Annotated in this window: 47 protein-coding genes (1 of these 47 running past the window's edge); 24 read left to right on the top strand and 23 right to left on the bottom strand. The window is 47.8% G+C overall.

What is annotated here, in order from left to right:
* Positions 1 to 457 precede the first annotated feature (457 nt).
* The 3 genes from NO559_RS13970 to nhaR all read right to left on the bottom strand — a co-directional run bounded on the left by NO559_RS13970 (position 458) and on the right by nhaR (position 5708).
* Positions 458 to 1995, bottom strand: a protein-coding gene (locus NO559_RS13970; protein WP_258332486.1) for an IS3 family transposase whose coding sequence is annotated in 2 segments (ribosomal slippage) — positions 458 to 1533 and positions 1533 to 1995 — 1539 coding nt in all. Because the reading frame shifts where the segments join, the coding sequence is not laid out codon by codon here.
* A 202-nt stretch (positions 1996 to 2197) separates the two neighbouring features.
* Positions 2198 to 2635, bottom strand: coding sequence for a GFA family protein (locus NO559_RS13975; RefSeq protein WP_019531372.1), 438 nt, complete (start codon positions 2633 to 2635; stop codon positions 2198 to 2200).
* A 2182-nt stretch (positions 2636 to 4817) separates the two neighbouring features.
* On the bottom strand, positions 4818 to 5708 hold the full coding sequence (gene nhaR / locus NO559_RS13980; RefSeq protein ID WP_258332487.1) for a transcriptional activator NhaR: 891 nt from the start codon (positions 5706 to 5708) through the stop codon (positions 4818 to 4820).
* A gap of 163 nt (positions 5709 to 5871) precedes the next feature.
* On the opposite strand from nhaR, the gene NO559_RS13985 reads away from it, so the two are divergent.
* From NO559_RS13985 to NO559_RS14030, 10 genes are all read left to right on the top strand, one after another.
* Positions 5872 to 6729 carry a universal stress protein gene (locus NO559_RS13985; protein WP_258332488.1) on the top strand — a complete coding sequence of 286 codons (858 nt, stop codon included), beginning with the start codon at positions 5872 to 5874 and terminating at the stop codon, positions 6727 to 6729.
* A 146-nt stretch (positions 6730 to 6875) separates the two neighbouring features.
* Positions 6876 to 7346: a Na+/H+ antiporter subunit E gene (locus NO559_RS13990; protein ID WP_258332489.1), complete on the top strand. Its 471-nt coding sequence runs from the start codon at positions 6876 to 6878 to the stop codon at positions 7344 to 7346.
* On the top strand, positions 7346 to 7639 hold the full coding sequence (locus NO559_RS13995) for a monovalent cation/H+ antiporter complex subunit F (protein ID WP_258332490.1): 294 nt from the start codon (positions 7346 to 7348) through the stop codon (positions 7637 to 7639). The genes NO559_RS13990 and NO559_RS13995 overlap by 1 nt, the downstream gene beginning before the upstream one ends.
* The gene (gene mnhG, locus NO559_RS14000) at positions 7639 to 7962 is read left to right on the top strand and encodes a monovalent cation/H(+) antiporter subunit G (protein WP_258332491.1); all 324 of its coding nucleotides are present in this window, start codon (positions 7639 to 7641) and stop codon (positions 7960 to 7962) included. Before NO559_RS13995 ends, mnhG begins: the two co-directional genes overlap by 1 nt.
* A gap of 4 nt (positions 7963 to 7966) precedes the next feature.
* Positions 7967 to 8968: a Na(+)/H(+) antiporter subunit B gene (locus NO559_RS14005; protein ID WP_258332492.1), complete on the top strand. Its 1002-nt coding sequence runs from the start codon at positions 7967 to 7969 to the stop codon at positions 8966 to 8968.
* Between the two features lie 13 nt (positions 8969 to 8981).
* Entirely contained in the window at positions 8982 to 9377 is a 396-nt protein-coding gene (locus NO559_RS14010; RefSeq protein WP_258332493.1) for a cation:proton antiporter subunit C, read from the top strand.
* Positions 9371 to 10858 carry a monovalent cation/H+ antiporter subunit D family protein gene (locus NO559_RS14015; RefSeq protein ID WP_258332494.1) on the top strand — a complete coding sequence of 496 codons (1488 nt, stop codon included), beginning with the start codon at positions 9371 to 9373 and terminating at the stop codon, positions 10856 to 10858. The genes NO559_RS14010 and NO559_RS14015 overlap by 7 nt, the downstream gene beginning before the upstream one ends.
* Positions 10855 to 12336: a proton-conducting transporter membrane subunit gene (locus tag NO559_RS14020; protein ID WP_258332495.1), complete on the top strand. Its 1482-nt coding sequence runs from the start codon at positions 10855 to 10857 to the stop codon at positions 12334 to 12336. The genes NO559_RS14015 and NO559_RS14020 overlap by 4 nt, the downstream gene beginning before the upstream one ends.
* Positions 12337 to 12346: 10 nt before the next feature.
* Positions 12347 to 12670, top strand: a complete 324-nt coding sequence (locus NO559_RS14025) for a hypothetical protein (RefSeq protein WP_258332496.1) — start codon at positions 12347 to 12349, stop codon at positions 12668 to 12670.
* A complete protein-coding gene (locus tag NO559_RS14030) occupies positions 12663 to 14363 on the top strand; it encodes a Na(+)/H(+) antiporter subunit D (protein WP_258332497.1) in 1701 nt (566 codons plus the stop codon). The genes NO559_RS14025 and NO559_RS14030 overlap by 8 nt, the downstream gene beginning before the upstream one ends.
* A 34-nt stretch (positions 14364 to 14397) precedes the next feature.
* Here the strand turns inward: NO559_RS14030 and NO559_RS14035 are convergent, their stop codons facing one another.
* Together NO559_RS14035 and NO559_RS14040 are read right to left on the bottom strand one after the other, a co-directional pair.
* Positions 14398 to 14883: a hypothetical protein gene (locus NO559_RS14035; RefSeq protein ID WP_258332498.1), complete on the bottom strand. Its 486-nt coding sequence runs from the start codon at positions 14881 to 14883 to the stop codon at positions 14398 to 14400.
* A complete protein-coding gene (locus tag NO559_RS14040; RefSeq protein ID WP_258332499.1) occupies positions 14880 to 15401 on the bottom strand; it encodes a hypothetical protein in 522 nt (173 codons plus the stop codon). The genes NO559_RS14035 and NO559_RS14040 overlap by 4 nt, the downstream gene beginning before the upstream one ends.
* Before the next feature lie 196 nt (positions 15402 to 15597).
* On the opposite strand from NO559_RS14040, the gene nadA reads away from it, so the two are divergent.
* Entirely contained in the window at positions 15598 to 16644 is a 1047-nt protein-coding gene (gene nadA, locus NO559_RS14045) for a quinolinate synthase NadA (RefSeq protein WP_258332500.1), read from the top strand.
* A gap of 76 nt (positions 16645 to 16720) precedes the next feature.
* Here the strand turns inward: nadA and NO559_RS14050 are convergent, their stop codons facing one another.
* Positions 16721 to 18211, bottom strand: a complete 1491-nt coding sequence (locus NO559_RS14050; protein ID WP_258332501.1) for a M48 family metalloprotease — start codon at positions 18209 to 18211, stop codon at positions 16721 to 16723.
* Between the two features lie 202 nt (positions 18212 to 18413).
* Here NO559_RS14050 and NO559_RS14055 point away from each other — a divergent pair, with 202 nt between their 5' ends.
* From NO559_RS14055 to aceF, 6 genes are all read left to right on the top strand, one after another.
* The gene (locus NO559_RS14055; protein WP_258332502.1) at positions 18414 to 18644 is read left to right on the top strand and encodes a sulfurtransferase TusA family protein; all 231 of its coding nucleotides are present in this window, start codon (positions 18414 to 18416) and stop codon (positions 18642 to 18644) included.
* 66 nt (positions 18645 to 18710) lie between these two features.
* Positions 18711 to 19772 carry an AI-2E family transporter gene (locus NO559_RS14060; protein ID WP_258332503.1) on the top strand — a complete coding sequence of 354 codons (1062 nt, stop codon included), beginning with the start codon at positions 18711 to 18713 and terminating at the stop codon, positions 19770 to 19772.
* 10 nt (positions 19773 to 19782) lie between these two features.
* Positions 19783 to 22653 (top strand): insulinase family protein, encoded by a 2871-nt coding sequence (locus NO559_RS14065; RefSeq protein ID WP_258332504.1) that lies wholly within the window; start codon positions 19783 to 19785, stop codon positions 22651 to 22653.
* A gap of 41 nt (positions 22654 to 22694) precedes the next feature.
* Positions 22695 to 23807, top strand: a complete 1113-nt coding sequence (locus NO559_RS14070) for a response regulator (protein ID WP_258332505.1) — start codon at positions 22695 to 22697, stop codon at positions 23805 to 23807.
* Positions 23808 to 24092: 285 nt separating this feature from the next.
* Positions 24093 to 26741, top strand: coding sequence for a pyruvate dehydrogenase (acetyl-transferring), homodimeric type (gene aceE, locus NO559_RS14075; RefSeq protein ID WP_258332506.1), 2649 nt, complete (start codon positions 24093 to 24095; stop codon positions 26739 to 26741).
* A gap of 49 nt (positions 26742 to 26790) precedes the next feature.
* On the top strand, positions 26791 to 28749 hold the full coding sequence (gene aceF, locus NO559_RS14080) for a dihydrolipoyllysine-residue acetyltransferase (protein ID WP_258332507.1): 1959 nt from the start codon (positions 26791 to 26793) through the stop codon (positions 28747 to 28749).
* Positions 28750 to 29186: 437 nt separating this feature from the next.
* On the opposite strand, the gene NO559_RS14085 is transcribed toward aceF, so the two are convergent.
* Entirely contained in the window at positions 29187 to 30026 is an 840-nt protein-coding gene (locus NO559_RS14085) for an ABC transporter substrate-binding protein (protein ID WP_258332508.1), read from the bottom strand.
* A 207-nt stretch (positions 30027 to 30233) separates the two neighbouring features.
* Positions 30234 to 30671, bottom strand: coding sequence for a GFA family protein (locus NO559_RS14090; RefSeq protein WP_258332509.1), 438 nt, complete (start codon positions 30669 to 30671; stop codon positions 30234 to 30236).
* Between the two features lie 294 nt (positions 30672 to 30965).
* Here NO559_RS14090 and NO559_RS14095 point away from each other — a divergent pair, with 294 nt between their 5' ends.
* From NO559_RS14095 to NO559_RS14105, 3 genes are read left to right on the top strand one after another with little or no spacing between them, the layout of a single operon-like run.
* A complete protein-coding gene (locus tag NO559_RS14095) occupies positions 30966 to 31466 on the top strand; it encodes a (2Fe-2S)-binding protein (protein WP_258332510.1) in 501 nt (166 codons plus the stop codon).
* The gene (locus tag NO559_RS14100) at positions 31463 to 33643 is read left to right on the top strand and encodes a molybdopterin cofactor-binding domain-containing protein (RefSeq protein ID WP_258332511.1); all 2181 of its coding nucleotides are present in this window, start codon (positions 31463 to 31465) and stop codon (positions 33641 to 33643) included. Before NO559_RS14095 ends, NO559_RS14100 begins: the two co-directional genes overlap by 4 nt.
* Before the next feature lies 1 nt (position 33644).
* The gene (locus tag NO559_RS14105; RefSeq protein WP_258332512.1) at positions 33645 to 34634 is read left to right on the top strand and encodes an XdhC family protein; all 990 of its coding nucleotides are present in this window, start codon (positions 33645 to 33647) and stop codon (positions 34632 to 34634) included.
* Here NO559_RS14105 and NO559_RS14110 read toward each other — a convergent pair.
* The 4 genes from NO559_RS14110 to NO559_RS14125 all read right to left on the bottom strand — a co-directional run bounded on the left by NO559_RS14110 (position 34613) and on the right by NO559_RS14125 (position 38688).
* The gene (locus NO559_RS14110) at positions 34613 to 35209 is read right to left on the bottom strand and encodes an NTP transferase domain-containing protein (protein WP_258332513.1); all 597 of its coding nucleotides are present in this window, start codon (positions 35207 to 35209) and stop codon (positions 34613 to 34615) included. The genes NO559_RS14105 and NO559_RS14110 overlap by 22 nt on opposite strands.
* Before the next feature lie 52 nt (positions 35210 to 35261).
* Positions 35262 to 36446 carry a formate-dependent phosphoribosylglycinamide formyltransferase gene (gene purT / locus NO559_RS14115; RefSeq protein ID WP_258332599.1) on the bottom strand — a complete coding sequence of 395 codons (1185 nt, stop codon included), beginning with the start codon at positions 36444 to 36446 and terminating at the stop codon, positions 35262 to 35264.
* Between the two features lie 87 nt (positions 36447 to 36533).
* Positions 36534 to 37700, bottom strand: coding sequence for a cation:proton antiporter (locus NO559_RS14120; protein ID WP_258332514.1), 1167 nt, complete (start codon positions 37698 to 37700; stop codon positions 36534 to 36536).
* 19 nt (positions 37701 to 37719) lie between these two features.
* Entirely contained in the window at positions 37720 to 38688 is a 969-nt protein-coding gene (locus tag NO559_RS14125) for a CorA family divalent cation transporter (protein ID WP_258332515.1), read from the bottom strand.
* A 168-nt stretch (positions 38689 to 38856) separates the two neighbouring features.
* Here NO559_RS14125 and NO559_RS14130 point away from each other — a divergent pair, with 168 nt between their 5' ends.
* Positions 38857 to 39123, top strand: coding sequence for a DksA/TraR family C4-type zinc finger protein (locus NO559_RS14130; protein WP_258332600.1), 267 nt, complete (start codon positions 38857 to 38859; stop codon positions 39121 to 39123).
* A 13-nt stretch (positions 39124 to 39136) separates the two neighbouring features.
* Here NO559_RS14130 and NO559_RS14135 read toward each other — a convergent pair whose 3' ends face one another.
* Positions 39137 to 39649, bottom strand: coding sequence for an MOSC domain-containing protein (locus NO559_RS14135; protein WP_258332516.1), 513 nt, complete (start codon positions 39647 to 39649; stop codon positions 39137 to 39139).
* A gap of 15 nt (positions 39650 to 39664) precedes the next feature.
* A complete protein-coding gene (locus NO559_RS14140; protein WP_258332517.1) occupies positions 39665 to 40240 on the bottom strand; it encodes a glutathione S-transferase family protein in 576 nt (191 codons plus the stop codon).
* 314 nt (positions 40241 to 40554) lie between these two features.
* On the opposite strand from NO559_RS14140, the gene katG reads away from it, so the two are divergent.
* Positions 40555 to 42774, top strand: a complete 2220-nt coding sequence (gene katG, locus NO559_RS14145) for a catalase/peroxidase HPI (protein ID WP_258332518.1) — start codon at positions 40555 to 40557, stop codon at positions 42772 to 42774.
* Positions 42775 to 42848: 74 nt separating this feature from the next.
* Here katG and NO559_RS14150 read toward each other — a convergent pair whose 3' ends face one another.
* Both NO559_RS14150 and NO559_RS14155 read right to left on the bottom strand, forming a co-directional pair.
* The gene (locus tag NO559_RS14150; protein ID WP_258332519.1) at positions 42849 to 43898 is read right to left on the bottom strand and encodes a hypothetical protein; all 1050 of its coding nucleotides are present in this window, start codon (positions 43896 to 43898) and stop codon (positions 42849 to 42851) included.
* 440 nt (positions 43899 to 44338) lie between these two features.
* Positions 44339 to 45151, bottom strand: a complete 813-nt coding sequence (locus NO559_RS14155) for a helix-turn-helix transcriptional regulator (protein ID WP_258332520.1) — start codon at positions 45149 to 45151, stop codon at positions 44339 to 44341.
* A gap of 177 nt (positions 45152 to 45328) precedes the next feature.
* Between NO559_RS14155 and NO559_RS14160 the strand changes: the two genes are divergently transcribed.
* Positions 45329 to 47038 carry an amidohydrolase gene (locus NO559_RS14160; protein WP_258332521.1) on the top strand — a complete coding sequence of 570 codons (1710 nt, stop codon included), beginning with the start codon at positions 45329 to 45331 and terminating at the stop codon, positions 47036 to 47038.
* Between the two features lie 780 nt (positions 47039 to 47818).
* Here NO559_RS14160 and NO559_RS14165 read toward each other — a convergent pair.
* The 7 genes from NO559_RS14165 to metG all read right to left on the bottom strand — a co-directional run bounded on the left by NO559_RS14165 (position 47819) and on the right by metG (position 56371).
* The gene (locus NO559_RS14165; protein WP_258332522.1) at positions 47819 to 48598 is read right to left on the bottom strand and encodes an electron transport complex subunit E; all 780 of its coding nucleotides are present in this window, start codon (positions 48596 to 48598) and stop codon (positions 47819 to 47821) included.
* Positions 48598 to 49245, bottom strand: coding sequence for an electron transport complex subunit RsxG (rsxG, locus tag NO559_RS14170; protein WP_258332523.1), 648 nt, complete (start codon positions 49243 to 49245; stop codon positions 48598 to 48600). Before rsxG ends, NO559_RS14165 begins: the two co-directional genes overlap by 1 nt.
* A complete protein-coding gene (locus NO559_RS14175) occupies positions 49245 to 50249 on the bottom strand; it encodes an RnfABCDGE type electron transport complex subunit D (protein WP_258332524.1) in 1005 nt (334 codons plus the stop codon). The genes rsxG and NO559_RS14175 overlap by 1 nt, the downstream gene beginning before the upstream one ends.
* The gene (rsxC, locus tag NO559_RS14180; RefSeq protein WP_309149081.1) at positions 50250 to 51917 is read right to left on the bottom strand and encodes an electron transport complex subunit RsxC; all 1668 of its coding nucleotides are present in this window, start codon (positions 51915 to 51917) and stop codon (positions 50250 to 50252) included. It lies immediately after the preceding gene.
* The gene (gene rsxB, locus NO559_RS14185; protein ID WP_258332526.1) at positions 51914 to 52534 is read right to left on the bottom strand and encodes an electron transport complex subunit RsxB; all 621 of its coding nucleotides are present in this window, start codon (positions 52532 to 52534) and stop codon (positions 51914 to 51916) included. Before rsxB ends, rsxC begins: the two co-directional genes overlap by 4 nt.
* A complete protein-coding gene (gene rsxA / locus NO559_RS14190) occupies positions 52534 to 53112 on the bottom strand; it encodes an electron transport complex subunit RsxA (protein WP_258332527.1) in 579 nt (192 codons plus the stop codon). The genes rsxB and rsxA overlap by 1 nt, the downstream gene beginning before the upstream one ends.
* A 1210-nt stretch (positions 53113 to 54322) precedes the next feature.
* A complete protein-coding gene (gene metG / locus NO559_RS14195) occupies positions 54323 to 56371 on the bottom strand; it encodes a methionine--tRNA ligase (RefSeq protein WP_258332528.1) in 2049 nt (682 codons plus the stop codon).
* Positions 56372 to 56590: 219 nt separating this feature from the next.
* Here metG and apbC point away from each other — a divergent pair, with 219 nt between their 5' ends.
* Positions 56591 to 57671: the 5' portion of an iron-sulfur cluster carrier protein ApbC gene (gene apbC / locus NO559_RS14200; protein ID WP_258332529.1), read on the top strand. The gene runs 17 nt beyond the window's last position; only the first 1081 of its 1098 coding nucleotides appear in the window; its start codon is at positions 56591 to 56593; the stop codon falls past the right edge of the window.

Here is a 57671-nt window from a genome sequence, read left to right on the forward strand (position 1 = left end):
ACACTCATTGATAAGCGCTGCCCACTGTTGTTGGCTATACTTCATAGCTCACTCCTGATTGATTAGAGCGAGTAGTTTATCGAGTGGAGTTTGTTACTGGCAGGGTGTGGTTGGTACGGCGCTTACGGAAATAATATAGGCTTGGTGCTTAACCTAATGACAGCGTAATAATTTCGTCCAGAGTTGATCCACAGCGGGATTATCAGCAGTGATAGGGCTATGGCGTTAATAGCGAGTTGCTAGCCAGTGTTAGTAATAGGGTTTGATAACCCACCGCGACAAATATAAAGCTCGCTCATTTACGATAGCAGAATCCCTGTATACAAACTGTCGTGCCAGCTAAATTTTGATATTTTTAGTATTAGAGCATTAATAAGGTATTAGTGTTTAAGGAGTTAAGTACTAAAACTCTTACTGTCACTCACGGCGTTTTTCAAGACAGTTGTCGCCTAAATAGTTAAGCAGCTTCTTTATGCTGCTCTGGATTTAACTCCACAGCACCTTCAGGTAACCAGTTTCTTTCAATTCCAGACCATCGCTCTGGATGCTCACTTCTTTTTCGTTGATACAACGCTTTTCGTTTCGCTAATATATCAACATCAAGCCCTTGATGCCTTTGGCTTGGCGTTACAAATTTGATACGACTATGACGATGCTCGTTGTTATACCAATCAACAAAGTCTTTTACCCACTCTCTTGCATCAGTTAACGATTTAAATCCTTCTGATGGCCATCTAGGGCAGTATTTTACTGTTCTAAATAACGATTCGGAGTACGGATTGTCATTACTAACACGTGGCCGGCTGCGCGAACTGACTACGCCTAAGTCATACATTTTTGCCTGCATGGTCAAGCTCTTCATGGGCGCACCATTATCTGAGTGCAATACTAAATTTTTCCTTCTGCATTTCTCTGACCAAACACTTCGCTCCAGCAACTCTGCTGCTTGCTCGCCAGATTCATTACCGTGAACTTCCCAGCCGACAATTTTGCGGCTGTAAATATCTTCCATCATGTATAAATAATAATGCTGACCTATAACCTTTGTGGGCAAATAACTGATATCCCAGCTCCACACTTCATTCGCTTTTTTAGCCGTGTAACTAGTTGGCTTTTTATGTACGTTTCTTGTCTTGGCTTTACCACGGTGATGCAGCATATTGGCGGCTTTCAATACCCGGTAAAAGCTCGACTCAGAGGCTATATATTGCGATCTGTCAGCCAGTATCGGTACAATTTGACTGGGCGGTAATGTCGCAAACTCTTCTACGTTACACACGTCAATAATCGATTGTCGCTCCTGCTCACTGAGTTTATTGCTTGGCGCAGGGCGTACTGCCGTTGGCCTCTTATCGGCCGATACACAGCCACTTTCCTGCCATCTCTGCAAGGTTCTAATTGATATGCCTATAATTTCACACGCCTTATGCTGCCTCGCGCCTGAGTGTGTTGCTTCGTTAATCAGTTTCACCTTGTAGCGCCTATCAGAGAGTGTGGTTAACTGTCCTCGTTTTCCCTCAAATAGGCATCGAACTTTTTTCCTAATACCAATAAAGCAGCCGCTTCTGCTAGCGCTTTATCTTTTCTATGTAATTCTTTTTCAAGTTTTTTTATCCGCTTCTTATCAGCTTTTCTCTCTAGCGTTACCTTTTGTCTGGTGGCTGGTACTGCTGAGTTGCTTGTAATACAGGCTTGTTTCCAGCCTTTAACTTGTTCGGGGTAGAGGCCCCTGGATCGGCAATACTCACTTAACTCAATCTCAGATAACGTTGCCGTCTCCAATACAATTGAGAATTTCTCCTCGGCTGACAATTTATCTGAAGAACTTGTTTTCGACACATTAATACCCGATGTTTTAAATTGCTTGTGCCAACTATACATCGTTGAAAGGTTAATGCCTTCTTGCTGGGCAAACTTTCTGACAGACATGTTACTTTGGTTATATCGCTTTACTATCGCCTCTTTAAACTGGCTTGAATGGCGTTGATACTCCATTATAATGACTTACCGCACCCTGTTTCGTTATAAGTTAATTGAGGCGACAACTATCCTGACACAGGGGGCTCAGTTCTCTAGTAAAAAATTAAATATAATAACATATCAGACGAAAAAAGTCTGAAAAAGCTATCAGCAATAGTTCTAGAATGCAGCATAGCCCGTATTAAACGAAACTATGCTGCTATGTAAAGATTAAACTTTACGCAGGTGTTGGCCAAACAAACTCAGGGCGCAAGCCTTCAAAAACAGGGCGACCGTCGCTTGGTTTGGTAACGCCTGACGCAGGGTCAAAAAATGCGTGGTATGTGGCGGGTAAGTCGTCAGTGCTATAACCCATTAGATTGGGCACGATAACACGAATACGGCTTTCTTTATCGTCTAGCATGATAGGTGTACCACATTCAGCGCAAGTACATAACTCTAATGGCCCGTTAGGGTTGCTAGCGTTAAACGGCTGGCGGTTAAGCTTGCTGACATCATCAACCACTAAATCATTATGGTTAAAAAATACAACATGGGTTGTGTCTTGGCCAGTAACGCCTTTACATACAGAGCAGTGACAAGTGTGATTGTCTATAGGGTCGTTACTTGAGTGAGTGTGTATATGATCACAGCCACCTGAATATTTATGAGACATAAAACCTTCCTTTTATATAAGTGTGTATTTTTAAAATATACTTAGATTCCACAGTTAAAGGTGGAGGCTATCAATAGCAGATTATATTTACCAATAACGTCTATTGATTAAAATTTACTATTTAGCCTACCGTTTAACTGTGTCATCACCTGCTAAGTATTCGTTGAGTGGTCCCTACAGCAAATAAGCTAGAGATTTTGTATTATGCTTTTAAGGTTGTCGCCTGATGGCTGAAGATGTCGGTATGCAAACATTCTGGCTATAACTTTAACTAAAGATTGGTTTATCTAGACAGTATTAAGACCACTTTTTCTACGGATAGTGGCTTAAGTTATAGTGGCTTTTTATTTGATAAACTGATCAGGCACATACATCCTTACTGTTGAGCGGCTAGATGCTTTAAGAGCTGAGCTGCACATCAGCCTCTAATGAAGGAAATACTATTACAATTCCTCTTGAGGGATAATATGATAATAATGCAATTCACTTTTACTGTGCGGTAATAATAAACTTAGCGGATGTTTATTGTTTTGTCGTGTTATGAGCTTAGTGCTGGAGGTGTCTATGGGCTAGGTAAATAGCACGTTGTCACGACGGTGCGCTGCATGGCTAATCTAGCTAGGGTTGGTGGGGATAGGTGGAATAGGGATAGAGTGCTTAAGCGATTCTATAGGGATGGCTGAAAATTAGTCTTGCGCACAAACTACTTCTGTATCTCGCCCGAGTATTTAGCAAGTTTGGGTATGGCTAATCTACTCACTGAGCTCAGTCAGTACCGCTACCTACTAGGCGCTCTGGATGATTGGCGATTTACCGGTGTTTTGCTGAACTGGTATGGGTTATAGCGGATAATTTTGTAATTTTCATTCAAATATAAACGCTATTATGAGTTATCACTCATCAAGAAAATCTGCAGAGCTTGCCAGTTTTTTGGCCTTTGCTTTCCGTAACCGATAAATAACATCATACCGTCTATGAGTGCCGCTAAAATGACGGCGCGCTGTTTTAGGTTTTTTTATCTAAGTCCTCATTTAGAGCGGTCATTAATTCTGCTAGGTAATCCGTATGTTTATCATACACCTCGTGCATAATTTTATTGGCGTGCTCATCTCTATGGCCTCTATCCCATAGCAGATAAAAAAGCCAGCGGTTGTTTGATCTTTTTCGGTATTGATTAAGTAATTTACGTAGCGGTCAAAATGGACTTCTGGGTTGTAGGTTTTAGGCCTAAGTTCTTCGTAGGTTCTAACATACAAAGAATCGGCATATTCCAAAACGGATTGCAGTAGCCCTTCTTTGGTGGGGTAGTAGTAACACTTAAGTAACACTTCAGTTCAAATACATAGGTTACACTTTATTGACCAATATGGCGGGCGCCCATTTCGTGATTCACGCTGATTAAAGCTGTCTATTCGTATTGGTCCGAAATAAATATCCCACACTCCATCATCGATCTCTTCCATGCCATAAGCTTGCTGAGTCGTGCAAAATAGCACCTCATAGCTAGGTCAATAGTTCCGACATTTTTCCGACATTAGTCCTGTATTGTTGTGCATAGTAAGGCAAATAGAGCAATGGGCGCCGCATTAAGCCTTTATAAATCAATAGGTTAAAGTTAGTGGTGAGGCTTTTAACCAATTGGTCGCTGGTTCGAATCCAGCACGGCCCACCATTATTGAAACAAAAAAGGCTCACCCGAAGGGTGGGCCTTTTTTGTTTCAGCACGGCGAGCCGTGCTGGACTCGTTCTTCGAAGCGCGGTTCGACAAATTACGCTTAAGGCGGAATTTGGACGAGGAGCAAAGCGACGAAGCCTGCATCGCAGGTCATTACAGCCTCAAACTGTAATGATCAAAATCTGTGCTTAGAGCACAGATTTAACGCCCGTTTTCAAAGGGCGCCCTTAGGGCAGCAATACATCAAAGATGTATTGCTGTTAATCCAGCACTCCCACCCCAAACCATTGCTAAGACTTCCCACAGGCTGGGCCTTTTTTATTTCAGCACGTCGCGCCGTTCCAGACTTACATAGAGCGGAAACGGCTATTCACTTAAATAGGGTAGTCTTTGCATAGAGTTGGTTTCGGCGTATTACCTTTATGGATGCAGTAATTATGCTGTCAGTATATTTTTCACCGCTAGGAAATTCGCTGGAGTAACAGATAGATAAGTGTATACGTAGTACTAGTCTTGCTTGATTGCATTAACGATTTCCACAATAGCTGGGTGTTTTATCTGTCGCTCCGGAGAAATAATATAGTAGTGCTCTTTGCACTCTTCTGCTCGGCCAATAATTTTGACCTTGTACTGAGAGGCAACATATTTTTCTATCAGTGTTGAGGCTGCAAAGACACCGTAGCCTGCCTGGCCAAAAGATTTAAGTAGAGCGGCATCATCAAATTCGGCGATTATATTAGGGGTGATGCCATGCTCTTTTAGCCATGATGACAGATGCTGAGTGACGGCGGCCTGTTTTCCCTGCATAAGAAAAGGTTTGCCCGACAGTGATTGCGGAAAGTCTTGCTGGCATTGTAAGGCCAGTTGTTTGTTGGCAAAAAAAGTCAGGCCGCTTTCGGTTAGTTGATGATTATAAGCTTTGACATTGCTACCTGAGGGTAGCGTCTGATCGGTGAGGATTAAGTCCAGTTTGTTAATCGCCATTTTAGCCAGCAGGCTGTCCAGATCACCTTCTTTGCAAATAAGCCGCACAGGCTCCGTCATGTCAAAGGCGGGCTTCAACAGTTGGTAGGCCAGAACTTTGGGTATGGCGTCAGTAATGCCCACATTAAAGCTTAGGCCCTGTGCCGAAGGTTGGGTTTGTAGTATGTTTTTAATTTCATCGCCCAGCTGAAAAATCTCCTCGGCATAGCTGTATATCAGTTGCCCTATATCGGAAAGCCGCAGTCGTTTACCCGTTCGATCAAATAAATTAACCCCAATATTCTCTTCAAAACTACTGATTTGGCCACTAATGGTTTGCGGGGTGATGTGCAGCCTAGTGCTGGCCTTAGCTATGCTGCCGTCGGTGGCGACCACATAGAAATAGTAGAGGTGGTTGTAATTGATGGGCGTCATAAAATCACAATGCTCGATAATTTCGATGAATAATGCAGCTTAATTCGATTTTATATGAGCCTAAACATAGACTATATATAAATATTGTAAACCGATCATCCTTGCCTCCTGGTCGAGCAATGACCCGTTTATGTAGCCTCAGTCTTTAGCCAGGAATTTTGCCATGAATAGATCAATACTAGTCATAGTTGGCGATCAGAAACATGATCGCTTCTCTCTTGAAAAAGCTCAGTACTTTGCCGGCCACCTTGATGCCAGCATAGATGTTGTTCGTTTTCTCTCGTCTATAGATACTAGCAATAAGCAGCTATGTGAGACTGCCGTAGCGCAAGCTAGAGCAGATTTAGAACAAGACAGCTTAGCCGTCTTGGGAAGCAGCAGCCAAGTAGATTGCCATGTGATTGCTGATAGCGATATTGCCAGCTGGGTGGTCAATGCCTGTAAACAAAAGCATTTTGACTTAGTGGTTAAAACCGGTCACCGCACAGAAAATCTTTTTCATACTCCAACAGACTGGCAATTAATACGTCAGCTGGACTGCCCGATACTGATAGCCTGCGATCATAAATGGCGTAGTAAGCAAGTACTTATGGCGGCAGTGGATGTGTCAACCCAGGCACGTAAACAGGCGCTTAATAGCCTGATACTGCAATGGACAGCGTTGTTGTCGGCAGCATTTTCTTGCGTGCCTTATGTGGTTTATAGCATTCCAATTGCCAAGCCTTTGTTAGAGCTGGACATAGTTGAAAAAAACGATTATCTGAAAAGTAAGAAGCCAGCAGTTGAAAAGCAACTGGCTAAACTGCTGGGTGATTGTGAACTAGCGCATGCTAATACCCATATTACCGCTGGCCCTCCTGAAAAAACCCTAGCTCATGTTGCCAATGAGTTGAAAGCTGATGTGGTGATTATGGGCTGTGTCAGACGTAAAGGTGTTAAAGGCTTTCTGCTGGGTAATACCGCAGAAAAAGTTTTGCATCATTTGCGAACGGATATTCTTATTGTGGAAGCCTGTGACTAATGTTGGCCTCCATCTCTTAACGCAAAGGTAACAAAGCTCTATGTATATATAGTTTTAAGAATGTCGATTTTTTCAGTTGATTTTTTTATGCCTGCATTTTGTTTGCATATAAAAGCGGCATGCTTAAATAAGGTAAAGGTGTCGAAATGCGTCATACACTTATCCTTGCTCTATTATTGGCGGTCTTTTGGCTGCTTATTTCTGGCCACTATACGCTCTTAATGTTGTCACTGGGTTTCGCTTCCATACTACTTGTTATATCTATAAGCAACAAAATGGATAGCGTGGACCAAGCCCATCAGCCTGTTTATCTTTCTTTATCGCTGTGCCGTTATCATTTATGGCTAGCCAAAAAAATCATTGTCGCCAATATCATGGTGGTAAAGCATATATGGTTAGGCAATCAATCCATTACACCTAGCTTGGCCAGGTTGATCATGGGGCCAAAGACAGACTTAGGTAAAGTTATTTGCGCAACCTCTATTACGTTGACACCGGGTACAGTGGTGGTTGATGTTACCGGTAATGTGTTCACGGTGCACGCGCTGTTGCGAGAAAATATTCAGGATTTACAAACAGGGGAAATGGATAGTCTTGTCAGTAGATTGGAATGTTGATGTTAATAGCAGCAAGCGTAGCAATTCTTATTGTCATGGGGATGGCAATTATTCGTGCTGTAGTAGGGCCTACGCTCTACGACAGGATACTGGCTGTTAATATGTTCGGCACCAAAACAGTGTTGCTGATCGCCTTGTTAGGCTTTGTGATGGGCCGGCCAGAGTTTTTAGATATAGCCATCGTATATGCGTTGATTAACTTTATTAGTGTTATCGCCGTGTTGCATTTTTCAGATTCTATTTATTTTAAGCACGATACTCAGGATAAAAAAACGGTAAAAAAGGAAGAGTAATGGATACGGTAATCAGTGTGGCTAGTTTGTTATGTCTACTATTAGGCAGTTTTTTATGCTTGTCTGGTGGCGTTGGCATATTACGTTTCCCCGATTTTTATACTCGTATGCATGCTGTAGGTGTTACCGATACTCTGGCTTCAGCTATGATTTTAATGGGGCTGATGCTACAGGGCGCTGAGGCTAATGTTGTTATAAAACTGATCATAATTTTATTAATGACACTGTTTATTAATCCTACCGCCAGTTATGCGCTGGCTAAAGCTGCCATGTATAGCGGCCTAAAGCCTCTGCTTAACATGCAGAAAAGTAAACGAGGATAGTGCTGTGGAGCTGTTTGTTAATGTCATCTTGCTTAGCTTTCTACTTGCTATAGCCTTAGCCATCGTCCGAATGAAAGATCTTTTTGCCGTCATTATGCTGGCAGGTATATATGGTTTATTGTCAGCCAGTTTTTTTGTGGTGGTCGATGCTGTAGATGTGGCAATTACAGAAGCTGCTGTAGGTGCGGGTGTTTTTACCTTGCTTATGTTAGTAGCGACGGTAATGGCTGGCCGATATGAGCAGGGTGCCAGGCATAAACCGCTGCTGGCGCTAGCGGTGGTTTTTATTACTGGCAGCCTGTTGATTTACGGCAGTTTGGATATGCCAGCTTTTGGCTATGGCCCAGCCCCGGACCATCAGCATGTTGATTCGCATTATATTAACGAATCCATGTCAGAGGTCGGTGTTCCTAATATAGTAACTGCTGTGTTGGCCAGTTATAGGGGCTTTGATACTTTAGGTGAACTGCTGGTTATTTTTACCGCTGGCGTCGCTGTAATGGCATTGCTGTCTACTCTGTACGATAGCCATAGCAATCTGGGGACAGGGCCAGAGAATAAATGGCTGTATGAACAGCAGATGCCCATACGCCTGGTCGTTAAAATACTTATCCCTTTTATTATGTTATTCGCTTTTTATATACAGTTTCACGGTGATTATGGTCCGGGTGGGGGCTTTCAGGCGGGGTTGATATTGGCGTCGGCCATTATTCTTTATGCCATGCTTTTTGGTATCCGTACGGCAAAGCAGGTGATTAGCCCAAGGTTTTACCAATGTCTCTCTGCCTTTGGTATTTTGCTTTATGGTGGTGTTGGGGTTGTGGCTTTGTTAAATGGTGAGCACTTTCTTGATTACAGTGTTCTATTTACGGATCCGCTTGCAGGTCAGCATGTGGGCATTGTGTTGGTAGAGCTGGGTATAGGCTGTACTGTTTTCTCGACCATGATATTAATCTTTCTTAATTTTTACGAAAGAAAAAATAATCAGCTAGATGGTTGTCAATAAGCTGGGGGTAGCGATGGATATTTTAATGAGTGCTGGCCTAAGAATAGCGGGTTTCTATAATTATTGGGTTGTTATTTCATTGATGATGACAGGCTTTTATATCGTTATTTCCCATGGAAATCTGATTAAAAAAATTATTGGTCTTAGTATCTTTCAAACCTCTGTATTTATTTTTTATATTAGCATGGCCAATGTCGAAGGCGGCAGTGCTCCTATTTTAAATAGTGAAATAGTTCAGTACTCCAATCCTTTACCGCATGTTTTGATACTCACTGCAATTGTTGTCGCCATTGCTACTACAGCGTTGGCGCTTGCGTTGGTAGTACGTATTAAAGAGGCTTTTGGCAGTGTAGAGGAAGAAGAGATACAAGCTCTGGTAGAGAAAAATAAGGATGCTAAAGCGTGTTAAGCCATTTGCCGGTGTTGCAAGTGATTGTGCCGCTAATGGCAGCACCGTTGTGCCTGCTAATAGCCAAGCCGAAATGGGTGTGGCTGCTGGCAATCACTGCCAGCGGGCTGACCTTTGTGTTGAGTTGCTTATTGCTGCAGCAGGTAGTAGCTGCCGGTCCGCTAACCTATGAGTTGGGTGGCTGGGAGGCTCCTTGGGGCATAGAGTATAGAATAGATTATCTCAATGCCTTTTTGCTGCTGATTATTTCGGCTATTAGTACGGTTGTTTTATTTGCGGCTCATACCGCTATAGAAAAAGAGATCCCCTCTAAGCGGCAAACTTTTTTTTATGTGTTATATCTGCTGTCACTGGTCGGTATGCTGGGCATTGTTAGCACAGGTGATGCCTTTAATCTGTTTGTTTTTTTAGAAATATCATCTTTGTCGTCCTATGGGTTAATTGCATTAGGTAAAGACAGGCGTGCACTATGGGCTGCCTATCAGTATTTGATAATGGGGACTATAGGTGCCACCTTTATTTTGATAGGCATAGGTTTGATGTATCAGATGACCGGTACATTGAATATGGAAGATTTATCCATGCGTCTGCCTGAGGTCGCGCAAACACGCAGCGTATTTACAGCCTTTGCCTTTATTATTGTCGGTGTATGTTTAAAGCTGGCTTTGTTTCCTCTACACCTATGGTTGCCTAACGCCTATGCTTACGCGCCCTCTATAGTTACGGCCTACTTTTCCGCCACGGCCACTAAAGTTGCTATTTACGTGCTTATTCGTTTTACCTTTAGTGTGTTTGGCCTGTCATTTTCTTTTACGGCGTTACCACTGCAAATGATATTTCTGGTGCTGGGTTTGTCGGGGATTTTTATGGCTTCTATAGCCGCTATTTACCAGCAAAATGTTAAACATATTTTTGCCTATTCAAGCATTGCGCATATAGGTTATATGATTATTGGTTACAGTATTAGTACGGTGGCAGGCTTAACAGCGACTTTGCTGCATGTGTTTAATCACGCGCTAATGAAAAGTGCTTTGTTTTTAGCTTTGGCTGCTGTTATCTATCGCACAGGTGCTGTTTATCTTTATCAATTCCAGGGGCTGAGCCAGAAAATGCCTTTAACCATGGCCGCTATAGTATTGGCTGGCTTGAGCTTAATCGGTGCGCCTTTAACTGTAGGCTTTGTTAGCAAGTGGTATCTTCTGATTGCTTTGATAGAGCGGGGCTGGTGGCCAGTTGCCGTACTGATTTTACTTGGGAATTTATTAACGGTTGTGTATGTGTGGCGTGTTATAGAAATGGCTTACTTTCGGCCGCCATTAAGGCAGCAGCCCGTAGACCATTCTAAGCAAGAGGCACCTTACTCTTTATTATTGCCGGTGTGGATTTTGGTGGCGGCTAATATTTATTTCGGTATAGATACCAGGCTTAGTATTCAAGTTGCAGAGCTTGCTGCACAAAGCCTGTTCGGAGTAAGGCAATGAGCCTGACGCCTGAATTAATATTGCAGTTGAGCCTATTGTTACCCGTACTGGCCAGTGCTGCCATAGTAGCGGCAGGGGGTAAACCTAACCTGCGTGAAGCCGTTACTATTTGTGCCTGTTTGATACAGTTATATTGCCTTATTCATTTATACCTTGCGTTTAAGGCTGGCTATTCTGTCGCGCTAGTGGCTTGGCAGCTTTTACCTGGGTTGCAATTCAGTTTTACTGTTGAACCATTGGGGTTAATATTTGCTTTAACTTCTAGTTTTCTCTGGTTGATTACAACGCTGTACGCCATAGGCTATATGCGTAGTCATAAGGAAGAAAATCAAACACGATTTTATGCCTGCTTTGCTATTGCAATGTCTGCGGTAATGTTTATCGCATTTGCTGATAATTTATTTACGGTATTTGTTTTTTACGAAATTCTAACGCTTTCTACCTACCCTTTAGTTAGCCATGCTGGTACAGAGCAAGCCAAAAAAGCTGGCCGTGTTTACCTAGGAATATTACTCAGCACCTCCATTGTTTTTTTTCTGTTGGCCATTGTTATCACCTGGTTTGTAGCAGGCAGCCTAAGTTTTAAGGTAGGGGGGATATTTGGCTCTGATGTAGACAGCATGCTATTGAGCATATTATTACTGTTGTTTGTTTTTGGTGTGGCTAAAGCTGCGATTATGCCTTTTCATCGTTGGTTGCCTGCGGCCATGGTTGCACCTACGCCTGTTAGTGCCTTGTTACACGCCGTTGCCGTTGTTAAAGCCGGTGTTTTTATAGTGTTAAAAATCTGTTTGTTTATCTTTGGGCCGGATCTATTGGCTAGCTTACCTGTCACCCAGTTTTTACTTTATCTGGCTGCTGCAAGCGTATTATTGGCCTCACTGGTTGCCATGCAGCAAGATAATTTAAAAGTGCGGTTGGCTTATTCGACTATCAGTCAATTAGGTTACATTACTATTGGCGCTTTACTGGCTAACTCCTCAGCGCTGGTGGGTAGTACTATGCATATAGTCATGCATGCATTTGCGAAAATTACCCTGTTTTTTTGTGCAGGTGCGATTTTGGTAACAGCGCATAAATCTAAAGTCAGCGAGATGCCTGGCCTGGGCAGGCAAATGCCGGTTACCATGGCTGCGTTTTTTATTGCCTCCCTTAGTATTATCGGCGTTCCTCCTACTGGGGGGAGTTGGAGTAAATGGTTTTTGTTGTTAGGTGTACTCGAGGCTGAACAATGGTGGTTGATGATAGTGCTAATGCTCAGTTCTTTGTTGAATATTGTCTATCTGTTACCCATACCCTTAGCGGCTTTTTTACCTGGTTTATATTCCACCAAAGTAGCTACTGTCACCGGCCTTGCCGTAAAAGAGGCTCCGGCCTGGTCGCTGATGGCGATATGCATCACAACACTGGGCTGCATTGTTCTTTTTATTTATCCGCAAGCTTTATATGAATTGTCGTTGGCCATAACAGGGACATAGTGGGTATGCTATGAAAAATAAACAGGCTACATCTGAATCAAAATTCTTTTTTGACAGTGCTAAAAACATACGGCGCGTTATTCATTGTTTGTACGGCTGTTGCGCAGTGTTGTTACTGCTGGAATTTTTTATTCACCGGCATAGTGTGCATAGCTGGGAACAGTTGTGGGGCTTTTATCCCTTATATGGTTTTGTGGCCTGTGTGGCGCTGGTATTTGCTGCCAAATGGCTGCGCACTTGGCTGATGCGCCCTGAGGATTACTACCAGGCCGGCAGCAAACTTGAAACAGCTAAGGATGATAACAAACCAGGAGCTGACAATGTGGATGGCTGAGCTTCCCGCTTTTGTGCCTTTTTTTATAGCGGCCTTACTTGCGGCGCTCAGCCGTGGCGTTTTGCGCGCCACTATTATGCTTGTTGTTCCCATTATCGGTGCTATTCAACTCTACTTGCTGCCAGAGACTGTTACTGTGCAAGTGGTTTTTTTCGATTATCAGCTGATGCCTTATCGCGTCGATAAATTGAGCTTAATGTTTGGTTATCTGTTTCATCTGGCTGCCTTGATTGCCATTATTTACTCTTTGCATGTGCGCGATACGCTACAACAAGTGGTTGCCTTACTGTATGCCGGTAGTGCGCTAGGCGCGGTATTTGCCGGGGATTTATTAACGCTATTTGTTTTTTGGGAGTGTCTGGCATTCAGTTCTGTGTTTCTGATATGGGCAGGCAGAACGCAGCGCGCCTATGCGGCGGGTATGCGTTATCTCTTGGTGCAGGTACTGTCCGGGTTGTTGCTGCTGGCGGGGGCCGTATTTTATGTGCATGACAAGGGTACGTTGCAGTTTACTTACTTAGGTTTGCAGGGCGCTGCAGGTTGGCTGATTTTTATAGCGCTGGGGATTAAGTGTGCCTTCCCTATGTTGCACAATTGGCTGACCGATGCCTACCCTGAGGCGACGGTGACGGGTACGGTTTTACTCAGCGCTTTTACGACTAAGGTGGCTATTTATGCCTTAGCTCGCGGTTACCCAGGCACGGAGTTGCTGGTTTATATAGGCGCAGCCATGACCTGCTTTCCGATATTTTTCGCGGTGATAGAAAACGATCTGCGGCGTGTGCTGGCCTATAGCATGATTAATCAGCTGGGTTTTATGGTGGTGGGTATAGGTATAGGGACAGCACTGGCTGTTAACGGCGCCATAGCCCACGCGTTTAACGATGTTATTTTTAAGGGCTTGCTATTTATGGCCATGGGGGCGGTATTGCAAATGACTGGCCGTATCAATGGTTCAGATTTGGGCGGGCTATATAAAACCATGCCTAAAACCACGCTGCTATGCATTATAGGCGCTGCTTCTATTTCAGCATTCCCTTTATTCAGTGGCTTTGTCAGTAAGTCCATGGTGATGGTAGCAGCATTGGAAAACAACTTTAATGGCGTATGGCTACTACTGCTGTTTGCTTCGGCAGGTGTTTTTCACCATGCCGGGATTAAGATTCCTTATTTTGCCTTTTTTGCCCACGATGCCGGCCTGCGTGTCAGTGATCCGCCCAATAATATGCTGCTGGCCATGCTGATTGCAGCTGTGCTTTGTATCGCTATAGGTGTTTATCCTGCGGCCCTGTATGCCTTATTACCTTATGAGTTGGCTTACAGTCCTTATGACGCCACCCATATACTGACGCAAACACAACTGCTGTTTTTTTCAGCACTGGCATTTGTCTGGTTAAATCTCAGGGGTTATTACCCCCCTGAGTTAAGAGCTATTAATTTGGATACGGATTGGTTTTATCGGCGTTTTTTTGCCGCCGTCATAGTGTCCGTTTTTGCTAGGCTAACACGACTAGACCGTGCTATACGTCGCCATGTTATGGCGGTTGTCTATCGCTGTCTAAATTTGCTGGCTCGCAGTAATAACGAGGGAGGTGTGTTGTTTTCACGTAGTAGGCCCATAGGCAGTATGGTGATGTGGGTTGCAGTATTACTCGCCGCTTACCTGTTTATTAGTTTTGTTGAGCACTTTTAAACCCGTGTATGAGTCGCATTGGGTAGTGGGGGGCTCAAGGTTGTTGCAAAGTCTGCTGTCGCTGTTGGCTGCTCTTCATCAAGGCCTGCAACTCCTGTTGTTTAAAATACTGCCACTCCTCAGCGCCCCCTAAATGGCGGCTAAGGCTTGCTAGCAGTTTGCCATAGACATCCAGGGTAAAATGCCAATAGCGTTCTTCTTTTTGTAATCGGTCTTGGTACAGATTGAGTTCATCGGCCAGAGTCAGCAGGGGGTTGTTAGCATTGTTGGCGTAGAGTTGGTCGTATTGCTGTTCGGCGCTGTTATGCATTTGCCAAACTTGGTTTTTGGCTTGGCGCATCAGGTAGGTGGGAGCTTGTTGTTGTAAGGGCTTGAGTAGTTGTAGCCCGCTTATCAATAGGCTGACTAAAGCAATGGCTAGCACTAGGTTGCTGGCGATAAAAACAAAGCATAGCCGGCGGTTGATTTTAACGCTGCGGCTTAGGCTTTGCAGGCTGCTGGTTATGGCTTCCTGGCTCATGGTGTGTCTGCCCAGGCTAAGGCGCGTTTTTTGCTGCGTTCTATTAATTGATTGAGCCGTTTTTCATAGCTTTGCAGCCAGACCCGCGAGCCTTTGTTCATATTGGCCAGTTGTTGGCTGCTGGCCAGCATTTCGTTTAGCAGTTGTTGATAGTCGGCCTCGCGGCTGCGAAATAGGGCCAGGCGCTGGGGTGAGTTAGCGGCTTGATACTGTTCTTGCAGCAGGTTAATTCTCAGGTGGTAGGCTGCGATGCTGCGGCTTTCGGAGGTAAGGTAATTATTTAAGGCTTGGATATCTTTGTTTAAGGCCGCAAATTGTTGTTGCAGGTTGCTGGCAGGGGCGTTGCTAAGGGCGTTGAGTTGCAGGTAAAAATACCCCGCCGAGCCACTAAGCACCGAAAAGGTGACTACTGATAGCGATAGCACTATCAAGATTAAGCGCTTGTTCCAGCTGAGTTGGGCGTTGAGCCGTTTTATTTCCGCTTCGGGATCTAGGGGGGCTTGTTCTTCGTCGCTCATGGGAGGCCTGCAGTGAGTGCTGATTAATAGTGGCTAGTATTAGACGGATTCACTAAGTTTTACAATAGCTTGTACTGCTTATTTAATAGTCATTTGATGTTTGCTGGCCGCTAAATGGGGCTGCCCTATAGCTATGGCTAAATTTCTGCTAAAATCCCGCCAAATTTACTACCAGTGTTAATTTCGAGGTAACAACATGTCGCAAGCGAGTGCAACGGCGCAGCAAGTAGTACGCGATCATTTAGAGGGCATAACTTGCCGCCCGCCTTTAACCGAGGTGCAGCAGGCCTCTTATAAGGAGCAAATCAAAGCTCTGTTAAAGCGTGAGAATGCGGTATTAGTGGCCCATTACTACACCGACCCGCTAATTCAGCAGCTAGCTGAAGAAACCGGCGGCTGTGTTTCGGATTCACTGGAAATGGCCAGGTTTGGTCGCGACCATCCCGCTTCTACCCTGATTGTGGCAGGGGTGAAGTTTATGGGTGAGACCGCCAAGATACTCTCTCCCGAAAAGCGGGTATTAATGCCTACCTTAGAGGCTACCTGCTCACTGGATATAGGCTGCCCCATAGAAGAGTTTGATGCCTTTTGTAATCAGCACTCAGATCGCACCGTAGTGGTCTATGCCAACACCTCAGCGGCGGTTAAAGCCCGAGCTGACTGGGTGGTGACATCCAGCATAGCCCTACAGGTGGTAGAGCACTTGCACGCCAAGGGTGAAAAGATTTTATGGGCTCCCGATAAGCACTTGGGCAGCTATGTGCAACGTGAAACCGGTGCCGATGTATTGCTGTGGGACGGCTCTTGTATAGTGCATGAGGAGTTTAAAGCCAAGGCCTTAGAGGATATTAAAAAGGTTTATCCCGAGGCGGGCATATTGGTACACCCCGAGTCGCCACAGTCTATTGTTGAGATGGCCGATTATGTGGGCTCTACCTCGCAAATCATTAATGCAGCCAAAACTCTGCCCAACAAGCAGTTTATCGTCGCCACAGACCAAGGTATCTTTTATAAGATGCAACAGGCGGTGCCCGATAAAGAGCTGATTATCGCCCCTACTGCCGGCAACGGCGCCACCTGTCGCAGCTGCGGCAACTGCCCGTGGATGGCCATGAATGCGGTAGACAATATGACCGAAGTGCTGGAGTCCGGCAGCAACGAGGTGTTTGTAGATCCCGGCTTAGCTGAGCGGGCGATGAAGCCGTTAACGCGCATGCTAGAGTTTTCAGCGGCTAAAAAATAATCAGTCAAAGCGCCAATAAAAAGGCCGCCGTACCTTGCAGTACCGCGGCCTTTTTTATGCTCTTGGGAGCGGGGAACTAGAGATTTTTAAGCGCCAGCTTTAAATCATTAATTTGACTGATGCGCTCATTGATCCGCAGGGTGGTGAGGTGGTCGTTTTTGATAAGCGGCAGGGCATAGGAAAGCTGGGTAGTGGCCTTATCCAAGATGCCGTTGAGCACAAAGTACTCCGCCCTGGCCTGATGCACCCCAACTATATTACCCGCCAGGCCATAGGCCTCTGCTAGCTGGTACCACACTTCTGGGTTTTTCTTGTGCTTTTTAACATGCTGCTCCAGTAATTCGGCGGCCTTTGGGGCTTGCCCTGTTTTTAATAAAAACTGGGCCAAGGTCATGGTTAGCGGGTGATTAGCCAAGGATAGCTCCAGGGCATCTTCTAAGCGCTGTATACCTCGCTCACTGTTGCCGCTGGCTACATCTAGCTCACTGGCGGCAATAATATAGGGGATTTGGTTGGGGCTGGCAGCCAGCAGCGGCGCCAGTAGCTGTTGCGCCTCGACAATTTGGCCGTCGCGGGTTAGGGCCAGTATCAGGCCGTATTGATCGGCTTCGGGGTTACGGCTGCGGCTGTTGAGCTTGGCGCGAAAGTTTTTTACCGCCTCGCGGCTATTATCAATCAGGCTAAGCTCGGCTCTGGCGCGCATCAGCTGGTAATACATATTGTCGGTATAGAGCTTACGCGGGTATTGGTTGGCTCGGCTGCGGGTATCGGCTATGCGCTTTTCGGTCACGGGGTGAGTGAGCAAAAATTCCGGTGGCCGGGTGCCAGCAAAGCGCGAGGCCTTAAGCATATTGCTAAACATGGCTGAGGCAGCATAGGGGTCTATACCGGCCTCTACCATGGTTTGCATGCCTATGCGGTCGGCTTCTTGCTCGTTGCCGCGGCTGTAGCGCAGCTGATTTTGCAAGCTGGCGGCCTGGGTGGCGGTGATAGCGGCCATACCGGCGTTGCCGCCTTCGGTGGCGGCTAATAAAATCCCCGCCAGCATACCCGCCATATTGGGTATGGCGTTGCGGCGCTGTTGCTCTACGCCGCGGGCAAAGTGGCGCTGGCTTAAGTGGGCTAATTCATGGGCCAAAACGGTAGAGAACTGCGCCTCGGTCTCGGCATAGGTAAATAGGCCCGTGTGTATGCCCACTACGCCACCGGGTACGGCAAAGGCGTTAATGGTGGGGTTATCGACGATGACCATGTCCAGGCGGCGATCTTTTAGCTGGCTATAGGTGGCCAGGTGGTACACCGTGTGCTCTAGATAGTCTTGCAGCATGGGGTCGTTAATGGTTTTTACTTGGCTGCGAAAGGACATTAGCCAAGCCCGGCCCAGCTTATACTCTTGCTGTAATGAAAACAGGCTGGATGAGCTGTCGCCCAGTTCGGGCAGTACGGCTTTATTGTCGTAACTTTGCGCGCTGGCACTCAAGTTGTAAGCAAGCGCGCTTAAGATTAAAGCGGCTGCGGCGCCAAGGTGGCTAAGGGGCTTGCGGCGATTTAGCGTTTTATAGGGCACAGGCGTCTCTTTGTTGCGCTTTTGTTAAATTCATAGCTTGATAGTAACCAGCATTGCTAGTAATTGACAATCTTCAGCGCTGAAAGTTGCTGTTACTGTGCCTGCGCCCATAGCCCAGTGAATAGGCAAACAGTTATACTCGCCACTGGCTTGAAGCTTGTTGCTTTGAGGTTTATAAAGTTGAAACTTACAAAAGCGAATTATGTCAGAGCACATTCACGAATTAGACCTGCGTGGCCTGCAGTGCCCTTTGCCCTTATTAAAAACTAAGCTGCATTTAAATGGCATGGCCGTGGGCGAGCGGGTGCGGGTGCTGGCCACCGATGCGGGCTCTTTGAGAGATTTTAAAAGTTATACCGACTTAAGCGCCCATAGGCTAATTAGTAGCCAGCAACAGCAGGGCGTGTATATTTATGTGATAGAGCGGGGCTAGGCCCTATTTATTCACCATATGTTTTAAACAGCAACGAACCTATTCAACACCCTAAGAGATAATGGCATGGTAGCGGTACTTAAAAAATGGCTGGATCATCTGTTTGCCAATGAAGAGGCTTTAATTTTATTAATGCTGATTTTCGGCAGCTTGCTGCTGGTGATTAGCATGGGCGATGTGTTGGCGCCGGTCATCGCCAGTATTATTTTTGCGTTTTTAATGCAGGGCACAATCGCTCAGCTAACTCGGCGCAATGTGCCCAGCTGGTGTGCCATCACTCTGGCCTATACCTTGTTTGTGGGTATGTTTATGGCGGTGATGTTTTTATTGCTGCCTTTGGCTTGGCGTCAGTTGGCGACTTTGTTTCAAGAGCTGCCGGCGATGATAGCCAAAGGCCAGCAGTTGTTACTGGTATTGCCCGAGCGCTACCCCGAGTTTGTTACTCATGGCCAAATTAGGGATTGGGTTAGCCTAACCAAATCGGAGCTGGGTAATATAGGGCAGTGGTTGCTGTCGTTTTCGTTTTCTAATTTAGCCAATGTTATGGGCTTGCTGATTTACATCGTGTTAGTGCCCATTATGGTGTTCTTCTTTTTACGCGATAAAGATGCCTTGCTGGCATGGCTGTCATCTTTCCTGCCTGCTCATCGCCCTATGCTCAATAAAGTCTGGGTGGAAATGAATGATCAGGTTGCCAACTATGTGCGCGGTAAAGCGATAGAGATTTTTATAGTGGGCGGTGTGTCCTATATTGCCTTTGCCCTTATCGGTCTAAATTATGCCGCGCTTATGGCTCTGTTGGTGGGCGTGTCGGTGCTAATCCCCTATATAGGTGCCGCAGTGGTGACCATACCCGTGGCTATGGTGGGGTATTTTCAGTGGGGCGGCGGCTCAGAGTTTATGACCTTGATTATTATTTATGCTGTTATCCAGGCGCTGGATGGTAATGTGCTGGTGCCCTTATTATTTTCTGAGGCGGTCAATCTGCACCCCATAGCAATTATTATGGCGGTATTAATTTTCGGTGGCCTATGGGGCTTATGGGGAGTGTTTTTTGCCATTCCTTTGGCCACCTTAATCAAAGCAGTATTAAATGCTTGGCCCAGTAAACAGTCAGCAGCGGTATAAGGATTAAAGCGTGAATAAAGTTGTAAAAGGCCCATTGCTGGGTCTGTTGGGTGTTTTTTTAGTAGCCTGTTCATTTTTTCCTTATACGCAGCAGCCAATAGTCAGCGACAACGACAGCCGCAGCTATCAAGCCTTAGTATTGAATAATCAGTTAAAGGTATTGTTAATCTCTGATCCACGCGCCGATAAAGCGGCAGCCTCGTTAGATTTACATATAGGTAGTCGTCAAGATCCGCAGCAGTCCGAAGGGTTGGCGCATTTTTTAGAGCATATGTTGTTTTTGGGTACCGAAAAATACCCAGAGCCCGGTGAGTATCAAGCCTTTATTAGTCAGCACGGTGGCAATCACAATGCCTATACAGCCTTTGAACACACCAATTATTTTTTTGATATAGAGCCACAATATTTAGAACCTGCGCTGGATAGATTTGCCCAGTTTTTTGTGGCCCCTTTATTTAGCCAGCAATATGTAGAGCGCGAAAAAAATGCGGTGCACTCTGAGTATATGGCTAAGTTGAAAAGCGATGGCCGCAAATCGCTGGATGTATTTAAAGAGCAAATTAACCCGCAGCACCCTTTTGCTAAATTTAGTGTGGGTAATTTAACGACTTTATCTTCCAGTACCGAGGGGGAGTTGCGCGCGCAGTTGATAGCATTTTATCAGCAATATTATTCTGCCAACCTCATGAGCCTAGTGGTAATAGGGCGCGAACCGCTAAGCGAATTGCAAACCATGGTGCAATCGCGCTTTGCGGCCATAGCTAATCGCAAGGTACAGCTTGCAGAGGTTAAGCAGCCCTTGTTTACTCCCGGGGCTTTACCCAAGCAAATTCTGATACAGCCCGAGCGCGAGCAGCGTACGCTAACACTAAATTTCCCAGTTGATGATGTTTATCAGCATTACCAAAAAAAGCCGCTGGTCTACCTAGGCAATATTATTGGTCATGAGGGCAAGGGCAGCTTGTTATCCTTTTTAAAACAGCAGGGCTGGGCCGAGGCACTGAGTGCCGGTGCTGGTTTAAGCTATAAAGGCGGCGCTAATTTTAATATCACCATTAAGCTTACCGAGCTGGGCTATCAGCAATACCCGCAGGTGACTAAGGCGGTGTTCCAATTATTAGTAGCTATGCAGCAGGCTGGGCCGCAGGCTTGGCTGTATGAAGAGCAGGCGAAAATAGCTGCCAATCATTTTCGCTATCAGGAGTCCGTCGCACCTATACACTATAGCCGGCAGCTGGCTAGCTATATGCATTATTACCCCATGCAAGATGTGCTGCGTGGCCCCTATATGATGGAGCAATTTGATGCTGATTTAATTCGCCATTATTTGGCGGCGCTAAACCCGCATAATCTGTTGCTCACACTAACCGCGCCGGAAGTGGCGGTTGATCGCCATAGCCACTATTACCAAACACCTTATAGTACTCAGCCTATTGACCCATCGCAGTTGCAAGCTTGGTCGCAGGCTGAGCCCAATCCCGCATTGCAGCTACCCAGCCCTAACCATTTTATTGCCAGCGATTTTCAATTGTTGCCCGCAGCTGACCCTAGCCCGGTGCCGCAATGGCTGGTGCAGCAGCCACACTGGCGCTGGTGGTTTAAAAACGATGACAGTTTTAATATTCCCAAAGGCTTTATCTCGATTAGTTTACGTTCGCCCATGGCTGGGCAGAGTGCTCAGCAAGCGGTATTGCTAAAACTTTATGCGCGCATGTTACAAGAGCAGGTCAACGAGTATGCCTATCCGGCAGCCTTGGCGGGTTTAAATTATTCGCTAAAAAATCATATGCGTGGCTTGAGCTTAAAAGTGTCGGGCTTTAATGAAAAGCAGCCGCTGTTATTTAAAACGATTTTAACTGCCGTGGTGCAACCGGAGTTTGATGAGCAGCGCTTTGCTACCATCAAGGCAGATATGCAACGCAGTTTGGAAAATGCCGTTAAGCAGCAGCCCTATAACATGCTAATGAATGACTTAACCCAATTAATGTATCGCTCATTGTTTACCGAGCAAGACAAACTCAAGGCGTTAACGCCGTTGACCTTAGTTGATTTACAAAACTATGTGGCGGGTTTTTTACAGCAGTTAGATGTAGATGCCTTAGTCTATGGTAATTACAGCCGACAGCAGGCCCAGGCTATCGCTGCTACTGCACAGCAACTATTGCCAGCGCCAGCGGCCGCTGACTTTGTGTTGCCCAGCATAGAGATACGCAAGTTAGCAGCCCAGCCCAGCGCTATCTCGGTGGCCAATGAATATAGCGATGCGGCCTTGCTTTACTATGTGCAAGCAAGTGATGACTCACCTGCCAGCCGGGCGACCTTAGAAGTCGCTGCACAGTTATATCAAGCCGATTTTTACACATCGCTGCGCACCGAAAAGCAGCTGGGCTATATTGTGACTTCGGGCTCATACCCCATGCACAAAGTGCCTGGCTTGTTTTTTGTGGTGCAGTCACCCGTGGCCGGGGTGCAAAGCTTGCAGCGAGAGTTTCAGCAGTTTCTTGCCGACAAGCAGCAGGGCTTGGCGCAGTTAAGCGAGCAGGAGTTTCAAAAAGCTAAGCAAGTACTGGTGGCGCGCTACGCCCAAAAAGACAGTAACCTAGGCGAAAGCCAAGAGCGTTTTTGGCAGGACATAGCGCTGGGTGAATACGGTTTCGACTCTAGGCAACAGCGCATAGCAGCGCTTAATGCACTGAGCTTTACCCAGTGGCAGCAACTGATACAGCAACAGCTGTTTGCCGACAATAGTCGCAGCCTATGGTTGTACACGGCCGGTAAGCTTGAGCAAGGCGAGGGCGAGCAAGAGGCCGCTTTGATTAACCCACCGGGGCAATCGCTAGAGGCATTTTCAGCCCAACAGGGGTATTATTCCTTTCAATAACAATACATGGATAACGCTCAATTGAGTGTAAGGGCTGGCTTATGTCTCACGCGCTAGTGGTTGATGACTCCCGCACCTCTTCCGCCATGCTGGGGAAGATGCTTAAAAAGCACAATATAGAAACCGTTAACGTGGACTCAGCCGAGCAGGCCTTGGAGTATTTACAAAGCGCCAGGCCAGCAATGATCTTTATGGATCATATGATGCCCGGCATGGATGGCTTTGATGCGGTAAAGGCGATTAAGGCAGAGCCTGCGCTGGCCAATATCCCCATTATTATGCACACCTCAAAAAGCGGTGATATCTACGTAGGTCATGCTCACGCCTTGGGGGCTGCGGACATACTGAGCAAGCCCGCCACTGATAAAGCGCTAAGTGAGGTGCTGGCGCGTTTGGCGCAACATGAGGATATGCTAGAAATCCCCGAAGTCCTTACCCGCGATGAAACCCCAGAGCCTGTGCGCCACCCCACCCTAGAGCAGCCCGCCATTACCCAGCCCATGCTGCAAGCTATCCAATATGAGGATGAAGGCTATGCAGGCCAGAGCCAATCTGGCTGGCTTAAAATCACCGCAGCCTTCATGTTTATAGGCTTAATCGTAATGACGGTGCTGGCCAGCACTGGGCGCTCTGAGCGCGAGGCCTTGTTGGATCAGCAGCGCGATCTGTATCAGCTCAGTGCCTGGGCGGCCAGCCAAGCGGCCTATTATGATTACGGCGAATTGCCTTTAGCGGGGCAGCGCTTACGTTTAATCGAGGGCCTGGTTACGCGTTTGGTGGCTATGGGCTTTAAGGGGGAGTTGCATATAGAAGGGCATATAGGGGCTTTTTGTCTCAGCGAAACGCTAATTGATGGTGGCGAGCAAATCTTGCTGCTAGCCCCAACGGACCTGCCGTTGGCCGCCTGCAGTCAGCTGGGCATGCCAGCGGGGCAGGCGCGTCTGGCCTCGGTGGAGCAAAGCGAAGCCTTTACCCGCTTTGTTAATACCTCACCTTTACTCACCAGCACTGGCTTACGCCTAGTGATTACGGGCAAGGGCAGCCGTGAGCCCTTGTATGATTACCCCGCAGATAGTGAAAGCAGCAATGCCGGGGATTGGAATACCGTGGCATTACAAAACAACCGCTTGCTGTTTTCCTTAGTGCCAGACTAGCCTTTTGTGCTGCTGGGTAGCGTTGGTCTTAGGGCCTAACGTTAGGATTTATCGCTGCTCCTATAATTAGATGATTTTCAGCAAGTCAAAAATGGAATATAATCCCTTGAATAAAATTTCCAAAATTACTTGATTTACTGTAGTATTTTTACAAGTCAAGTGAGACGCCCTATACCGTCTATAATGACTAAGCTCTTATACCGCGAAGTGCCCGTAGTAACCCTACGGGCACTTTCATAAGGGCGACCTCAATAAATCGTAAAACGAATATGCTCGAGGAATACTATGCAGCAGGATAAGGATCCCATTGAAACGGCCGAATGGATAGAGGCCTTGGATGATGTTATCAAGCACGGGGGGCATGAACGCACCTCATTTTTGATGAAAGTGTTAGCAGAGCACGCGGCGCAAGCCGGTGCGCCCTTACCTGCTGCAACTACCACCCCTTTTTCAAACACCATAATGCCCCATGAAGAGCGCCGCATGCCCGGCGACTTATTTATGGAGCGACGTATACGTTCGTTAATTCGTTGGAATGCCTTAGCCATGGTTATGCGCGCCAACGATAATGACGATGGCTTGGGCGGCCACATATCTTCGTTTTCTTCCGCCGCCACCTTATACGACATAGGCTTTAACTACTTTTTTAAAGGCAATGATAACGGCCCCGGCGATTTGATTTTTTATCAGGGTCACAGCGCCCCCGGTATGTACGCCCGCTCTTATTTAGAAGGCCGTATTACCGAAGATCAGCTAGACGGCTTCCGCCGCGAAGTGGATGGCAACGGTCTATCTTCCTACCCGCACCCTTGGTTAATGCCCGACTACTGGCAGTTCCCCACCGTTTCTATGGGCCTGGGCCCTATACAGGCTATCTACCAAGCCCATGTAATGAAATACCAACAAAGCCGCGAGTTGCTAGATCACAGCGACCGCAAAGTTTGGGCTTTTCTAGGTGACGGCGAGTGTGATGAGCCGGAATCACTGGGTGCTATCTCACTGGCTGGCCGCGAGCGCTTAGACAACCTGATTTTTGTGGTTAACTGTAACCTGCAGCGTTTGGATGGCCCGGTGCGCGGTAACGGCAAAATCATCCAGGAGCTAGAGGGCGTATTCCGCGGCGCCGGCTGGGATGTCATTAAAATTGTTTGGGGCCGCCACTGGGATGCCCTGCTGAAAAAAGACAAAACCGGTTTGCTGCAAAAGCGCATGGACGAAGTCTGTGACGGTGAGCTGCAAAACTACAAGGCCAACGGCGGCGCTTACACCCGTGAGCACTTCTTTGGTAAGTACCCCGAGTTATTAGAGTTGGTTAAAGACTTATCCGACGACGATATTATGAAACTTAACCGTGGCGGCCACGACCCATACAAAGTGTATGCCGGTTATGCACAAGCGGTGAAAAGCACTGGCAAACCTACGGTAGTGCTAGCCATGACCGTTAAAGGCTATGGCATGGGCTCATCGGGTGAAGCGCAAAACGAAACCCACTCGCTGAAAAAGCTAGACGTAGAAAATCTGAAAAAATTCCGCGACCGTTTTGCTATTCCTGTTACCGACAGTGAATTAGAAAACGTACCTTACTATCGCCCCGCGCCCGATAGCCCTGAAATGCTTTATATGAAGAAGCGCCGCGAAAGCCTTGGTGGCTATATACCCTCGCGTAAAGCGGATTTTGAAGCACTGGAAGCGCCCAGCTTAGAAACCCTAGGCGGGCAATTAAAATCCAGCGGCAAGCGTGAAATTTCTACCACCATGTCCTTTGTGCGTACCCTTTCAACGCTAACCAAGGATAAAAAGATAGGCGAGCGCATAGTGCCCATCGTACCTGATGAGGCCCGCACCTTTGGTATGGAAGGCATGTTCCGCCAGCTAGGCATATACTCATCGCAGGGTCAGCGTTACACGCCTCACGATGCCGACCAGATTATGTTCTACAAAGAAGATAAAAAAGGTCAAATTTTAGAAGAGGGTATTAATGAAGCGGGTGCATTCTCGGCTTGGTTGGCCTGTGCGACTTCGTACAGCAATCACCAATACCCCATGGTGCCGTTTTATATTTATTACTCCATGTTTGGTTTCCAACGCATCATGGACTTGGCTTGGGCGGCGGGTGATTCGCAAGCGCGCGGTTTCCTATTAGGTGCCACCGCTGGTCGTACTACGCTTAACGGCGAAGGTTTGCAGCACCAAGATGGCCATAGCCAATTAATGGCCAACATGATTCCTAACTGCCGCTCTTACGATCCGGCTTATGCCTACGAGCTCACTGTCATTATCCAAGACGGTTTGCGTCGTATGTATCAGGAAAAAGAAAACTGCTACTACTACATCACCTTAATGAACGAAAACTACGTGCAGCCAGAAATGCCTGCGGGCGTGGAAGAAGGCATTATCAAAGGTATGTACCTGCTCAAAGAAGCTAAAGGCAAGGCTAAGCACCGCGTGCAATTAATGGGTGGTGGTACCATCCTGCGCGAAGTGGAAGCTGCGGCTGAAATTTTAGCCAATGACTTTGCCGTAGAGGCCGATATCTGGAGCCTCACCAGTGTTAACGAACTGCGCCGCGAAGGCTTGGCCGTTGACCGCTGGAACCTATTACACCCCGACCAAAAGCCCAAGGTTTCCTATGTGGCTGAGCAATTAGCGGGCCGACCCGGGCCGGTCATTTGTTCTACCGATTATATGAAATCTTACGGTGAGCAAATCGCGTCTTATGTAGAGTCGCGTTTTGTAGTGCTAGGCACCGATGGCTATGGTCGTTCTGACACCCGCGCACAGTTGCGTAGACACTTTGAAGTCGACAGAAACTTTGTGGTGGTTGCCGCGCTTAAAGCCTTGGCTGACGACGGTGCAATTAAGCACAGCGTTGTTGCTAAAGCGATTAAGCAGTTAGGTATTAATGCTGATAAGCCTGACCCCATGCACAGCTAAGCATGGCGCAACCCTAGGTGATAACAGAACAAAATAGAAGGATGTAAGTGTGAGCATTCAAACAGTAAAAGTACCGGACATAGGCGGTGACGAAGTTGAAGTCATTGAGATCTGTGTTGCGGTAGGCGATCAAATTGCCGCCGAAGACTCCATCGTAGTGTTAGAGTCAGATAAAGCTTCTATGGAAGTGCCAGCACCTTTTGCCGGCACAGTAAAAGCTATTAACGTAGCCGTAGGTGATAATGTTTCTGAAGGCGCCGCTTTACTAGAAGTGGAAGTTGCCGGTGAGGCTGCGGCCGAACCCGAGGCAGCCCAGCCAGCGCCTGCTGCTGAGCCAGAATCGGAATCAAAGCTAGAGCCAGAACCAGAGCCTGCCGCGCAAGCTGCAACCGCAGCTAGCGCTGTGGAAGTTATAAACGTACCTGACTTTGGTGGCGGTGAAGCCGAGGTAATAGAGCTTTGTATTAAGGCCGGTGATGAAATAGCCGAAGGCGATTCCATCATCGTATTAGAAACCGATAAGGCCTCTATGGAAGTGCCCGCCCCTAAAGCTGGTAAAGTCGTATCGGTGATTATTGCCGAAGGCGCGCAAGTTAGTGAAGGAGCCGCCCTTATTGAATTAGCAGTGGCCGCAGCCTCAGCTCCCGCCGCTGCAGCAAAACCTGCCGAGCAGGCCGCGCCCGCGGCGCAGCCCGCCCAAGCTGCTGCGCCAGCGAGTAGCGCGCCAGTAGCTAACACTGCTACTGCAGTGGAAACGATTAAGCTACCCGACTTTGGTGGCGGTGAAGCCGAAGTTATCGAAGTTTGTGTTGCCGCCGGTGATGAAATAGCCGAAGGCGATTCCATCATCGTATTAGAAACCGACAAAGCCTCTATGGAAGTGCCCGCACCTAAGGCCGGTAAAGTGGTTTCTATCACTATATCGGTAGGCTCGCAGGCCAGCGAAGGTGATGCCGTTTTAGAATTAGAAGTGCAGGGGGCTGCTGCCGCGCCTGCCAGTGCGCCAGCTCCAGCGCCGGCTGCTGTTGCCGCCACTGCTACGCCTGCGCCTGCTGCCGTTGAGGCCGCTCCCCAGCAGCGCGTTTCTGGTAGGGACTTTGTTGGCGATGCCATGTATGCCGGCCCTGCAGTGCGCAAAATTATGCGAGAGTTTGGTGTTGATGGTTTAAAAATCAAAGGCACTGGTCCCAAGGGCCGCATCTTAAAAGAAGATGTACAAAAATTTGTTAAAGATGCGCTAGCTAATAAGCCTGCTGCGGTGACGGGCGGCTCAGGCATACCGCCTATACCCGCTGTAGATTTTGCTCAGTTTGGTGAAGTGGAAATTAAACCGCTAAGCAAAATCGCTAAAGTGACTGCCGCCAATATGCAGCGCAGCTGGTTAAACGTGCCGCATGTTACTCAGTTTGACGATGCTGATATTAGCGACCTGGAAGATTTTAGAGCCAATCTAAAAGCGGAAGCCGAAAAGCGCGGGGTTAAAATTACGCCACTGCCTTTCTTGTTAAAAGCCTGTGCCAATGCTCTGCGCGCCAACCCGATTTTTAACAGTTCTTTGGATGCTACCGGCGAAAACCTGGTGTACAAAGATTATGTGCATATAGGCATGGCCGTCGATACACCAGCTGGTTTAATGGTGCCGGTAATACGCGATGTCGACAAAAAATCGATTTGGGATTTAGCGGCGGAAACTGCCGAGCTAGGTGCCAAAGCCAAAGATAGAAAACTCAAGCCAGCGGATATGCAGGGCGGTTGTTTTACTATTTCCAGCTTGGGCAATATAGGCGGTACAGGTTTTACGCCTATAGTGAATGCGCCAGAAGTCGCTATTTTGGGTGTCTCCAAATTAGCAGTTAAGCCGGTATGGGATGGCAGTGAGTTTGTGCCTCGCAAGATGTTACCTTTGGCATTGTCTTACGATCATCGCGTGGTTAATGGCGCGGATGCCGGTAGGTTCTTTACTTACTTGAGCAGCTTATTGGCCGATATACGTCGCTTAGCTTTATAGGCTGTTAATAGAACCAAATCAAAGCCGCTCACTGAGCGGCTTTTTTTTGCTTGTTGCTTGGGGGTGTTTAAAGGGGGCAGGTTATTTTTATTTCAACAGAGGGTTATGGACTCCGGCTTAACGCATGCCGGAATGACATGAGCTGCACTACCGCTGCGTCACCCCAAACTTGATTTGGGGGCCATAGGCTACGGAGAGAGATGCATGGAATGTTAATAGATTCCGGCTAACAACATGCCGGAATGACGTGAGCAGCGCTATCAGTACGTCACCCCAAACTTGATTTGGGGTCCATAGGCTACGGAGAATAGATGCATGGAATGTTAATGGATTCCGGCTAACAGCATGCCGGAATGACATGAGCTGCACTGCCGCTGCGTCACCCCAAACTTGATTTGTGGTTCATAATCTGGGGATTAAAAATAAGGTGGAAAATATTAATCAACGATGTGGCTGGGATAAGATGGCGCTGTTGGCTGGCTGGGTAACTGTTTATATTGACTGCTGTAAGTATTGTAACGGGCGATAATTTTCGCTATCACGCCTTCGCGCTGCAAGTCGGCAATAATCTTGTTAATGGGGCCGATTAGTTCGCTTTGGCTAGATTTTTTGGAAATGGCGATGTGGTAGTTGAGTTCGTCTATAGTGGGTTCTGCAAAAGTCAGCTTTTCTCTTAATGTATATTTGTCGGCTAAATACAGTGCCGTTAACTCATCGATGGCTCCTAACTTGATGCGTTTTCCGCCTACCATTTTTATTAAAATATCATCGGAGAGCACTGGAAAAATAACATCTTTACTACTATCGCCCAGTAGATTAACTAATTTATCGTACATGGCGTAATCTCTAACGGCGGCTATTTTTAGGCCTATAAAGTCCTCTTTAGTTTGCCAGTGAAAACCTTGCGGGAATTGCTGCTTATGATAAACCAATTTAGAGCTCTGTTTAAAAAGCGGTGCCGAGTAACGCAAAAACTCACTGCGGGCCTGCGAGTAAATAATCCCGGGTAGGGCGTCCATGCGCCCTGCGCGCACTTCGACTATGGCACGGCTCCAGGGCATGGCGTGTATTTTGGCGTCAACACCGGGGATGCGAGCAAAAATTTCATTAATAAGTTCAACTAATATGCCCTGGTTAATTTGCCCATTGTCATCAGCAATAAGATAGGGCGGCCAATCATCGGTGGCAAAGTTCAGGATTTTTAATTCAGCGCTAGCAGCCGTGCTAAGTAATAGGCAAAAGCTAAGGCAGGCTGTTAGGTGCTGAATAGGATGCATGGCGAGTCTGCATAGGGATAAGAGTAAGTTGCGGCTAAGCTTAGTTAAATAGGCTTAGTTAAATAAGATTTGTTAAAAAGGCTTAGTTAAATAAGCTGGCGGCCTGTTACCAGTCTAGCAGAGTTTATAAATGGAAAAGTAGAAATAGGCCTGCCCTGTTATATCCAAGGCAAGCCTATAAAAAGTCAGGGCTTAGGTATAAGTGGCTTAGCCGGGTTTGGGCCAAACAAAGTCAGGGCGTAGCCCTTCGTATACCGGGCGACCATCGCTGGGGGCGGGGGCGCCAGCGGCGGGGTCGTAAAAAGCGTGATAAGTGGCAGGCAGTTGCTCACTGTTATAGCCCATGAGGTTAGGTACGATAACGCGTATACGCTTTTCTTTATCATCTAACATAATAGGGCTGCCGCATTCGGCACAGGTACATAATTCTAGCGGCCCATTGGGATTGTTGGCATTAAAAGGCTGGCGTTTTAAGCCCGCCATGTTGTCCACTACTATATCGCCATAGTTAAAAAATACTACGTGGGTGTTGTCTTGGCCGGTAACGTTTTTGCATACCGAGCAATGGCAGCTGTGATTGTCTATGGGCTCATTACTGGCATGGGTATGTATGTGTTCACAGCCACCTTCATATTTATGTGACATGATCTGCATCCTTTATAGAGTGAGTCTATACCGCGCTCATTTTACTGAGCCCTATAAGCCTAGCAGTTGAGCATAAACACACAAAAGAATAAGACTATTTGCCTGCGGGAATAATATGCAGAGAAAGGGCCTTATAAGAACAAAACCTAGCTGCGCAGCGGTACGGCTTAGCGCTGACAATGGCTGACAAAATAGGGCTGCTTAGCAGGCATAGTCAATTGACAGGGCCACAGGCAAACACAATCATAAGCGCTATGCTAATCAGGCTATAAAATATAAAAGGTGGCACAACCCATGACGGACTTTAGCCTCACTATTAATGGTAAAACCCATCACCTAAAAGATGTGCCGCAGGACATGCCGCTGCTGTGGCTATTGCGCGACCAACTCAATTTAGTAGGCAGCAAATACGGCTGTGGCGGCGGCTACTGCGGTGCCTGCACGGTGCATATGGATGGCATGGCGATACGCTCCTGCTCTATACCGGCAGCGGCTTTGGTCGGCAGGCAAATTACCACCATAGAGGGCTTAGCTGAAGGGGCCGACTTACACCCCTTACAACAAGCGTGGATAGATCACGATGTGCCGCAATGTGGCTACTGCCAAGCTGGGCAAATTATGAGTGCGGCGGCGCTGTTAAACCAGCAGCCTAAGCCCAGCGACAGCGATATTGATCAGGCCATGGCGGGCAACCTCTGCCGCTGCGGCACCTACACCCGCATCAAAAAGGCCATACACCATGCTGCCGAGCAATTAGCCTACGATGCCACTGCCAGCAAAGGAGGCAACTCATGAATGCTAAAGCAGGGCTTAGCCGCCGAGGCTTAATTAAGTTAATGGCGGTAACCGGTGGCGGTTTGAGTTTGGGTTTCCATTTACAGTTAGGCGCGAAAACGGCGGCAGCCAGTGTCGAGCTTAACGCCTATATACAAGTGTTGGCGGATAACCGAATAATCATAGCCGCGAAAAACCCGGAGATAGGCCAAGGCGTTAAAACCTCACTGCCCATGATAGTAGCCGAAGAATTAGATGTAGACTGGCAGCAAGTAGAGGTAGTACAAGCCGCCATTAATGAGGCCAGCTACGGCCCGCAATTTGCTGGCGGCTCACGCTCGGTGGCGATGAACTGGGACGTACTACGCCAAGCCGGTGCCACGGCCAAAGCCATGTTAGTACAGGCCGCCGCGCAGCAGTGGCAGGTCACTACCGCTAGCTGCAGCACCCAAGCCGGACGGGTGCTACACAGCGCCAGTGGCCGCAGCCTTAGCTATGGTGAGTTGGCTACAGCAGCAGCGCAATTGCCGCTGCCAGCGGCTGATAGCTTGGTTTTAAAATCCCCCCAGCAGTACAAGCTAATAGGCCAGCGCATAGGCGGGGTGGATAATCATGCCCTGGTCACCGGCCAGCCCTTATTCGGCATAGACCAAACTTTGCCGGGTATGAAATATGCCGTATATGTAAAATGCCCCGCCAGAGGCGGTAGTGTTGCGCACAGTAATATTGCGCAAGTGAAGCAGCTAGCCGGCGTGGTAGATGCTTTTGTACTGGCGGGTAATGGCGATGTGGGCCAACTCTTGCCGGGCATAGCCATCATCGCCGACTCTACTTGGGCGGCATTTTCTGCCCGTAAACAATTACAAGTGACCTGGGATGAAAGCAAAGCCGCCAAAGATGATTGGCAGCAACAGCGCAGCCGCGCTCTAGCGATTAGCCAGCAACAGGGCGAGGCTTTATTAACCCAGCATGGCGATGTGGCTGCCAGCCTAGCCAAAGCCGATAAAACCCTTAGCGCATTTTATGCCTATCCCTTTTTAGCGCACGCCCCCCTAGAGCCACAAAACTGCAGCGCTATTGTTAAAGACGGCCGCTGTGAGTTATGGGCGCCCACCCAAACTCCACAATATGCATTGGGCGCGGTAGCCAACACCTTGGGTATAGAGGCCAAGGCCGTAACGGTACATCAAACCCGTATAGGTGGCGGCTTTGGCCGTAGACTAATGAATGACTACTGCTGCGAGGCTGCCGCTATTGCCCAGCACAGTGGCCTGCCTATCAAGCTGCAGTGGAGCCGCGAAGATGATATGGCTTTTGATTTTTATCGCCCCGCAGGCTTTCACAGCTTGCAAGCAGGCTTGGATAAGCAGGGGCGCATTATGGCTTGGGATGATCACTTCATCACTTATACCGAAGACGGTAAAACCCCCACCCGCGGTGCTGGTTTAAACAGCAATGAGTTTCCCGCGCCGCTGATTAAGCATGTGCGGCTAAGCCAGACCTTGTTCGATACCGGCATACCCTGTGGCTGGTGGCGTGCGCCCGGCTCCAACGGTATAGCCTTTGCGATACAAAGTTTTATCCATGAGCTGGCCCATGCCGCCGGTCGCGATCACCTAGAGCTATTATTAGAGCTTATGAGCCAGCCCACTAGGCCGGCCGGTGAGGGTGCAGGGCAAGTGCTGGACACGGCCCGCGCCGCAGCGGTGATTAAACTGGCCGCGCAAAAAGCGGGCTGGGGTAAAAAATTGCCTAAGGGTAGAGCGCAGGGCTTAGCTTTTCACTTTAGTCACAGCGGTTATTTTGCCGAAGTGGCCGAACTCAGCGTTGACGATGATAAGAAAATCCAGCTGCACAAGGTGACGGTAGCGGGGGATATAGGCCCCATAATCAATATGAGCGGTGCCGAAAATCAGGTGCAGGGCTCGGTGATAGATGGCTATTCCACCATGGCCGCCTTGGCGGTGGATATCAAAGCGGGCCGGGTACAAGAGAGCAATTACCACCAATACCCACTGCTGCGCATGCCCAGCAGCCCCGAGGTGGCCGTGCATTTTATCCAATCCAATAACCCGCCTACCGGAGTGGGTGAGCCCGCCTTGCCACCCTTGGCAGCAGCGGTATGCAATGCGCTGTTTACCGCCACCGGGGTGCGGGTGCGCGAACTGCCCTTAAGCTTGGCCGGGTTTACGGTGTAGCATGGACAGCAGTCAGTTAGCGGTTTTACAAGGTGCTATGGCCTGTTTGCAGCAGGGGCGGGCCGTAACACTGGTGTCGGTAGCGCGTACCTGGGGCACTTCCCCACGGCCTGTGGGCTCGCTGCTGGCAGTGAGTGCTGACGGCCGTTTTTATGGCTCCATTTCTGGAGGCTGTGTAGAGGATGATTTAATTAGCCGCTTGGTAGAGCAGCCCATACAACAGCCGCAATTAATGCTATACGGCGAAACCGACGCGCAGCGCCATCGCTTTGGCCTGCCCTGCGGCGGCGTCTTAGAGTTAGTGCTGGAGCCTTTAAACAATAGTGGCGAGGTGCAGCGTTTAATTGATGCCATTAGCCAACGGCAAGCGCTAACGCGCCAGCTGAGTTTAAGTGATGGCAGCAGCCGTTGCGTGCATTTTCAAACAGGCGATAAGCCGCAGCTTAGCGACCAGCAGTGGGTTAATGTGTTTGGCCCAGTGTGGCGTTTGTTGATAATTGGCGCTGGGGAAACTTCGCGCTACTTGGCCGAAATGGCTCCTGCGCTGGGCTATAGTGTGGCGGTTTGTGACCCTAGGTCTGCCTACCGTGAGGCTTGGCCGCTAAGCGAATTGCCTGTGTTGGCAGGCTTTCCCGATGATGTGGTGACAGCGTTTAAACCCGACCCGCGCACTGCCATAGTCACTCTTAGCCATGACCCCAGGGTAGATGATATGGCCTTATTAACGGCGTTAAAGAGTGAGGCTTTTTATGTGGGGGCGCTGGGTTCGAAAGCGACCAGTGCGAAACGGCGGCAACGCTTTTTAGAGCATTTTGATTTTACTGAGGTCGAGCTGGCGCGCCTGCATGCCCCGGTGGGTTTGGCTATAGGCAGCAAAACCCCGGCAGAAATTGCCCTGTCGGTATTGGCAGAATTAACCGCCTTAAAAAATGAGGTGGTTAAATCGGCACCGTGTAAAGAGCAAAATAATTATAGTGTTAGCTCGGCATAGGCCTCGGGGCTGTCTATGTCGGCAAAAATTCCTGAGTGATCAACCGGCACTTTTATTATGTTATGGGCATGACGGCTTAATAATACTTTAGCGCCACTATCGCCGCTTAATTGTTCTATTTCAGCAAAATAATCACGGCCCCATAATACCGGGTTACCACGCCTACCTTGGTAATAAGGAGCAACAATTTGATCATGGCTGTTGAATGCGGTTAACAACTTTGTAATATCCGTGCCGCTAATCAGTGGCATATCCCCCAATAAAATAATCGCGCCATCAAAAGCATGATTGTTGCCTACTAGGGTCTGCAAACCGCAGCGCAATGAGCTGGCCATGCCCGATGCAAAGTCTGGGTTGTGTACGCAGCGCACGGCTAGACCTTGCGTCGCTTGGGCAACAGCGTCAGCCTCATGGCCAGTAACGACAATAATAGTTTGCAGCTGGGCTTGTGCGGCGGCGTTAACCACTCGCATAATCAGCGGTGCATGGTCTAAAGGCAGCAGTAGTTTATTCTGCGCCCCCATACGGGTTGATTGCCCCGCTGCCAATATGATGGCGGCAATATTAGTAGCCATACTCATCCATCTTGATGTTAAAGCTAGCGACTCTACAACTAGCAGCTAGCCGCTAGAAATTAATAGTAATGGCTGCAGCTGCGGCGCGAGCCTTAGCTCTAGCGTCCTCTAGATCTTTACCTTTGGCCAAGGCTACCCCCATGCGACGACGGCCATTTACCTCGGGCTTGCCGAACAGGCGCAGCTGGGTGTCGGGCTGAGTCAGGGCTTGCTCTACGTGCTCAAAGCTTAGTTGTTTGGATTCGCCCTCTACCAAAATCACCGCCGAGGCCGAGGGGCCTTGTTGGGCAATATTGGGTATGGGCAGGCCTAAAATGGCTCTGGCATGCAGGGCAAACTGGGGCAGGTCTTGGGCTATCATGGTCACCATGCCGGTGTCGTGGGGGCGCGGTGACACTTCGCTAAAATACACCTCGTCGCCCTTAATAAATAATTCCACCCCAAAAATGCCGCGCCCGCCTAAGGCTTCGGTAATGGTTTGCGCCATGGCTTGCGAGCGCTGCAGGGCTAATTCGCTCATGGCCTGTGGCTGCCAGGATTCACGGTAGTCACCGTCTACTTGGATATGGCCTATGGGCTGACAAAAACTGGTGCCATCGCGGTGGCGTACGGTGAGCAGGGTGATTTCATAATCAAAGTCTACAAAGCCTTCAACAATAATACGGCCCTCGCCGCTGCGGCCGCCCTGTTGTGAGTAAGTCCAGGCTTGTTCTATATCGGCCTCGCTTTTAATGGTGCTTTGGCCTTTGCCGGATGAACTCATGACCGGTTTAACCACACAGGGTATACCCACTTTTTCTATGCCAGCTAAATACTCGGCTTTGCTATCGGCAAAAATATACTTAGAGGTGGCCAGCCCTAGCTCTTCAGCGGCTAAGCGGCGTATGCCCTCTCTGTCCATGGTTAGCTGGGCGGCGCGGGCGGTGGGTATAACGGTGTAGCCTTCTTGCTCTAGCTTAACCAGCTCGTCGGTGGCTATGGCTTCTATCTCGGGCACAATTAAATGGGGTTTTTCGGTTTCGACTATATTGCGCAGGGCGTTGCCATCTAGCATGTTAATGGTATGGCTGCGGTCGGCCACCTGCATGGCGGGAGCGTTGGGGTAGCGGTCTACGGCAATTACTTCTACGCCATAGCGCTGTAGCTCTATAGCCACTTCCTTACCCAGCTCACCAGAACCTAGCAGCATGACCTTGGTGGCAGTCGCAGAAAAAGGGGTGCCTATAGTCGTCATAATCCCATCCTAATTATTAGTTAAAGGCGATATTTTACGCTGTTTGCAAAGGGGCTGGCGATTGTTTTTTAGGGGAAATAATAGCGGCTGTTAGTTTCGGCCTTGTTGCCAGTGCAAAAGTCGCCGCCCTGAATTAATCCACAGGGGGCTAAGCAACAGTGATAAGGCGATGGCGCATATGGATAACTGATAACCTACGTTAGTAATAATATGGGCTTGATAACCCACAGCTGCTAATACAAAACTAAACTCGCTAATCTGTGAGAGTAATAAGCCAGCAAACAAACTGTCGTGCCAGCTAAACTTAGCCATTCTTAATATCAATGCATTAATAAAAGTATTGGTGAGCAATGCCGCCAGTACGAGTATGCTTACCTGTACCCAGTGTTGTAATAAAAAACTTAAATCTAACAGCATGCCCACCGACACAAAAAACAAGGCAACAAATAGCACTTTAAAAGACTCTAAGTTGTGATGCACCCACTGGGTTTCTTTGCTGACGCCTATAAACATACCTGCCATAAACGCGCCTAATGCGGTAGATAGGTCAAACCAGGCAGTAATCAGCGATAAACCAAAGCATAGGCTTAGGCCGGTAAATAATTGCAGCTCTTTATCGTCGTGCAGCCAGCGGGCAAAGGGGAGGTGGATTTCTTTGCGATAAATAATATAGCCAAACAGTGCCGCCGCGAGAATAGTGCCCACACCTTGTTTGAACAGTTGCGTAGGATTGATGTCGCCAGCAGTGAACAGCCCTAAAATAATTAGCATAGGGATAATGGCCAAATCCTGTACTAGGGTAATACCCAACACCCCTTGGCCCATTTTAGAGTTAAGAAGGCCGTTATCTTGCAGCAATTTTATAACGACTACGGTGCTGCTTAAGCTAATAACAAAACCTATGAGTACTATGCGTGCCAAACTCCATTCATACCAAAGGCCGATTAGCCACACACAGGCGATGCTTAATAGTATTTGCAAAAATGTACCAAAAACCGCCAGCTTCCAGTTGGCAACTAATTTACTGGCGTCGGTTTCCATGCCCACAAAAAATAATAGTAGCACTACACCTATAGCGCCTAGGCGGGTAATTAGGGCGGGGTCAGTCACCAGCTCTAGCCCCCATGGGCCGATTAACATGCCTACCAATAAATAAGTAATTAATTGTGGCTGGCGCATTATTTTAATCACAATACCGGTTAGCAGTATTATTAAAATAGCGGCCACGGCCTGCGGCATCAGGGGATCCATAAACATAGTGCTAACTCTATAGGGGTTATTTTAACCAGCGCCAACGCTTAAATAACAGCCATTGGATTAGGGCAATAATAACCATGGTAATGCACACTGCATTAAATGCCCAAGGGTGATCGTAAGCGGGTATGCCTGCTACGTTCATCCCCAATAAACTGGCAAGAAAGGTGAGGGGCAAAAAAAACGTGGCCACCACAGATAATAATAAAATGGTGCGGTTAGAGGTTTCGGTGTTGCGTTGTTGCAGAGCGTCGCGCAGTAAGCCTATGCGCTCGCGCATAGCGGCATGGACTTCTATGTCGCGCCTTAGCGTGTTTATGGTTTCGCGCCAGCGCACTTGGTAAAGGCCTTTTTCGCTTTTGCTGCTGATGATTTCAGCGACTTCATGATCGAGTTTTTGCAAGGCTTCCAGTTGCGCTAATAAAAAACGGCCTACATGGGAAATGTTTAAGCGTATGCTGTGTAATTTATGGGAATCTATTTTTTGATTGAGCTCCCATTCCTCTTCTATGTTATTTAAGTTTTCATCTAAGTCTACTAGGTGGGCGCTAATATGGTCAGTCATTAAATCTACTAAACGCCAGATAAGGTAGTAAGGTGTTTTGGGGTATTTATCTAGTTGTTGTATTTTTTCATATAATACTGTCACCGCGGGGACTGTGACTCTGGCAATGGTTATTAATACATTGTGGCTAAGCCATGCACGTAGAGAGGGGAATTCTGCTTCATTTTCATTTTTATAATCGATGGAGCGCAAAGTAAGTATCAGTTGTTCGGTGTCGTTAACAAACACTCTAGGCCTGGTTAGCTCGTCACAGAGGGCGTTAAGGCTGTGGCTATCAGTTTTTAATTGGTCTTTTAGCCATTGTCTAGCGTCTTCTAAGTCACCATCAAAGTGATACCAATAAAATACATTGGCCTGCTCTAGCTTAGGCAACTCGCTATCGGCTAGTAAGCTGGTTTGATGGTTTTCAAATTTTAGAGCAAACATTTGTTTCCCCAAGCCAATTGGGTTTAGGCTTAATGATTAATCAAAAGTTAAAAGCTTAGTATTTACATCACTGCCACAGCTGCCAATAATGCTTGAACATAGTACCTAAATTGCAGAGCAGCAGCTATGCTATTACTAGGTATAATTTTATTAAATAGGAGTTTAGTCATGGCCGGTGGCTTTGCCAAAGATGGCGCTGTGCAAGAGCAAATTGACGCCAGCATAGATGATGAAATCAATCGTGCCCGCAGCCATTTGCCGCAGGGTGAAAGTGCGCAGCGTTGTGATGAGTGCGATAAAATTATTCCGCAGGCTAGGCGTGAGGCCCTGCCGGGCGTACGTTTGTGTATAGCCTGCCAAGAGCTGGTCGACCAGCAGCACAGTGCCAATGTGGGTTACAACCGTAGGGGTAGTAAAGATAGTCAGTTACGTTAAGCGCTAGTGGTATTTAAAAAAGCTCGGCCTGTGTGGCCAGCACCTTTAACTGATCCCCTAATTTAATCTCACCGCTTTTTAAAACCTTACAACACAGACCACCATAGCCCAGCATGGCGGCAACACCGCCCTTACCTAAGGGCTGCTCCATACGTGAGCAGGGGTGGCATAGCGCGGTGGCTTCAAAAATGGCACTGCCTAGGCTGAATTGTTGGTGGCGCAAGGCGTTAAGATTAATGCCGGACACCACTAAGTTACGGCGCAGTTGTTCGGGTTGTAAGTCAGGCTTATTGCTGTGCAAGGCTATTTGTTGGATAAATTCCTGCGAAATAATAGTGACTTGCCGGCCTGAGCCTGGGGTTTTGGTACTGCGGTGGTCGCCTGCTAAGCCCAAGTCTTTGATTGCCTGGCAACTATCAACACTGACCATGGCCGCGCGGTGCTGTGGTCGCAAACCTATCCAGCATAAAGTGGCGGGCGGTAGTTGCTGAGCGTAGCGGGCAAAAAGGTGTTGTTGGGCTTTCATCTTTTAAGCACTGTTTTACTGTGGCATGGTGGCTTTGACTATATCGCGCTGGCTGTGTAGTTCTCTGGCTGCTACTAATGCAGGGTAGTCAGCAAAGTCGTATAACTCGCGAAATTCTGCCCAGTCTAATAAGCTAATCAAGGCCATGGTAGCGTAATGCCAATCAGCAAAAGCGCCTTGTGCTGCCTGCTGGTTTAGCCATTGCAAACTGTCGGGTATGCGCTCGCGCTGTAGTTTGAAGATCAGTTGATCTGAGTTGGTATCCAAATCCGAGCGCTTGCTGATAAATAAAATAACCAGTGAGTCGGTAACAGCATCTATCACACTGACCAAATTATATTCTTCCATAGGCGGTTGTGGCAGAGCCTGTTTTTGGATGAGATATTGATAAATAACATGAGAGTCAAAAATAGTCATGTCGCCATCTACCAGCACGGGTAATTTTTTAATTGGGGTAATGGCGGCGTATTCAGCCCGTTCGGCATCGTCAAAAACATTTAGCGTCTTAAATTGATATTCCTCGTCAGCCAAAAACAGACGTATGCGTCTAACAAAGGGCGAGGGTATTGAACCATAAAGGGTCATGGGCATAGGTTTACTCCAAAGGCTTAGCGCTAGCGGCTAAGGGTGAGCGGTTTAATTGTCGGCTATAACTGGCTGCTAATATAGCTGCAATTAGACGCTATTAGCTAGGTTAAAGTATGAAAAAAATTGGTTTTATTGTGTTTTGAAATATCACCACCGACTACCTTGGCTAATTACATCTCCCTATTAGCGTTATAGCTAAGATCAATTTCTATTATCGCCGCCATACCACTATCTTTCTTAGCAAGCAGAGCTAGGCTAATTAAGGCTATGCCATGGCTGGTGGTCTGCATCAATAAATTGAGTAAAGGAGAAAAACAATGAATAAACGCGACTTATCGTTAGCGGCGGCTATTGCGCTAGTCCTGTCGCCCTTGCTGGCACCTAGTGTGGTTTATGCAGAGGCCAAATCTAACCAATTTTGGTGGCCGGAGCGCTTGGACTTAGCGCCTTTACGGCAGCACGGGCCCGAGTCTAATCCCTTGGGTGAAGATTTTAATTATGCCCAAGCGTTTCAAGCCTTAGACATTAAGGCAGTAAAAAAAGAGATTGCGGATTTGATGACAGCATCACAAGATTGGTGGCCTGCCGACTACGGCCATTACGGCCCTTTCTTTATACGTATGGCTTGGCACAGCGCTGGTGTTTACAGGGTTGATGACGGCCGTGGTGGCGCAGCTGGTGGCCAGCAACGCTTTGAGCCGCTTAATAGCTGGCCTGACAATGTTAACCTAGATAAGGCTCGCCGCTTACTTTGGCCTATCAAACAAAAATATGGCAGTAGCTTATCGTGGGCTGACTTGATGGTGCTAACAGGCAACGTTGCCTTAGAGTCCATGGGGTTTAAAACTTTTGGTTTTGCCGGTGGCCGTGAAGATGATTGGGAGGCTGATTTAGTATATTGGGGCCCAGAGCAAAAATTTATGGACGATAAGCGTTACAGCGGTGATAGACAATTAGAAAAGCCGCTAGCTGCCGTGCAAATGGGTTTAATTTACGTAAACCCCGAAGGCCCTAATGGTAACCCCGACCCTTTATTGGCAGCTAAGGATATACGCGAAACCTTTGGCCGCATGGCTATGAACGATGAAGAAACCGTTGCCTTGATAGCCGGTGGCCATACCTTTGGTAAGGCGCACGGTGCCAAAAAACCAGAAGGCTGTGTAGGTGCTGAACCTGCCGCCGCGGGCATAGAGCAACAAGGTTTTGGCTGGAAAAATAAATGCGGTAGCGGCAAGGCGGGCGATACCATTAGCAGCGGCTTAGAAGGTGCTTGGTCGGTTAACCCCACGGCTTGGACTACACAGTATTTAGATAATTTATTTGCCTATGAATGGGTGAAAACTAAGAGCCCCGCAGGCGCTATCCAGTGGATACCCGCCAATGGCGAGGCTGCTAACTTAGTGCCCGATGCCCATGACAAAAGCAAACGTCATGCGCCTATTATGTTTACCACTGACTTAGCGTTGAAGTTTGACCCCAGTTATAAAAAAATTGCCCAGCGTTTTCATCAGGATCCAAAAGCCTTTGAGCTAGCCTTTGCCAAAGCCTGGTTTAAATTGACCCATAGAGACATGGGGCCCAAGGCGCGCTACATAGGTGGTGAGGTGCCCGCTGAAACTTTATTGTGGCAGGATCCTATACCCGCTGTGGATCATAAGCTGATTAACAATAAGGATATTAAAAAGCTTAAGGCGCAAATACTCGATAGCGGTTTAACTACGTCGCAATTAGTAACTGCTGCTTGGGCTGCAGCCGCTAGTTATCGCGATACCGATATGCGCGGTGGTGCCAATGGTGCACGTATACGTCTAGCGCCACAAAAAGATTGGGCTGTTAATAATCCTAAGGAACTGAGTAAAGTATTAGAAAAGCTAGAGGCTATACAGCAGGCTTTTAATAGTAAGTCAGCTAGCAAAAAAGTATCGCTGGCAGATCTTATTGTGTTGGGCGGTGCTGCCGCCATAGAGCAAGCTGCGCAACAAGCCGGCCACAAAGTGCAGGTACCTTTTGCTCCGGGGCGTATGGATGCCACCCAGGCGCAAACCGATGTGCAGTCTTTTGCTGCACTAGAGCCCAAAGCGGATGCTTTTAGAAACTACTATGCTCAGGGTAATCGTCTATCACCTACTGAAATGTTAGTGGATAAAGCCAATACCCTCTCGCTAACAGTGCCTGAAATGACAGTGTTAGTCGGTGGGATGCGGGTGTTAAATGCCAATGCTGATCAATCGCAACATGGTGTGCTAACTAATAAGCCTGGTACCTTAAGTAATGATTTTTTTGTTAATTTATTGGATATGTCTACCCGCTGGCAAAAATCTTCCCAGCAAGAAGGTATCTACAGCGGAGTAGATAGAAAAACAGGCAAGGTAAAATGGCAGGCTACACCGGTGGACTTAATTTTTGGTTCGCACTCAGAGTTACGCGCAGTAGCAGAAGTCTATGCCGCTAACGATGGCCGGAAAAAGTTTGTCAATGACTTTGTCGAAGCTTGGGTTAAGGTGATGCGATTAGATCGTTTTGATTTGCAAGGCTAAAAAAACAAGCTTAAATTTAAAACTAACAAGCCCGCAATGATTGCGGGCTTTTTTTATGCTTATTTAGTTTGCCGCTATACCGTATAGCTTTGCACCCACTTCCAAGTTTGTTCATTTTTTCTGCCTGTGCAGGCGATATCTTCAAAATAGCCTTTAAAGGTAATGTCTATGCTAATAATTGTACCTTTGGGCGCAGCGGCTACGCCAAAATGAGTGCTAGGGGAATCTAGGCACCAGTATGAACAGCCAGAATTTTTATAACTTTCCATGCCAGGGTTTTTACTGGGCTTGTAGCCATAGGCTGCTTTAAATGAGCCAGGGTTAGCCGCATCGCCTATAGTGTCTAATTGAAACTGATTGGGATCTATATAAACGGGCTGCGGTTTGCCGCCGGGTTGCTGTGGGGGTTTAAAATTAAGTGGCGGCAAGCCCTGCACTGGCAGGGCAATAAACCCCGGTTGCTGTGCTGTAATTTGGCCTTTAATTTCTTGTCGGTATTCGCAGGCGTTACAGGCGCAGTTATTATTATCAGTGAAAGTGGCGCGAATAATCCAAGGGTCAGGGAATAGATATATGCGGCCAGTGGCCTGAGTAGTATTTACGGGGAGATTGCCATTCGGCGGCGTAAAGCTGGCAACACAGCAACATTTTGCTGGCGGTGGTGGGGGAGCTGGCGGAGCGCAGAATATAGCTTGGTCCTGATAATAACCTATAAAGTTTGGATCTTGTTGTTGCCCAGTGTGGCTAGGCTTGGCATGAGTTAAGCGCAACTCCGTTACCACGTGGCAGCCTAGCAAACCTAGTGACAGGTAAGCGGCAGGTACTTGCGTCTTAGCAAAATGCGCTAGCATGAAATACGAACTCACAGCTTTAAACGTGATAGCTGGCAACGGCCCTGTTGTGGGGCTTATCTGAAGTAAAGGTAGGGGCTGATAATGGCTATCTAACAACTCAATAGTTAAGTCATGAGCCATAAGGTTGCTAGCGCAGTCAATGTTTACTGCCGATAGGGATAATGCCCAGGAATTATTATCTTCGACGACATCATAAGATACATAGTGATTAGCCAAGTTTACAAATTGGGTGGCAGTGTTATTTGTAGGGGCTGCTTTATGCTGCTTCATTTATATCTCCTTATATTTTTAATATTTATCAATAACTATTTGTTTTGTATTAGATTTTAGGGTGATGGTAAAAATACAGTGTGTTTATATTTGCCTGCTATGTAAGATGAGTTATTTTTCTAATTAAAACAGCTACAAATCAATACAAACAATAGACCATAATATGATAAACAGCAGGTGATATATGAGTGACCAGCACAACAAATAGGCGGGAGTGCATAATGTATTTGATCATTGGGGCACGATAAGTTATGCCTTGTTTCTGGCGCAAGTAGACTATGAAATGCAGTTAAATATAACTATAAAATCAAGCTTGACGTAATCCCCCAAATTTTTGATGACATACAGGCCAAGTATAACAACAGTTAGAAGGGAAGGGGTGTTTGTAAGAGGCGTTATTTGAGATACAAGGCCTAACTAAGCAGCTGTTTAATGGGTAATTAATTTAAAACTGTAGGTCTTAAAAAACACCAGTTGAAAAACTGCTGCTGAGTTTTAACCCCTATTTTTTCAAATGCACGTTTTTTATAGGTCGCAATGCTGGTTTTTGCGACGCCCAATTTAAGTGCTATCTCAGGCGCTTGTTGGCCTTGCAGTATACCCAGGCAAACTTCCAGTTCGCGCTTAGATAATACAATGTTATTGCGGCTAAGTTGCTGCTGCACTTTTAATTGTAAGTCTACAGGCCTTTGTTTGAGACTTAGCTGTGCTTGAATACTATTCGCATGTTGCGCCAGCAAGGGCGACAATAACTCGCTTAGTTGTTGTAATATTGCTAAGTCGACTTGGCTAAAGTCGTTGTCATTATGTAGCCTCCCCAGCCAGAGCACATAGATGCTGTGTTGTCTAAGCGCAGCATACACCGCAAACTGGCGAAAGTAGCCCTCATCAAAATAAAAATCCCGCAAGGACTTTGATTGAATATCGGTAGGGCTAGATATCCAGGCGTTGGTGCCGCTTGTTAAGTTTTCAAAGCGCTGTATATCTGGACATTCTCGGCTATATAAGGAATAGCGCAATAATAAATCACGGCCACCTTCATCAATAGTTGTAATAGGGCAGTCGCCCATGCTGGCAGAACCAAAATACTCCACATCATCTATGCTGTTTTTTCCGGCGCTTAGCTGTAGCCGGTGTAGTTGTAAGGTCTGGGTGGGTATATAGCGGTGAATAAACTGCAGTAACTGATTAAGAAAGTCATTACTGCCTAAGCTGTCGATGAATTTGGCACAGTCAGAAAGTGTTAGCTTCAATTCTGCTGGTTTCGGTGTATGAGTTGCTGTGTGGGGAGAGGTGGCCATATTTGCACGATTGAGTTTGAAGCTGTCACTAATTTGTCCTATTTGCTGTAGGACAGACTAAACATTAATCATTCAGTAGTCTAGCCAGTTATTGTTAATCTATTGAGTATGGGATGCTGGGTATAAATTATGATCAAATATTTTTTAGCTACACTGCTTGTTGCGGTGTTGAGTGCTTGCGCTAACTTGCAAGCGACGTCGCAACATTTGGCAGATAAAGTGTTACTCAACGCCAATATTTATACCGTTAATCAGGCTCAGCCTTGGGCGCAGGCCGTTGCCATTGCCAAGGGTAAAATTGTTTATGTGGGCGATGATGTTGGTGCTCAGCGCTGGATAGGCTCAAAAACCCTAGCGCAGGATTTACAGGGTAAATTTCTGTTGCCTGGGTTTGTAGATGCGCATTCGCATATATTTTTAGGGGGGGCGCATATGGACGACCTCGTCTTAAATCCTAAAGCGGATATAGCCACTTGGCTACAAGAGGTGAAAGACTATAGCCAAGCTAACCCTAGTAAAAAAATAATTATAGGTTCAGGTTTTTTATCAAGCACGTTTGGTGCAGATGGGCCTAATAAAGCTATGCTGGATGCCGTAGTACCAGATAGGCCTGTATTTATTATGGATGAGGGCATGCATGGCGCATGGCTTAATAGTGCAGCATTAACTGTTTTAAAAATCACCGCTGAAACTCCTGATCTTTCAAATTTTGATTACTACAAACGTGATAGTAGAGGCGAACCTACCGGCTATATTTTAGAGGGGACTGTTTGGCAGGCTATGTCTGCGCTTAATGCCAATACAGTACAGAGTGTGGCAGAGGGAACGGCAAAGGTTATAGACCTGTATAACAGCTACGGGGTTACCGCGGTATTTGATGCCGGGCCATGGGATGCCAAAGATATTCAATTAGATGTGTTAGAAGAACTAGAGAGCCAAGATGCTTTAACAATTCGATTTCAGGGCTCGCAGTACATTGATAATATTGACGATAAAGATACCATCGTAGATGAGCTGTTGCGGCTTCAGTCGAAAAGTCAGGGTACGCGCCACCCCATCAACGTATTAAAAATAATGGTGGATGGTACTGTAGAAGGCCAAACTGCCGCTATGTTTAACGCCTATCAAAATGATGCCGATAATTTTGGTGAGTCAGTTTTTACACCCGCACAGCTCAATAGCTTAGTGGATGAGGCTAGCAGCAAAAATATAGACGTCCACTTTCATGCCTTGGGCGATAGAGCTATTAGTGAATCATTAGATGCCATAGCGCTGGCAAAAAATAATCACCCAGATAGCAGTGCTAGGTTTACCATCAGTCACATACAGGTAATGGCCGACAAAGATATCCCTAGATTTGCGCAATTGGGCGTAATCGCGCAAAGCTCCTTACTATGGGCTGCAGGCGATGAACAAGGTGAAAAGTTTTTATCAGCGGATCAATTTCAGCGCTACTATCGCTTTAATAGTTTACTTAATGCTGGTGTGACATTAAGTTTTGGCTGTGACTTTTCATCGCACGGCGGTGGCCTTGAAGGCATTGCCCCCTTATATAACATGGAGGTAGGTCATACTCGCCAGTTAGTAGGCAGCCCTAGCTCTATGATGCAGCCATTAGCAAAGGAAAAACTAAGCATAGCCAGTTTAATCTATGGCTACACCATGGGGGGAGCCTACCAAATGCGATTAGAGCATGAAATAGGTTCTATAGAAGTAGGTAAAAGAGCGGATATGGTGTTGCTGGATGAGAATCTATTTATGGTGAAACCCTATCGAATACATAAAGTGCAGGTATTGAAAACCTGGTTGGATGGGGAGTTGGTTTTTAGCAAACTTTAATTGAGAGTGGCTTGAAAAATAGTTTGAGGGTTGACAGCTTAAATTTTCTTAGTTGAGACTTGCTCTGATTTTTTATGTCTTTTTTGTGAGATGTAAGGCCTGATTCTGCTCTTTCTTAATTTCGGTAATAAGTACAGCCAGGGGCAATATGCTAGGTTTACATAGGAACAGGTGTGTAGTGTGACTGGGATCGACTTATAAAACTTGTCTTTAGGTACTGTGTTTATAGACTGCTAATATTTATATAAAGGTGCAGATAGCACCTTTGTATATTTTAAAAGCTAGTAATAGTAAGGGCGCAATCTAGAATAACGATAGTCAAGATCTATGAATCCTAGGCAGGAAAATTAACTGAAAACAATAAACTCAGCATCGTCATTAAGTACATCGTGACCAATGAGATCTTCAATAGTGCTTGAATTAGTAGCCGCGCTGAATTCACGGTAGGCGGTCATAGAGAGGATCAAGTCACCATTGTCATCTTCAAAAAGTATGCTGTCTGCCGCCTCCACCACCACAAGCAAGTAAGATTGAGGTGGTTAATATAATACTGAGCTTAACGATTGAATGCATGACAACTCCATGTTTTTATAAATCCTATGCACTGTCTAGCGAATAATGAGCGGGTCATTATTGCTTACATGAATGTATGAGAAATTATAAGTCTAAAAGGTGTTATTTATTATTATCAAAATCCATCTAAATTTTTAGTCTTTATAGCTGTAAAAACACCATTAATCCATAAATACTTTAGTAAATATTACCACTTGCTCCATGGGTTTAAGAAATAACCCCAGTAACTCTAGCCCGCTTACTACCCGCTTCAATAGGCGCAGCCAATCTAGTCTGCCTGCGTTTAATATTGGCATCTATCACATTTTTAGCGGCTATTAACAAACCGGTAAAAATAAACGCACCGGGTGGCAATATGGCCACTAAAAACTGGCGGTAGTTTTCAAATAACACGATTTTCCATTCGCTGGCGGCGGCGCCAAATAGTAAATCCATATTGGCAAAAATAGCGCCGGTGCCTATTACTTCGCGCAGGGCGCCTAGCAATATCAAAATAAGGCTAAAGCCCAAGCCCATCATTAAACCGTCTATTAATGCGGGAGCTATTGGGTTTTTACTGGCGAAGGCATCGGCGCGGCCTAATATTACGCAGTTGGTGGTGATTAGCGGTAAGAAGATACCCAGTATTTGAAACAGCTCGTAAGCATAGGCTTGCATAAGTAGCTCTATGCAGGTTACCGCCATGGCGATAATCATTACAAAGGCGGGTAGGCGTATGGCGTTAGAGGTAATGTTGCGTATTAGCGATACACAGACGTTAGAGGTCACTAATACAAAGGTGGTGGCCAAGCCCATGCCTATGCCGTTAATGACCGTGCCGGTTACTGCTAGCAGTGGGCATAGGCCCAACAGCTGCACGATGGCGGGGTTGTTTTTCCACAGGCCGTTAAAGGATATTTCCTTATAGTTAGCGCTGGGCTTGCTGCCAAGCTTATCGTCGGCTGCGCTGTTATTATCGATGTCGGTATTGCTATCGGCGTTGGCCATTACGGTTGCTCGCTGGTTGCGGTGTGGATTGTGGTATTAGCAGCGGGGGCAAATATCGCCGCTTGGTTGGCTGCAAAATACTGTAATGCTTTTTTAACAGCATTGGTCACGGCGCGCGGGGTGATGGTGGCACCGGTGAATTGGTCAAAGTCGCCACCGTCTTTTTTCACGCGCCAGTCTGTGTTGGCTAAGCTTTTGCCGTTAAAGCTCAATACCCAGTCGCTCTTTTTTAAATCTATGGCATCACCTAGGCCCGGTGTTTCGCGGTGGGATAACACGCGCACGCCAGCAACGCTGCCATCCACGTTTACCCCTACGATAAGATTAATATCGCCAGTGTAACCATCACGGGCGGTGGCGGGGATAATGGCGGCAACGTTATCAGCATCCATGGTCGCTATAAATAAGCGGCTGGCTTCACGCAGGCCTAGTAGCGTTGCATCATTCACTAGCTTGTTATCGTCTAACAGGCTGTTGTTGTGGCGATGGTCGGGCACTATTTCTAACAGGGCTTTTTGTTGTGCCTGCCGTATATTGCTTTTAATTTGTTGCTGGGTGCTTAAATAAGTACCGGCAATCACAAAGGTGGTGGCCAAGGCAAAGGCCGCTAATAATAGAGCGTTATTGCTAATGGATTGTTTTAGCATTAGTGGCTCTCCTCTTTAGACGGCGGCTGCTTGGCTTTATGGCCATAGGTACGTGGCTGGGTGTAGTAATCAATAAAGGGCGCGGCAAAGTTCATTAGCAATACGGCAAAGGCCAGTGCGTCGGGGTAGTTGCCCCAGGCGCGTATGACAAATAATAACAGGCCTATTAAGGCGCCATATACCAGGCGGCCACGATTAGACACCGCCGAGGTAACCGGGTCGGTAATAATAAAAAAGGCACCAAACATGGTGGCACCGCTTAATAAGTGAAACAGCGGTGAGCCCTTAGAGGCGGAGCTGCCACCGTCATAAAAAAACAGGGAGCAAAACGCTAAGCTGCTTAACATCGCCACCGGCGCATGCCAGGTAAACACACGTTTATAGAGTAGGAAGCAGCCACCAGCTAAAAAGCTCAGGTTTACCCACTCCCAACCTAGGCCCGCCCAGCGGCCAAAACCGGGGTTGTGGGCAAACAGGTCGGCAACTAATTCGCTGTTATTGTTTTTTAATACATCCAGCGGTGTGGCCATGGTGTGGCCATCAATAGCGCCGCTGTCTATAAGTGATAGCGGTGCTGCCCATTGCGTCATCTCCACGGGAAAGGAGATAAGCAACACCACATAGGCCACCATGGCGGGGTTAAAGGGGTTGTAACCCAAGCCACCGTATAAATGCTTGGCGATAATAATGGCAAAACCTATGCCTATGGCCACTAACCAAATCGGTGAGTGTGGTGGCAGGGCGATGGCTAATAACACCGCAGTGACTACCGCGCTGTAATCACCCAAGTAAAAAGCCAGGGGGCGCTGGCGTAGTTTTAACACGCAGGCTTCAAACAACAATGCCAAGGGGATGGCGATGGCTAAATTAAGTAAAGTCCCCCAACCAAAAAATAAACTCAGTGCCGCTATACCCGGTAGCGTGGCCAGCAACACCAGTTGCATAACCGTGGCGGTACTTAAGGGCCTGTGCGCATGGGGTGATGAGACATTTAATAATGACATTTAATTTGCCTCGTCCGTTGGTTTTGTTTCGGGTTTTGCTGTGGAGTTACCTGCCTCTGTTTCTGCAGCGGCGGCCTTGGCGGCTTTTTTAGCTTTGGCACGGGCGACGGCTGCTTGCACGGGGTCTAGCTCTTGTTCGCCTCCGGCTTGGGCGGCGGCTGCCAGTTTGGCCTTGGCGGCAGCTTGGCGAGCGGCACGTTTTTCTGCCTTCTCTTGTTCTTCGCGTTCTAGTCTTTGTTGCCTGGCTTCAAAGCGGGCTTTGGATTGCTCAGCCTTGTGCATTTCGGCTTTGTGCTCGCGTATATCGGCTTTGGAGGCGCGATAATATTGGACCAGCGGGATAGTGCTGGGGCATACGTAAGAGCAAGCACCGCACTCTATGCAGTCGAACAGGTTTAGCTCTTCTAGTTTTTCATATTCTTTGCTGCGGGCGTACCAATATAATTGCTGCGGCAGTAACGAGGCCGGGCAGGCTTCGGCGCACATGCCACAACGTATACAGGCTTGCGCCGGTGGCGGGGAGGGCAGCTCGGCTTCGGTGGCGGCCAGTAAGCAGTTAGTGGCTTTGATTACCGGCACGCTGGTGTCGGTAAGAGTAAAGCCCATCATGGGGCCGCCCATAATTAAGCGCTGGCAGGCGCTGGCATCAAAACCCGCTTGCGCTAACACATGGGCTATAGGGCTGCCGATTAACACTTCAAAGTTTTGTGGCTGCGCGCAGGCCTGGCCAGTAACGGTGGTGATACGGCTGATGAGTGGTTTGCCTAAGACTATAGCGTCGTGTACGGCAGCAACCGTGCCTACGTTTTGGCAGACTATGCCTACATCGGCGGGCAGGCCGCCGCTGGGAACTTCGCGGCCGGTTAATATTTGTATCAGTTGTTTCTCGCCACCCGAGGGGTATTTGCCTGCAAAGCTCACCACGGTGATATTGTTTGCGTTGGCCTCTGCTATAGCGGCTTCTAACGCGGCTATGGCTTCGGGCTTGTTATTTTCTACCCCTATTAAGGTGGCGGTACTGGGCTTAATAATATGCTGCAGTATTTGTATGCCGCTAATAATTTGCTGGGCGCGCTCGCGCATTAATAAGTCGTCGGCGGTGATGTAGGGTTCGCACTCGGTGCCGTTGATGATTAGCGTGTCTATGGCCTTGTTAAGGCTGGCTTGCGTGTCGGAGCTAATCAGTTTTACCGCCGTGGGAAAGCCCCCGCCGCCCAAGCCGGTAATACCTGCCAAGCGTATTTGTTCTACCAATTCGCTGGCAGGCAGCTGGCTAAAATCCTCGCAGCCTTGTAGCGGGCACCAGTTATCTTCGCCATCGGTTTTTATCACTATGCAGTTATCTTGCATGCCCGAGGCGTGGGGGATGGCGCGCGGTTCTATGGCTGTCACCTCACCCGAGCTGGGTGCATGTATATAAGCACTAATGCTGCCTTTGGCTTGGGCTATGCACTGGCCCTTGAGCACTTTATCACCCACGGCAACGATAGCTTTAGCGGGCGCGCCAGCGTGTTGCGACAGGGGCAGCACCAACTCTGCCGGTAGGCTGGCCTGTTGTATGGGGCGGCTGGTAGATTGCGCTTTGTTTTGTGGTGGGTGTACACCGCCCGGCGTAGGGTAGGTTTTAGGCATATTGTTGGATAGGGTGTTGGGCAGACGCTGGTTCATGCGCTTACCTCCGGCTGGCGGTCGGTGGCAATAATATGGCTGCGCTTAAGTTGCTCTTCGGGTGTAGGGGGTAGCTGCCAGCTCCAGCTTTGTACCGTGGTTGCTATGGGTAGCATGTCTATGCAATCTACTGGGCAGGGCTCTACGCATAAATCACAGCCGGTACATTCATCGGCGATGACGGTGTGCATTTGCTTAGCGGCACCTAAAATGGCATCCACCGGGCAGGCCTGTATGCATTTGGTGCAGCCTATGCATTCATCTTCGCGTATGTAGGCGACTTTTTTAACGTCTTGGGCACCGTGCTCGGCATCCAGTGGTAGTGGCTCTACATCTAACAGGTTAGCCAAGTCGTGTATGGTGGCTTCGCCGCCGGGTGGGCATTTGTTTATGGCCTCGCCATTGGCTATGGCCTCGGCATAGGGGCGGCAACCGGGGTAGCTGCACTGGCCGCACTGAGTTTGTGGCAGCAAGTCTTCAATTTGATCGACTATAGGGTTGCCTTCGGTTTTAAAACGAATAGCGGCAAAACCTAATAGCGCGCCAAAGGGTATGCTAAGCGCAACTAGGGCGACCACGGCGGTGAGTAGTGGGTGTAAGCTGATTAACTCTATCATTACACCAACCCAGCAAAGCCCATAAAGGCCAATGACATTAGGCCAGCGGTAATCATACCGATGGCGGCCCCTTTAAAGGGCGTAGGCACATCAGCGGCGGCTAGGCGTTCGCGCATGGCGGCAAATAACACCAACACTAATGAAAAGCCTGCGGCGGCACCAAAGCCGTATAGTGCTGACTCCATAAAGCTGTGGTTTTTGTTGATGTTTAATAGCGCTACACCTAGCACCGCACAGTTGGTGGTGATTAGCGGTAAAAATACCCCTAGCACTTTGTACAGCAGCGGGCTGGTTTTACGCACCACCATTTCGGTGAACTGCACTACCACGGCGATTACTAAAATAAAGGAAATGGTGCGCAGGTATTCTAAGCCCAGCGGCACTAACAACCACTGGTAGGTTAGCCAGCTGCAGATGGACGCCAGGGTGAGCACAAAGGTGGTAGCACTGGACATGCCTATGGCGGTTTCCAGTTTGTTGGACACGCCCATAAAGGGGCATAGCCCTAAAAACTGTACCAGTACAAAGTTGTTAACTAGTACGGCGCTGATGAGTAGTAGTGCGTAGTCGGCTAGCATGGTGTTTGGTATACCGGTTTTGTTCCGGTATTTACTTTCCTTCTTTTGGATTCCGGCTTTCGCCGGAATGACGTGTTTGCGTTTGTGCGGTTTGTCATGCCGGGGTTGATTCGGCGTCTATGTTGTTGCTTGTGTGTTTGTCATACCGGGTTTGACCCGGTATCTATGTTTTGCTTTTTTGCTCTGTTTGTTTCTGGTTGATCTTTGTTTAATCTAGTTTTTGTTTCGCCTTGCTAGGCGAGTTACTTTTCTTTGATTCAAAAATGCTCTTCGCATTTTTTCACCCTACGGGCGCCTTTTGTAAGACAGGCGTTCAAACTGCTATGCAGTTTGTGCCTTGCCCTAGAAAGTAACCAAAAGAAAGGCCACCCCTACTTCATTCGGCACATCCATGTGCCTCACCTAAAGGCAGCACTTTGTGCTGTGCAAATTGGCTATCCTGCCAATTTGTCATCGCCCTTCGGGTGCCCTGCGCTACTCGATTTTTAACGGGCGTTCCGGAACTCGCATTTTGAAGATACTTAATCTTCAAAATACTCAAACATCCGTCACTACTTCGTCCCGTTAAAACTCTCCGTTGCTCGGCGATTCCCAAGGGGCAATTGGGTACTTCGTAGGGGGCTTTGTTTGTGGAACCATATCACAGGAAAGCCTAGCTACGAAGTGCCCTTTAGCTTGTTATTCCAAGAGGTAGGGCTCGATTGTTGTGAGAGTGTTTTTACCATTCTTGTTTACTGGATCCCGGCGTTCGCCGGGATGACAGTTTCTAGCTTTTAATTACCCTGCAACCCACTTCTTTTAACCGATACTAAATTATCTCCATCACTTGCTACGAAGCACCCGATTTCCCCTTGGGAATCGCCGAGCAACGGAGGAAACTTACGGCACGTAGTAGCGAGGACTGTCTGAGTGCAAAAACGATTGAGTATCGTTTTTGTGCGAGTTCCGCAGCGGCCGTAAGTTTTTGATTCAAATACGCTAAGGCGTATTTTCACCCTTCGGGCGCCATTATGAAACTGGCGTCCAAATTCCGCCTTAAGCGAAATTTGTGAGTAGCGCAGGGTACCCGCGTAGCGGGCGATGGACTAGGGGTGCCCTTTCTTTTGGTTCTGTTTTCTTTGGGCAAACAAAGAAAATGAACCCGCCCAGCAGGGCGGAACCCTAGCTTAAATTACAATGAACAAACGCTTAGTAATTAAAACCTAACAGGCTACTTAACCCGCATCCCCGCCTGTGCCCCCTTATGCGGCTCCAGCAACCAAATATCCTCGCCCCCTGGCCCTGCAGCCAACACCATCCCCTCAGACATGCCAAAACGCATCTTACGCGGCTTCAAATTCGCCACCATCACCGTTAGCTTGCCTATTAAATCCTCTGGCCCGTAGGCGCTTTTAATCCCGGCAAAAACCTGCTTTTGCTCTTCACCCAAGCTCAAAGTCAATTTCAATAATTTATCGGCACCTTCTACGTGCTCGGCGTTGACGATTTCGGCTATGCGTAAATCTACCTTGGCGAAGTCTTCAAATTCGATTTCGCTGGGTGTTGCTGGTTCAGCGGGCTTTTGCTTTTTGGCTTTTTTCTCAGCCTTGGGTGCTGCTACGGCTTGCTCTTCTTTGCTGGCTTCTACGATAGCATCGACTTTGTCCATTTCTATGCGCGACATCATGGGCTTGAATTTGTTGATGTGGTGGCCCAGCAGCGGCTGAATTTCATCTACCCAAAGTAAATCACTGTTTAAAAAGGCTTCGGCCTTGGCAGCTGTTACCGGCAATATCGGCTTGAGGTAGGTCATAATCAGGCGGAACATATTGATGCACTGCGAGCTAATAGCCAGTACCTTTTGCTCCTGGCCTGCTTGTTTGGCCAGTGCCCAGGGCTCTTGGCTGTCGAAGTATTCGTTGGTGGCATCGGCCAGTGCCATAATTTCACGCAGGGCTTTGCTGTATTCGCGCTGCTCAAAATAGTTAGCTATTTCTTCACCTTTGCTCACCCCTTGTTGCCACAGTTCGGGGTTGTCTAGCTGATCAGCCATAATGCCGTCGTGCTTTTTGGTAATAAACTTGGCGCTGCGGCTGGCGATGTTGATGACCTTGCCGACTAAATCAGAGTTAACTCTTTGCACGAAGTCAGTGAGGTTTAAGTCTATATCGTCAACGGCTGCGGAAAGTTTGGCGGCGTAGTAGTAGCGTAGGTACTCGGCATCCAAGTGTTCAAGGTAGGTTTGTGCCTTGATAAAGGTGCCGCGCGATTTGGACATTTTTTGCTGGTTAACGGTTAAAAAGCCGTGGGCAAAAATGGCGGTGGGCTTGCGGTAACCGGCTGACTCCAGCATGGCTGGCCAAAACAGGCCGTGGAAGTTGATGATGTCTTTGCCTATAAAGTGGTACAGCTCGGCCTCTGAGTCTGCACCCCAGTAGTCGTTAAAGTCTATGCCCGCTTTTTGGCAGTAGTTTTGAAAGCTGGCCATATAGCCTATGGGTGCGTCCAGCCATACATAAAAGTATTTGCCCGGCGCATCGGGTATTTCAAAACCAAAGTAGGGGGCGTCGCGAGATATATCCCACTCTTGTAGGCCAGGCTCCAGCCACTCGTTAAGCTTGTTGGCGATTTGCGGTTGTAGGCGGCCGCTTTGGGTCCACTCTTTTAACATGTCTTCAAAGGAGGCTAGGGTTAAAAAGTAGTGGGTAGATTGTTTCTCAACTGGGGTGGCACCCGAGATGGCTGATTTAGGGTTAATTAAATCGGCCGGGCTGTAGGTGGCACCACAGGCTTCGCAGTTATCGCCGTATTGGTCGTCGGTTTTACATTTGGGGCAGCTGCCTTTGATGTAGCGGTCGGCCAGGAATAATTCTTTTTCGGGGTCAAAGAGCTGGGTGATTTCGCGGCTGGCGATATGGCCATTGGCGCGTAGTTTTTTATAAAAATCTTCCGACAGGGTTTTATTTTCGTCGCTGTGGGTAGAGTGGTAGTTGTCGAAGTCGATTAAAAAACCATCAAAATCTTTTTCGTGTTCGGCTTTTACGTTGGCGATTTGTTGCTCTGGGGTGAGGCCGTTTTTTTCGGCGGTGAGCATAATGGCGGTGCCGTGGGCATCGTCGGCGCATACATAGGTGCACTGGTGGCCGCGCTGCTTCTGAAAGCGTACCCAAATATCGGTTTGTATGGTCTCTAGCAAATGCCCTAAATGCAGCGAGCCGTTGGCATAGGGTAGGGCGCTGGTAACGAGGATTTTGCGGGCCGTTTTGTTCTGCTCTGACATAGTAGTTTGCTTACCTGGGCTGTCTGTATGAGTGCCTGAATGGATACTGGGTGGATGTTAGTGTGTGATAGTCGTTAAAAGCCCGCTACTATAGCGGTTTTGGGCGGATATTTCATGTGCAAATTTCCGCTAACAGCTTTATTTAACAGGCTTTTTACCTAGGGCTAAAGCCCGCGTATACTGGCCCCCGTTTATCGTTTAGCCGCAGTGAGTTTTATCATGAGTCAGTACCGTCAGCAGCAGGTTGAAGAGTGTTTATTAAGCTATGTGGATCCGCATTTGCAGCGCAGCTTGTTGGATGTGCAAGCCATTAAGTCGATGGCGCTGAGTGCTGATACGCTGAATTTAGCGATAGAGCTGCCTTACCCCATGGGCAGTGTAAAGGCGCAGCAGCAGGCGGCAATAGCGCAACATATAGAGCAGGCTTTGCCTGGCCTCAGTGTTAACGTGGCTATTAACAGCCAGATTAGTAGCAATCCTACGCCGGCTAACCAGCAGGCTTTGGCTGGGGTGAAGAATATTATTGCAGTGGCCTCGGGCAAAGGCGGGGTGGGTAAATCCACCACCTCGGTAAACCTGGCTTTGGCGCTGGTGCGCGAGGGCGCCAAGGTGGGTTTGCTGGATGCCGATATTTACGGCCCCAGCCAGGCGTTAATGCTGGGAGTGGCCGAAGGTACTAGGCCAGAGCCCCACGGTGACAAGGGTATGCAGCCTATTAGCGCGCATGGTTTGCAGAGCATGTCTATGGGCTATTTGGTCACCGAGCAAACCCCCATGGTGTGGCGCGGGCCTATGGCCAGCGGTGCTTTGGAGCAGTTGTTGCGCCAAACTCATTGGCAGGCGTTGGATTATTTAATTATCGATATGCCGCCGGGCACTGGCGATATACAGCTGACCTTGTCCCAGCGCGTACCCGTAGCGGGGTCGGTGGTGGTGACCACGCCGCAGGATATTGCCCTGTTAGATGCCAAGAAAGGCATAGAGATGTTTAACAAGGTCAAAGTGCCGGTATTGGGGGTAGTGGAAAATATGGCCACCCATATATGCACGGCCTGTGGTCACGAGGAGCATATCTTTGGCGAGGGCGGGGGCCAGCGCATAGCTCAGCAATATGGCGTGCCGCTATTGGGTGCGTTGCCGTTATCGCTTACTATTCGCCAGCAAACCGATGCGGGCCAGCCTTCGGTAATCGCCGAGCCAGAGGGTAAAATCGCTTCTCTTTATGGCGAGATTGCGCGTAATATGGCCGCCCAATTGGCCTTACGCCAGCAAATAGCTACGTCGGCTATCCCTGAGATAG

The sequence above is a fragment of the Dasania sp. GY-MA-18 genome, from assembly GCF_024734385.1.
Lineage (GTDB): Bacteria > Pseudomonadota > Gammaproteobacteria > Pseudomonadales > Dasaniaceae > Dasania > Dasania phycosphaerae.

Bases quoted from the DNA above. Each gene is read 5' to 3' on its own strand.
- NO559_RS14175 (WP_258332524.1), bottom strand. From the start codon at position 50,249: ATGTCATTATTAAATGTCTCATCACCCCATGCGCACAGGCCCTTAAGT.
- NO559_RS14010 (WP_258332493.1), top strand. From the start codon at position 8,982: ATGGATATTTTAATGAGTGCTGGCCTAAGAATAGCGGGTTTCTATAAT.
- NO559_RS14160 (WP_258332521.1), top strand. From the start codon at position 45,329: ATGATCAAATATTTTTTAGCTACACTGCTTGTTGCGGTGTTGAGTGCT.
- katG (WP_258332518.1), top strand. From the start codon at position 40,555: ATGAATAAACGCGACTTATCGTTAGCGGCGGCTATTGCGCTAGTCCTG.
- NO559_RS13975 (WP_019531372.1), bottom strand. From the start codon at position 2,635: ATGTCTCATAAATATTCAGGTGGCTGTGATCATATACACACTCACTCA.
- NO559_RS13995 (WP_258332490.1), top strand. From the start codon at position 7,346: ATGTTAATAGCAGCAAGCGTAGCAATTCTTATTGTCATGGGGATGGCA.
- NO559_RS14095 (WP_258332510.1), top strand. From the start codon at position 30,966: ATGACGGACTTTAGCCTCACTATTAATGGTAAAACCCATCACCTAAAA.
- NO559_RS13990 (WP_258332489.1), top strand. From the start codon at position 6,876: ATGCGTCATACACTTATCCTTGCTCTATTATTGGCGGTCTTTTGGCTG.
- NO559_RS14030 (WP_258332497.1), top strand. From the start codon at position 12,663: ATGGCTGAGCTTCCCGCTTTTGTGCCTTTTTTTATAGCGGCCTTACTT.
- metG (WP_258332528.1), bottom strand. From the start codon at position 56,371: ATGTCAGAGCAGAACAAAACGGCCCGCAAAATCCTCGTTACCAGCGCC.
- NO559_RS14130 (WP_258332600.1), top strand. From the start codon at position 38,857: ATGGCCGGTGGCTTTGCCAAAGATGGCGCTGTGCAAGAGCAAATTGAC.
- rsxB (WP_258332526.1), bottom strand. From the start codon at position 52,534: ATGATAGAGTTAATCAGCTTACACCCACTACTCACCGCCGTGGTCGCC.
- NO559_RS14020 (WP_258332495.1), top strand. From the start codon at position 10,855: ATGAGCCTGACGCCTGAATTAATATTGCAGTTGAGCCTATTGTTACCC.
- NO559_RS14135 (WP_258332516.1), bottom strand. From the start codon at position 39,649: ATGAAAGCCCAACAACACCTTTTTGCCCGCTACGCTCAGCAACTACCG.
- NO559_RS14110 (WP_258332513.1), bottom strand. From the start codon at position 35,209: ATGGCTACTAATATTGCCGCCATCATATTGGCAGCGGGGCAATCAACC.
- NO559_RS14120 (WP_258332514.1), bottom strand. From the start codon at position 37,700: ATGTTTATGGATCCCCTGATGCCGCAGGCCGTGGCCGCTATTTTAATA.
- mnhG (WP_258332491.1), top strand. From the start codon at position 7,639: ATGGATACGGTAATCAGTGTGGCTAGTTTGTTATGTCTACTATTAGGC.
- rsxG (WP_258332523.1), bottom strand. From the start codon at position 49,245: ATGCTAAAACAATCCATTAGCAATAACGCTCTATTATTAGCGGCCTTT.
- nhaR (WP_258332487.1), bottom strand. From the start codon at position 5,708: ATGACGCCCATCAATTACAACCACCTCTACTATTTCTATGTGGTCGCC.
- NO559_RS14165 (WP_258332522.1), bottom strand. From the start codon at position 48,598: ATGGCCAACGCCGATAGCAATACCGACATCGATAATAACAGCGCAGCC.
- NO559_RS14100 (WP_258332511.1), top strand. From the start codon at position 31,463: ATGAATGCTAAAGCAGGGCTTAGCCGCCGAGGCTTAATTAAGTTAATG.
- NO559_RS14125 (WP_258332515.1), bottom strand. From the start codon at position 38,688: ATGTTTGCTCTAAAATTTGAAAACCATCAAACCAGCTTACTAGCCGAT.
- rsxC (WP_309149081.1), bottom strand. From the start codon at position 51,917: ATGAACCAGCGTCTGCCCAACACCCTATCCAACAATATGCCTAAAACC.
- NO559_RS14085 (WP_258332508.1), bottom strand. From the start codon at position 30,026: ATGCATCCTATTCAGCACCTAACAGCCTGCCTTAGCTTTTGCCTATTA.
- NO559_RS14025 (WP_258332496.1), top strand. From the start codon at position 12,347: ATGAAAAATAAACAGGCTACATCTGAATCAAAATTCTTTTTTGACAGT.
- NO559_RS14090 (WP_258332509.1), bottom strand. From the start codon at position 30,671: ATGTCACATAAATATGAAGGTGGCTGTGAACACATACATACCCATGCC.
- NO559_RS14070 (WP_258332505.1), top strand. From the start codon at position 22,695: ATGTCTCACGCGCTAGTGGTTGATGACTCCCGCACCTCTTCCGCCATG.
- rsxA (WP_258332527.1), bottom strand. From the start codon at position 53,112: ATGCTAGCCGACTACGCACTACTACTCATCAGCGCCGTACTAGTTAAC.
- nadA (WP_258332500.1), top strand. From the start codon at position 15,598: ATGTCGCAAGCGAGTGCAACGGCGCAGCAAGTAGTACGCGATCATTTA.
- NO559_RS14060 (WP_258332503.1), top strand. From the start codon at position 18,711: ATGGTAGCGGTACTTAAAAAATGGCTGGATCATCTGTTTGCCAATGAA.
- NO559_RS13985 (WP_258332488.1), top strand. From the start codon at position 5,872: ATGAATAGATCAATACTAGTCATAGTTGGCGATCAGAAACATGATCGC.
- NO559_RS14055 (WP_258332502.1), top strand. From the start codon at position 18,414: ATGTCAGAGCACATTCACGAATTAGACCTGCGTGGCCTGCAGTGCCCT.
- NO559_RS14105 (WP_258332512.1), top strand. From the start codon at position 33,645: ATGGACAGCAGTCAGTTAGCGGTTTTACAAGGTGCTATGGCCTGTTTG.
- NO559_RS14140 (WP_258332517.1), bottom strand. From the start codon at position 40,240: ATGCCCATGACCCTTTATGGTTCAATACCCTCGCCCTTTGTTAGACGC.
- NO559_RS14040 (WP_258332499.1), bottom strand. From the start codon at position 15,401: ATGAGCGACGAAGAACAAGCCCCCCTAGATCCCGAAGCGGAAATAAAA.
- aceE (WP_258332506.1), top strand. From the start codon at position 24,093: ATGCAGCAGGATAAGGATCCCATTGAAACGGCCGAATGGATAGAGGCC.
- NO559_RS14150 (WP_258332519.1), bottom strand. From the start codon at position 43,898: ATGAAGCAGCATAAAGCAGCCCCTACAAATAACACTGCCACCCAATTT.
- NO559_RS14035 (WP_258332498.1), bottom strand. From the start codon at position 14,883: ATGAGCCAGGAAGCCATAACCAGCAGCCTGCAAAGCCTAAGCCGCAGC.